General features: G+C 63.5%; 56 protein-coding genes (1 of these 56 running past the window's edge). 23 read left to right on the top strand and 33 right to left on the bottom strand.

All coding sequences use genetic code 11. From position 1 onward, the window contains the following. Window positions 1-18: the 3' portion of a response regulator gene (locus AQUI_RS0114585; protein ID WP_027258164.1), read on the top strand. The gene continues 702 nt to the left of window position 1, outside the view; the window shows 18 of its 720 coding nt (coding positions 703-720); its start codon lies off the left edge, out of view; its stop codon occupies window positions 16-18. Window positions 19-590: 572 nt separating this feature from the next. Here AQUI_RS0114585 and AQUI_RS0114580 read toward each other — a convergent pair. The 5 genes from AQUI_RS0114580 to AQUI_RS0114560 form a co-directional block, all read right to left on the bottom strand. Then, entirely contained in the window at window positions 591-1,802 is a 1,212-nt protein-coding gene (locus AQUI_RS0114580) for a DUF1501 domain-containing protein (RefSeq protein WP_027258163.1), read from the bottom strand. Window positions 1,803-1,817: 15 nt separating this feature from the next. Further along, entirely contained in the window at window positions 1,818-3,203 is a 1,386-nt protein-coding gene (locus AQUI_RS0114575) for a DUF1800 domain-containing protein (RefSeq protein WP_027258162.1), read from the bottom strand. Between the two features lie 268 nt (window positions 3,204-3,471). Continuing rightward, a complete protein-coding gene (gene aspS / locus AQUI_RS0114570) occupies window positions 3,472-5,250 on the bottom strand; it encodes an aspartate--tRNA ligase (RefSeq protein WP_027258161.1) in 1,779 nt (592 codons plus the stop codon). 370 nt (window positions 5,251-5,620) lie between these two features. Beyond that, on the bottom strand, window positions 5,621-6,274 hold the full coding sequence (locus AQUI_RS0114565; RefSeq protein WP_027260017.1) for an aminotransferase class IV family protein: 654 nt from the start codon (window positions 6,272-6,274) through the stop codon (window positions 5,621-5,623). After that, entirely contained in the window at window positions 6,217-7,449 is a 1,233-nt protein-coding gene (locus AQUI_RS0114560) for an aminodeoxychorismate synthase component I (protein ID WP_027258160.1), read from the bottom strand. Before AQUI_RS0114560 ends, AQUI_RS0114565 begins: the two co-directional genes overlap by 58 nt. Before the next feature lie 199 nt (window positions 7,450-7,648). Here AQUI_RS0114560 and carB point away from each other — a divergent pair, with 199 nt between their 5' ends. Both carB and AQUI_RS0114550 read left to right on the top strand, forming a co-directional pair. Next, window positions 7,649-10,996 (top strand): carbamoyl-phosphate synthase large subunit, encoded by a 3,348-nt coding sequence (gene carB / locus AQUI_RS0114555; RefSeq protein ID WP_027258159.1) that lies wholly within the window; start codon window positions 7,649-7,651, stop codon window positions 10,994-10,996. Between the two features lie 183 nt (window positions 10,997-11,179). Then, the gene (locus tag AQUI_RS0114550; RefSeq protein WP_027258158.1) at window positions 11,180-11,755 is read left to right on the top strand and encodes a cytochrome P460 family protein; all 576 of its coding nucleotides are present in this window, start codon (window positions 11,180-11,182) and stop codon (window positions 11,753-11,755) included. Window positions 11,756-11,862: 107 nt separating this feature from the next. Here the strand turns inward: AQUI_RS0114550 and AQUI_RS0114545 are convergent, their stop codons facing one another. The 3 genes from AQUI_RS0114545 to AQUI_RS0114535 form a co-directional block, all read right to left on the bottom strand. Next, entirely contained in the window at window positions 11,863-12,573 is a 711-nt protein-coding gene (locus tag AQUI_RS0114545; protein WP_027258157.1) for a trypsin-like serine peptidase, read from the bottom strand. Window positions 12,574-13,211: 638 nt separating this feature from the next. Then, a complete protein-coding gene (arsH, locus tag AQUI_RS0114540) occupies window positions 13,212-13,940 on the bottom strand; it encodes an arsenical resistance protein ArsH (protein ID WP_027258156.1) in 729 nt (242 codons plus the stop codon). Then, the gene (locus AQUI_RS0114535) at window positions 13,933-14,397 is read right to left on the bottom strand and encodes a hypothetical protein (RefSeq protein ID WP_027258155.1); all 465 of its coding nucleotides are present in this window, start codon (window positions 14,395-14,397) and stop codon (window positions 13,933-13,935) included. Before AQUI_RS0114535 ends, arsH begins: the two co-directional genes overlap by 8 nt. Before the next feature lie 371 nt (window positions 14,398-14,768). Here AQUI_RS0114535 and AQUI_RS0114530 point away from each other — a divergent pair, with 371 nt between their 5' ends. Both AQUI_RS0114530 and AQUI_RS0114525 read left to right on the top strand, forming a co-directional pair. Then, window positions 14,769-15,371, top strand: a complete 603-nt coding sequence (locus AQUI_RS0114530; protein ID WP_027258154.1) for a thymidine kinase — start codon at window positions 14,769-14,771, stop codon at window positions 15,369-15,371. A gap of 66 nt (window positions 15,372-15,437) precedes the next feature. Beyond that, window positions 15,438-15,683: a LapA family protein gene (locus AQUI_RS0114525; RefSeq protein ID WP_035920011.1), complete on the top strand. Its 246-nt coding sequence runs from the start codon at window positions 15,438-15,440 to the stop codon at window positions 15,681-15,683. A gap of 27 nt (window positions 15,684-15,710) precedes the next feature. Here AQUI_RS0114525 and AQUI_RS0114520 read toward each other — a convergent pair whose 3' ends face one another. The 4 genes from AQUI_RS0114520 to AQUI_RS0114505 are packed head-to-tail and all read right to left on the bottom strand — an operon-like array spanning window position 15,711 to window position 18,352. After that, the gene (locus AQUI_RS0114520; protein WP_027258152.1) at window positions 15,711-16,664 is read right to left on the bottom strand and encodes a 2-hydroxyacid dehydrogenase; all 954 of its coding nucleotides are present in this window, start codon (window positions 16,662-16,664) and stop codon (window positions 15,711-15,713) included. Window position 16,665: 1 nt separating this feature from the next. Beyond that, the gene (locus tag AQUI_RS0114515; protein ID WP_027258151.1) at window positions 16,666-17,004 is read right to left on the bottom strand and encodes a tRNA-binding protein; all 339 of its coding nucleotides are present in this window, start codon (window positions 17,002-17,004) and stop codon (window positions 16,666-16,668) included. Beyond that, window positions 16,997-17,812: a pyrroline-5-carboxylate reductase gene (proC, locus tag AQUI_RS0114510; RefSeq protein WP_027258150.1), complete on the bottom strand. Its 816-nt coding sequence runs from the start codon at window positions 17,810-17,812 to the stop codon at window positions 16,997-16,999. Before proC ends, AQUI_RS0114515 begins: the two co-directional genes overlap by 8 nt. Window positions 17,813-17,851: 39 nt before the next feature. Further along, the gene (locus AQUI_RS0114505; protein ID WP_027258149.1) at window positions 17,852-18,352 is read right to left on the bottom strand and encodes a type III secretion system chaperone family protein; all 501 of its coding nucleotides are present in this window, start codon (window positions 18,350-18,352) and stop codon (window positions 17,852-17,854) included. Window positions 18,353-18,795: 443 nt separating this feature from the next. Between AQUI_RS0114505 and AQUI_RS31250 the strand changes: the two genes are divergently transcribed. Next, complete coding sequence (locus AQUI_RS31250) at window positions 18,796-18,951, top strand: hypothetical protein (RefSeq protein ID WP_169730796.1); 156 nt, start codon at window positions 18,796-18,798, stop codon at window positions 18,949-18,951. Window positions 18,952-19,061: 110 nt separating this feature from the next. Here AQUI_RS31250 and AQUI_RS0114495 read toward each other — a convergent pair whose 3' ends face one another. Beyond that, entirely contained in the window at window positions 19,062-19,613 is a 552-nt protein-coding gene (locus AQUI_RS0114495) for a 2OG-Fe(II) oxygenase (RefSeq protein ID WP_027258148.1), read from the bottom strand. Between the two features lie 202 nt (window positions 19,614-19,815). Next, complete coding sequence (locus AQUI_RS0114490; RefSeq protein WP_019296037.1) at window positions 19,816-20,061, bottom strand: accessory factor UbiK family protein; 246 nt, start codon at window positions 20,059-20,061, stop codon at window positions 19,816-19,818. 97 nt (window positions 20,062-20,158) lie between these two features. On the opposite strand from AQUI_RS0114490, the gene lgt reads away from it, so the two are divergent. From lgt to AQUI_RS0114465, 5 genes are all read left to right on the top strand, one after another. Beyond that, a complete protein-coding gene (lgt, locus tag AQUI_RS0114485) occupies window positions 20,159-21,058 on the top strand; it encodes a prolipoprotein diacylglyceryl transferase (RefSeq protein ID WP_027258147.1) in 900 nt (299 codons plus the stop codon). Then, window positions 21,055-22,122 carry a class I SAM-dependent methyltransferase gene (locus tag AQUI_RS0114480; protein ID WP_027258146.1) on the top strand — a complete coding sequence of 356 codons (1,068 nt, stop codon included), beginning with the start codon at window positions 21,055-21,057 and terminating at the stop codon, window positions 22,120-22,122. Before lgt ends, AQUI_RS0114480 begins: the two co-directional genes overlap by 4 nt. After that, on the top strand, window positions 22,119-22,874 hold the full coding sequence (gene pgeF / locus AQUI_RS0114475; protein ID WP_027258145.1) for a peptidoglycan editing factor PgeF: 756 nt from the start codon (window positions 22,119-22,121) through the stop codon (window positions 22,872-22,874). The genes AQUI_RS0114480 and pgeF overlap by 4 nt, the downstream gene beginning before the upstream one ends. A gap of 287 nt (window positions 22,875-23,161) precedes the next feature. Beyond that, entirely contained in the window at window positions 23,162-23,296 is a 135-nt protein-coding gene (locus tag AQUI_RS32255; RefSeq protein WP_281172006.1) for a hypothetical protein, read from the top strand. A 328-nt stretch (window positions 23,297-23,624) separates the two neighbouring features. Continuing rightward, window positions 23,625-24,404, top strand: a complete 780-nt coding sequence (locus AQUI_RS0114465; protein WP_027258144.1) for a Hint domain-containing protein — start codon at window positions 23,625-23,627, stop codon at window positions 24,402-24,404. Between the two features lie 89 nt (window positions 24,405-24,493). Here AQUI_RS0114465 and AQUI_RS0114460 read toward each other — a convergent pair whose 3' ends face one another. After that, a complete protein-coding gene (locus tag AQUI_RS0114460) occupies window positions 24,494-24,994 on the bottom strand; it encodes an Lrp/AsnC family transcriptional regulator (protein WP_027258143.1) in 501 nt (166 codons plus the stop codon). Between the two features lie 240 nt (window positions 24,995-25,234). Between AQUI_RS0114460 and trxB the strand changes: the two genes are divergently transcribed. From trxB to AQUI_RS0114435, 5 genes are all read left to right on the top strand, one after another. Beyond that, complete coding sequence (trxB, locus tag AQUI_RS0114455; RefSeq protein ID WP_027258142.1) at window positions 25,235-26,176, top strand: thioredoxin-disulfide reductase; 942 nt, start codon at window positions 25,235-25,237, stop codon at window positions 26,174-26,176. A gap of 5 nt (window positions 26,177-26,181) precedes the next feature. Next, entirely contained in the window at window positions 26,182-26,520 is a 339-nt protein-coding gene (locus tag AQUI_RS0114450) for a hypothetical protein (protein WP_027258141.1), read from the top strand. A gap of 329 nt (window positions 26,521-26,849) precedes the next feature. Continuing rightward, on the top strand, window positions 26,850-27,908 hold the full coding sequence (locus AQUI_RS0114445) for a Hint domain-containing protein (protein ID WP_169730795.1): 1,059 nt from the start codon (window positions 26,850-26,852) through the stop codon (window positions 27,906-27,908). Window positions 27,909-27,982: 74 nt separating this feature from the next. After that, on the top strand, window positions 27,983-29,662 hold the full coding sequence (locus AQUI_RS0114440) for an adenylate/guanylate cyclase domain-containing protein (RefSeq protein ID WP_027258139.1): 1,680 nt from the start codon (window positions 27,983-27,985) through the stop codon (window positions 29,660-29,662). Between the two features lie 221 nt (window positions 29,663-29,883). After that, window positions 29,884-31,959: a bifunctional sulfate adenylyltransferase/adenylylsulfate kinase gene (locus AQUI_RS0114435; RefSeq protein WP_027258138.1), complete on the top strand. Its 2,076-nt coding sequence runs from the start codon at window positions 29,884-29,886 to the stop codon at window positions 31,957-31,959. Window positions 31,960-32,097: 138 nt separating this feature from the next. Here the strand turns inward: AQUI_RS0114435 and AQUI_RS28075 are convergent, their stop codons facing one another. The 5 genes from AQUI_RS28075 to AQUI_RS0114410 all read right to left on the bottom strand — a co-directional run bounded on the left by AQUI_RS28075 (window position 32,098) and on the right by AQUI_RS0114410 (window position 36,300). After that, on the bottom strand, window positions 32,098-33,327 hold the full coding sequence (locus AQUI_RS28075; protein ID WP_035920007.1) for a class I SAM-dependent methyltransferase: 1,230 nt from the start codon (window positions 33,325-33,327) through the stop codon (window positions 32,098-32,100). 190 nt (window positions 33,328-33,517) lie between these two features. Beyond that, complete coding sequence (locus tag AQUI_RS0114425; RefSeq protein WP_027258137.1) at window positions 33,518-34,402, bottom strand: PhzF family phenazine biosynthesis protein; 885 nt, start codon at window positions 34,400-34,402, stop codon at window positions 33,518-33,520. After that, a complete protein-coding gene (locus tag AQUI_RS0114420) occupies window positions 34,402-35,544 on the bottom strand; it encodes a hypothetical protein (protein WP_027258136.1) in 1,143 nt (380 codons plus the stop codon). Before AQUI_RS0114420 ends, AQUI_RS0114425 begins: the two co-directional genes overlap by 1 nt. A gap of 112 nt (window positions 35,545-35,656) precedes the next feature. Beyond that, a complete protein-coding gene (locus AQUI_RS0114415; protein WP_027258135.1) occupies window positions 35,657-35,881 on the bottom strand; it encodes a DUF1150 family protein in 225 nt (74 codons plus the stop codon). A gap of 5 nt (window positions 35,882-35,886) precedes the next feature. Continuing rightward, complete coding sequence (locus tag AQUI_RS0114410; protein WP_027258134.1) at window positions 35,887-36,300, bottom strand: Hsp20 family protein; 414 nt, start codon at window positions 36,298-36,300, stop codon at window positions 35,887-35,889. Window positions 36,301-36,481: 181 nt separating this feature from the next. Between AQUI_RS0114410 and AQUI_RS0114405 the strand changes: the two genes are divergently transcribed. Continuing rightward, complete coding sequence (locus AQUI_RS0114405) at window positions 36,482-36,706, top strand: YdcH family protein (RefSeq protein WP_027258133.1); 225 nt, start codon at window positions 36,482-36,484, stop codon at window positions 36,704-36,706. A 189-nt stretch (window positions 36,707-36,895) separates the two neighbouring features. Here AQUI_RS0114405 and AQUI_RS0114400 read toward each other — a convergent pair whose 3' ends face one another. Next, complete coding sequence (locus AQUI_RS0114400) at window positions 36,896-38,935, bottom strand: NADH:flavin oxidoreductase (RefSeq protein WP_084294410.1); 2,040 nt, start codon at window positions 38,933-38,935, stop codon at window positions 36,896-36,898. A gap of 231 nt (window positions 38,936-39,166) precedes the next feature. Between AQUI_RS0114400 and AQUI_RS0114390 the strand changes: the two genes are divergently transcribed. Then, the gene (locus AQUI_RS0114390) at window positions 39,167-40,456 is read left to right on the top strand and encodes a uracil-xanthine permease family protein (RefSeq protein ID WP_245596925.1); all 1,290 of its coding nucleotides are present in this window, start codon (window positions 39,167-39,169) and stop codon (window positions 40,454-40,456) included. 56 nt (window positions 40,457-40,512) lie between these two features. Here the strand turns inward: AQUI_RS0114390 and AQUI_RS30070 are convergent, their stop codons facing one another. Beyond that, entirely contained in the window at window positions 40,513-40,758 is a 246-nt protein-coding gene (locus AQUI_RS30070) for a DUF1272 domain-containing protein (RefSeq protein WP_156916833.1), read from the bottom strand. Window positions 40,759-41,022: 264 nt separating this feature from the next. On the opposite strand from AQUI_RS30070, the gene purE reads away from it, so the two are divergent. Further along, the gene (gene purE / locus AQUI_RS0114380; RefSeq protein WP_027258128.1) at window positions 41,023-41,511 is read left to right on the top strand and encodes a 5-(carboxyamino)imidazole ribonucleotide mutase; all 489 of its coding nucleotides are present in this window, start codon (window positions 41,023-41,025) and stop codon (window positions 41,509-41,511) included. Beyond that, window positions 41,504-42,592 carry a 5-(carboxyamino)imidazole ribonucleotide synthase gene (locus tag AQUI_RS0114375; protein WP_027258127.1) on the top strand — a complete coding sequence of 363 codons (1,089 nt, stop codon included), beginning with the start codon at window positions 41,504-41,506 and terminating at the stop codon, window positions 42,590-42,592. The genes purE and AQUI_RS0114375 overlap by 8 nt, the downstream gene beginning before the upstream one ends. An 80-nt stretch (window positions 42,593-42,672) precedes the next feature. Here AQUI_RS0114375 and AQUI_RS28070 read toward each other — a convergent pair whose 3' ends face one another. The 11 genes from AQUI_RS28070 to AQUI_RS0114325 form a co-directional block, all read right to left on the bottom strand. Continuing rightward, a complete protein-coding gene (locus tag AQUI_RS28070; protein WP_342665595.1) occupies window positions 42,673-43,035 on the bottom strand; it encodes an RNA ligase family protein in 363 nt (120 codons plus the stop codon). Between the two features lie 50 nt (window positions 43,036-43,085). Next, window positions 43,086-43,226: a hypothetical protein gene (locus tag AQUI_RS32360; RefSeq protein ID WP_342665594.1), complete on the bottom strand. Its 141-nt coding sequence runs from the start codon at window positions 43,224-43,226 to the stop codon at window positions 43,086-43,088. 214 nt (window positions 43,227-43,440) lie between these two features. Further along, window positions 43,441-44,589, bottom strand: a complete 1,149-nt coding sequence (locus tag AQUI_RS0114365; protein ID WP_027258126.1) for an alpha-D-ribose 1-methylphosphonate 5-triphosphate diphosphatase — start codon at window positions 44,587-44,589, stop codon at window positions 43,441-43,443. Then, window positions 44,586-45,350 (bottom strand): lipase family protein, encoded by a 765-nt coding sequence (locus AQUI_RS0114360; RefSeq protein WP_027258125.1) that lies wholly within the window; start codon window positions 45,348-45,350, stop codon window positions 44,586-44,588. Before AQUI_RS0114360 ends, AQUI_RS0114365 begins: the two co-directional genes overlap by 4 nt. Window positions 45,351-45,402: 52 nt before the next feature. Further along, a complete protein-coding gene (locus tag AQUI_RS0114355) occupies window positions 45,403-46,287 on the bottom strand; it encodes a DMT family transporter (RefSeq protein ID WP_027258124.1) in 885 nt (294 codons plus the stop codon). Window positions 46,288-46,416: 129 nt separating this feature from the next. Then, window positions 46,417-47,730 carry an alpha/beta hydrolase gene (locus AQUI_RS0114350; protein ID WP_245596924.1) on the bottom strand — a complete coding sequence of 438 codons (1,314 nt, stop codon included), beginning with the start codon at window positions 47,728-47,730 and terminating at the stop codon, window positions 46,417-46,419. 76 nt (window positions 47,731-47,806) lie between these two features. After that, on the bottom strand, window positions 47,807-48,394 hold the full coding sequence (locus AQUI_RS0114345) for a GNAT family N-acetyltransferase (RefSeq protein WP_035919998.1): 588 nt from the start codon (window positions 48,392-48,394) through the stop codon (window positions 47,807-47,809). A 204-nt stretch (window positions 48,395-48,598) separates the two neighbouring features. Then, window positions 48,599-50,251: a chaperonin GroEL gene (gene groL / locus AQUI_RS0114340; protein WP_027258121.1), complete on the bottom strand. Its 1,653-nt coding sequence runs from the start codon at window positions 50,249-50,251 to the stop codon at window positions 48,599-48,601. 63 nt (window positions 50,252-50,314) lie between these two features. Further along, entirely contained in the window at window positions 50,315-50,602 is a 288-nt protein-coding gene (locus AQUI_RS0114335; protein ID WP_027258120.1) for a co-chaperone GroES, read from the bottom strand. A gap of 186 nt (window positions 50,603-50,788) precedes the next feature. After that, entirely contained in the window at window positions 50,789-51,790 is a 1,002-nt protein-coding gene (locus AQUI_RS0114330) for an isopenicillin N synthase family dioxygenase (RefSeq protein WP_027258119.1), read from the bottom strand. Between the two features lie 176 nt (window positions 51,791-51,966). Next, a complete protein-coding gene (locus AQUI_RS0114325; protein WP_027258118.1) occupies window positions 51,967-52,638 on the bottom strand; it encodes a DUF2161 domain-containing phosphodiesterase in 672 nt (223 codons plus the stop codon). Between the two features lie 148 nt (window positions 52,639-52,786). On the opposite strand from AQUI_RS0114325, the gene AQUI_RS0114320 reads away from it, so the two are divergent. The 3 genes from AQUI_RS0114320 to AQUI_RS0114310 all read left to right on the top strand — a co-directional run bounded on the left by AQUI_RS0114320 (window position 52,787) and on the right by AQUI_RS0114310 (window position 55,439). Then, complete coding sequence (locus AQUI_RS0114320) at window positions 52,787-53,770, top strand: TraB/GumN family protein (RefSeq protein WP_027258117.1); 984 nt, start codon at window positions 52,787-52,789, stop codon at window positions 53,768-53,770. Between the two features lie 43 nt (window positions 53,771-53,813). After that, window positions 53,814-54,410: a TraB/GumN family protein gene (locus AQUI_RS0114315; RefSeq protein ID WP_027258116.1), complete on the top strand. Its 597-nt coding sequence runs from the start codon at window positions 53,814-53,816 to the stop codon at window positions 54,408-54,410. A gap of 108 nt (window positions 54,411-54,518) precedes the next feature. Beyond that, window positions 54,519-55,439 (top strand): manganese-dependent inorganic pyrophosphatase, encoded by a 921-nt coding sequence (locus tag AQUI_RS0114310; RefSeq protein WP_027258115.1) that lies wholly within the window; start codon window positions 54,519-54,521, stop codon window positions 55,437-55,439. The last annotated feature ends 225 nt before the right edge of the window (window positions 55,440-55,664 follow it).

The raw sequence follows: 55,664 nt of genomic DNA, 5'->3' as shown, positions 1-55,664 counted from the left end.
CGCCGCGCGGCGATCTGACATGATAGAGGCCTGTCTCATCGCCCTCGCCACCCTCGTCATTGTGCTTTACGGTCAAACCCGTCTGGAGGCCCGCGCCATCCGCCGCAACCGCGGGGGCACTGAAAGCCGAGCATTGATCCTTTCATCACGCAATCAGTAACCCCAGCGCGCGCCGCCATAGCCGCCTGCCGGTTTTGGCCGCATCCGCGGGGACACGATGGCCTGCCACTGGTGTCATGACCGCCTGCACTCCCTCTGCGGAAAGCTGACGGCACTCTGCTTGTCCGGCTGGACCCAGCCGGAGGATGTGTCCCCCCCGGCGGGCAACAACGCTCTGTTTGCAGTTTGGGAAACGCCAGCCTGCTAAGCGTCTGCGAACCAGCCAGGCGGCAATCGGCGTCTTTCTAAGCCGGATCATCGAAGCTTTCCCTATCCGCACATTCTTCGGGCGTTCTCCCGCGCCCGCAGCTCAGCGGCTTGCGCCGCACCGCTTGGCGGCCTTGGGCCCGGCACCGCCTTTCAGGCGGTGCCGGGCCCAACGGCTCAGACCGTTCCCTGAACGGGTTGAGCGGGCGGGAGAACCACGGCTCTTACAATAGCAAACCGGGATCCTCTGCCATCGCCAGCCCCGGAAACACATTTCTTTCCAGATCGCTTTTCCGGGCACCTGCCAATCCATGCAACAGCCAGGCAAGATGCTGGCGCACATCCGCTGTCGGCAATAGATCCCGCCGGTCATAAAGATCAGCCTCCTCCAGCCCCGGCCAGCGCCCCAGCACCCTGCCGCCGCGGATCGCTCCACCTGCGAGCAGCATCGCACCACCGGTGCCATGATCTGTGCCGCCAGTGCCATTCTCGCGCACGGTGCGCCCGAACTCGGTCACAGCCGCCACCGCCGTCTTGCCCCAGATCCCGGTGCCCAGGCCGCTGCGCAGCTTCAGAACAGTCTCCGACAGGCGCCCCAGCGCGGCCTTCAGGCCGCTTGCCTGACGGTAGTGCGTATCCCACCCATTGATCGAAAACGCCGCAATCCTGGTATCGCCGCGCAATTGCTCAGCCGCATAGGCAGCAATCTCGGTATGCGCTCTCCCCTTCGGCGCTGCTTGCATCATGCCGCTGGCGCTGCCGTCCGCCGCGTCTTCGGATCCCAAAGACAGATCCTGCCGGGTCAGTTCCAGCGCCTCGTTCAATGCCGTGTGGAACAGCGGATCCTCTTCCATCAGCAGGCCCGCAAGCCGCTCAGCCTGCGGGCTCATCGCCAGCCCCGCCCCCGGCGCCCATTGCGAGACCGGCGCCGCACCGTCCAGCAACAGCATCCGCTCCTGACCGATGGCAAAGGCAGTGCGCGCCTCCACGCCAGGCATCTGCTGCAGAAAACGGTTCAGCCAGCCGCCTCTTGCACCGCCTAGTGCCGCGGTCCCCGCTTCCAGCAGGTCTTGGCCGTCAAAATGGCTGCGCCGGTCGCGGTAGGGTGTGGACACCGCCTGCACAAACCCCAATTCCCCTGCACGCCACAGCGGCAGCAACGGTGCCAGCGCCGGATGCAGGGCATAGAACCCGTCAAGATCGGCAGCCCCGGCCTGCGGTCCGCCTGAAAGTGTCTGCCGCAGCCCGGCCAATGCGGGATCGCCGTAAGGCTGCACCGCATCCAGCGCATCCATGCCGCCGCGCAGGATGATTACCACTAGCCGGGTGTCCCAGGGGGCGGCGGCAAAGCTGACCGGCGTGACCAGCGGGCTCGCAGCCAGTGAACAGCCCAGCAGGGCAGAGCGGTTCAGCAAGGATCGGCGTGTCAGCCGCATGATGCAAACCTCCTGTTAGCGGCGCTGAAAGGCGGGAGAGGTCAGGATCAGCCCGACCGCCTCTGACTGGGTTTCAGCGGCGCGCGCCGCAAACCGGACCCGTTCATTAGCAAAACGGCCCAGGGCCGCAGTGGCAAAGACACGCGGGTCAGGCAGCGGCTGCGCCAGCCGCCGCGGCGCTGCCATTGCCCAGCGCAGCCGCGCTGCCAGAGCGTGCGGCGTGACCCAGGACATATCCTCTTCCGGCCAGCCATCCGGTCCGCCGGAAAACTCCCAACGCTGCCCCATAGGCGTCAGCGGCGCCAGCAGCAGCCGGTTCAGCTGCCTGGGGCGCAATTCGGAAAACCGCACCTCTGGCACCGCCAGCGCCCGGCAGGCAGAGGCCACATAGCCGAACGGCGGCTTTACGTTGCGCAAATCCGGCTGCCAGGCGGCCGGGTGTTCGAGCAAGGCAGCATAGACCTGCAGCAGATCGCCGCCGCTGTCCTGATAGCGCGCCGCCAGATGCGACACCAACCCCGGCTCCGGCTGATCAGAGGTGAAATGCACTGCAAGCTTCCACGCCAGATGCTGCGCTGTGGCAGGATGGCGCGCCAAATCTCGCAACGCCGCCAGCACCTGGTCCAACTCCGGCTTGCCGCCGCCATAGGTTTGCCCAAGCACGGTTTCCGCCCCTGGCTCAGCCATTCCAGGACGGAACACAAAACCCTTGTCCTGCGAGGCGGTCAGCCCGGTGAACAGCTCGGCCAATTGCCGCACATCCGCCTGTCCATACGGCCCGTCCACACCCAGCGTGTGCAGCTCCAGCACTTCGCGGGCGAGGTTTTCATTCAGCCCGCTCAGCCGCTTGCGCCGCTTCGCCGCCCGGCTCTCCGGCCCGGCCGAGCGGTTCTGATCCAGGTAATGCAGCATCAAGGGGCTGGTGGCTGCGGCGATCAGCATATCCTCGAAACGGCCCGCCACATGCGGCCGGATGACAGTCTCGGCATAGGGCGCGGCCAGAATGCGCAGCGCACCGTTTTTGCCTTGCGCGGTAAAATGGTCCGCCCAGAACAGAACCAACCGTTCACGAAACGCATCGCGGGTATAGACATGCCGCAGCAGCCTTTGACCGTGCCATTTAATACGCGCCGCATTGTGGGCACGACGGTAGGCACTGAAGGCTTTGTCAGCGGCTTCGTATCCTTGCTGGCCCTCCAGCCGCTTCCGCTCCCGCCTCAGCCGCCGGAATTCCTTGGCGCGCGCAAAGGCGTCATCAAAACGGCTGACCGGAAATCTGACGGCCATCTCATCGGCGCCCTGCAGACGGCCAAGAATGACCTCCGCTGATGCCGGAGGCCGCACCAGCGGCGACAGCCCTGCCCCAAAGCGGATCTCCGCCAAATCTCCGTCAAATTGCATCGCCCTGTTCTCCCTGGACGGCCTGGCTTGCCTGCAGAGTAGAGCATCAACGCCCGGGTCCACAGCTGATTTTCAAGTGATACGCAATTCTTCGCGTGTTCCGTCGCTTGCTCCGCAGATTTGCGGCCCACCGTTTCTCTGCAAGGGAAACGGCCAGGAAAACACCTGTTTTCCTGGCCGGAATTTTTGCAAAATTCCGGCCTCGCCTTGCTGCAACTGAAAAGGCCCGGACAATCGCCCGGGCCTTCTTTCAACATAAAAATGCGGTTTACTGGTCCTGGGGGATCACGCGCAGGCCCAGTTCCATCAGCTGATCGCTCATCGGCTCGGATGGGGCTGACATCATCAGGTCCTCGGCGCGCTGGTTCATCGGGAACATGATGACCTCGCGGATGTTGGCCTCATCCGCCAGCAGCATCACCATACGATCGATGCCGGCCGCGCAGCCGCCGTGCGGCGGGGCGCCGTACTGGAAGGCATTGACCATGCCGCCAAAGCGCTTTTCGACCTCTTCCTTGCCATAGCCGGCAATTTCAAATGCCTTGAACATGATTTCCGGCTTGTGGTTCCGGATCGCGCCGGAGACCAGCTCGTAGCCGTTGCAGGCGAGATCGTACTGGTAGCCCTTCACCGACAATGGATCGCTCAGCAGCGCGTCCATGCCACCCTGCGGCATCGAGAACGGGTTGTGCTCGAAATCGATGCGGCCGGTTTCCTCGTCCTTCTCGTAGATCGGGAAATCCACGATCCAGGCAAAGGCAAAGCGGTCCTTGTCGGTGAGGCCCAGCTCTTCGCCGATCACGGTGCGGGCGCGGCCTGCAACGCTTTCAAACGCCTTCGGCTTGCCGCCAAGGAAGAAGGCCGCATCGCCGACACCCAGCCCCAGTTGCTGGCGGATCGCCTCTGTACGCTCGGGGCCGATGTTCTTGGCCAACGGGCCAGCCGCTTCCATGCCCTGGCCCTGGTCGCGCCAGAAGATATACCCCATGCCCGGCAGGCCTTCACCCTGGGCGAATTTATTCATCCGGTCGCAGAACTTGCGGCTGCCGCCCGAAGGCGCGGGAATGGCGCGGATTTCGGTGCCTTCGTTTTCCAGCAGGCTGGCAAAGATGGCAAATCCGGAGCCACGGAAATGCTCGGAGCAATCCTGCATCTTGATCGGGTTGCGCAGGTCCGGCTTGTCGGTGCCGTACCATTTGGCGGCATCCTTGTAGGAGATCTGCGGCCATTCGCTGTCGACCTTGCGGCCCTGTCCGAATTCCTCGAACACGCCCTGCATCACCGGCTGGATGGTGTCGAACACATCCTGCTGGGTGACAAAGGACATTTCCAGGTCGAGCTGGTAGAAATCGGTGGGTGAACGGTCGGCGCGCGGGTCTTCGTCGCGGAAGCAGGGCGCGATCTGGAAATACTTGTCAAAGCCCGAGACCATCATCAGCTGCTTAAACTGCTGCGGCGCCTGCGGCAGCGCATAGAACTTGCCCGGGTGCAACCGCGACGGCACCAGGAAGTCGCGCGCGCCTTCGGGGCTGGACGCGGTGATGATCGGGGTCTGGTATTCGTTGAACCCCTTGTCCCACATGCGCTTACGGATCGACTGGATCATGTTGGAGCGCAGAACCATGTTCTTCTGCATCTTCTCACGGCGCAGGTCCAGATAGCGGTAGCGCAGACGGGTTTCCTCCGGGTATTCCTGCTCGCCGAAAACCATCAGCGGCAGTTCTTCGGATTTGCCCAGCACTTCGATGTCGCGGATGAAGACCTCAATCTCGCCAGTGGGGATCTTGGCGTTCACCAGGCTTTCGTCGCGCGCCTTGACGTTGCCGTCGATGCGGATGCACCACTCGCTGCGGACCTTCTCGATCTCGGCAAAGACCGGGCTGTCCGGGTCGGCCATCACCTGGGTCACGCCGTAGTGGTCGCGCAGGTCGATAAACAGCAACCCGCCGTGGTCGCGCACGCGATGGACCCAGCCCGACAGACGGACGGTGTCACCGACATTTGATTTGTTCAGTTCGGCGCAGGTGTGGCTGCGATAGGCGTGCATGGCGGGACCTTTCGTGTCTCGGGTCGTCTGTCCGGGTGGACCGTCATTCGGGAGGTGCGCCGGGCTGGCGCTTAAAATCGTCCGGGGTGGTACACAAGTTTGCAACGTGGTTGTCAAGCAAACTGGGCAATTTCACCGCCCTGCGGCCGCCATTTCCGCAGGTGGCCCCTGTGCGGAGAGGCTCGCGCCCCTTCCGGGTCCCATCGCTGATGCGACAGGACGGCAAGCGTTGGGCCTGGCGCCCCGCCTGCTGCAGGGCGCGGGCGGTGTCTGCACGCCCCCGCAGCGCGCCAACGGCGCGCTGCGGGGCCCAAGGGCAAGTGCCGTCTGGCGTCAGCCAGGGGGCGTTTGAGCGCGGGAGTGCTGCCTGTCAGACCAGCCGTGCCGGGATCAGCCCGCGCAGGGAATTGCCCATGTGAATGGCTTGCGCGTCTTTCAGATCCCGCAGGCCAAGAACTGCTTCATAGCATTCCCCCCGCTCCAGCAACACCTGCCGCAGGACCCCCGGCAGCAACCCGCAGGACAGCGGCGGCGTGACCATATGCCCGTCCGCGCCGGTCACAAACAGATTGGTAATGGCGCCCTCGCACAGCTCCCCGCGTTCATTCAGAAACAGCAGTTCATCCACACCGCCGGGCAAATTGGCGCGTGCAGTGTCATACACCGCACGGCGGGTGGTCTTGTGCTGCAGCCAGAAATCGCCGACCTCAAGCCTCTTGTCCGCGATCCCCAGCCGCCATTCAGCAGGGCTGCTTCCCAGAGGCGGCGCAGTCAGCCCCAGCTGCCCGGCCGCATCCAACGTGAGGCGGCAACGCAGCGGTATGTTCCCCGCGGCCCCGGCCAGAATGTGCCGCACCTGCTCCGGGTCAAAGGGGATGCCAAACGCCGCAGCGCTGCGCGCCATCCGGGCCAAATGCTGCTCCAAATGCCGGAATCCTTTGCCTGGATGCCAGCCCAGCGTTTCGATCAGGCGGAAAGCGGGATCGTTCTGGATGGCGTCACGCGGGCGAACCGGGCTTTCCATAGCGCTTCCTCATACTCAGATTCCGCGGTGCTGTCCCAGACCACGCCGCCGCCCACGTTGAGCGTCGCACGGCCCTCTTCCAGCATCAGCGTGCGGATCGCGACGTTGAACTCGGACGCGCCATCCGGTGCCGCCCAGCCGACGGTGCCGCAATAGATGTCGCGCGCCCAGGGCTCCAAATCCGCCAGGATCTCCATCGCCCGGATCTTGGGCGCGCCAGTTATGGACCCGCAGGGAAACAGCGCCGCAAAAATCTCGGCCAGCCCGGCATCAGGCCGCAGCTTTGCGCGCACCGTGGAAACCATCTGGTGCACCGTGGCATAGCTTTCCACCGCAAACAGCTCCGGCACATGCACCGATCCGGTCTGTGCCACGCGGGAGATGTCGTTGCGCAGCAAGTCGACGATCATCAGGTTCTCGGCGCGGTTCTTCTCGTCCTGACGCAGGAAGTCGCGCCGCCGCGCGTCCTCAACCGGATCGTCGCTGCGCGGCTGAGTGCCCTTCATCGGGCGGGTCTCGATCACGCCGTCCGCATCGGTGCGGAAAAACAGCTCCGGCGAGCGCGACAAGAGGTCCGGCAGCCCCTCCTGTTCGACCAGCACGCCGTGGCCCACCGTCTGCTTGGCCTGCAGCGCGGCATACAGCTCCTCTGCGGTGCCATAGGCCTGTGCATCAATCGGGAAGGTCAGGTTGGCCTGATAAATGTCGCCTTTGCCGATATTGCGGTTCACCTCCGTGAAGGCTTCGGCGTAGCGCTCAAAAGACCACCGGGGGGCAATACCTTCCAAACCAGCTTCGCCTGGCCGATAGGCCGGGCACCGCCCGTCCGCCACCGTCACGCCGGAGGCGGGCGTCCTGTACGACGGCGGGCGATACTCGCCCCCCCGCGGCCGGGCAATGCCCTTAGTGGCAAACTGTGACGGCTCATCATAAATCCCAAAGCACATCAACGGCAGCCGCCGGTTTCCGGGCAGCCGCTCCGCCAGTTTCGGCTCCAGCGCATATCCCAGCTCATAAGACGCATAACCTGCCAGCCAATGCCCGGCCCCTCGCGCCGCGTCCAGTGCTGCCAGCGCCGCCGGCACGTCTTCCGGCCGGTCCGCGCGGATCATGCGCAGCGGCTGGTCGAAACATGTGCCGGCCCCCTTGGGCCCCTGATCAAAGCGTATCCGCACTGGAATTGACTCCCTGAGGTCTTGGGCCCCACATATAAACGTTCGCTATGCGAACAAAAGGGGTGGATGCGGCATTTCCAATTCCGTTTCCGATCCCCCTTGAACCTTTCGGCGCGGTCCCTATAACGCAGGACAATTTGGGCACTCGCCAGTGCCCCTGATTCAAAGCTGCCCGCGCGTCAACCAAAGGAATATGGCCATGCCCAAAAGAACCGACATCCAGTCGATCATGATCATCGGAGCCGGTCCGATCGTCATCGGGCAGGCCTGCGAGTTTGACTACTCCGGCGCCCAGGCGTGTAAAGCGCTGCGCGAAGAGGGCTACCGGGTGATCCTGGTCAACTCCAACCCCGCTACCATCATGACCGATCCGGGCCTGGCCGATGCCACCTATATCGAGCCGATCACCCCGGAAGTGGTCGCCAAGATCATCGAGAAAGAACGCCCCGACGCGCTGCTGCCGACCATGGGCGGGCAGACCGGCCTCAACACCTCGCTGGCGCTGGAAGAAATGGGCGTGCTGGAGAAATTTGGCGTCGAGATGATCGGCGCCACCCGCGATGCCATTGAAATGGCTGAAGACCGCAAGCTGTTCCGCGAAGCGATGGACCGCCTTGGCATTGAGAACCCGCGCGCCACGATCGTGACTGCGCCCAAGCTGGATGACGGCAAGGCGGACCTGGACGAAGGTATCCGCATCGCGCTGGAAGCGCTGGATGACATCGGCCTGCCCGCAATCATCCGCCCGGCCTTTACCATGGGCGGCACCGGCGGCGGCGTTGCGTACAACCGCGAAGACTACATCCACTTCTGCCGCACCGGCATGGACGCGTCCCCGGTGAACCAGATCCTGGTGGATGAGTCCCTGCTGGGCTGGAAAGAATATGAGATGGAAGTGGTCCGCGACAAGGCGGACAACGCGATCATCGTCTGCTCGATCGAAAACATCGACCCGATGGGTGTGCACACCGGCGATTCGATCACCGTGGCCCCGGCGCTGACGCTGACCGATAAAGAATACCAGATCATGCGCACCCACTCGATCAACGTGCTGCGTGAAATCGGTGTGGAAACCGGCGGTTCCAACGTGCAATGGGCAGTGAACCCCGCCGACGGCCGTATGGTGGTGATCGAGATGAACCCGCGGGTGTCGCGGTCGTCCGCACTGGCGTCCAAGGCGACCGGCTTCCCGATTGCCAAGATCGCGGCCAAGCTGGCCATCGGCTACACGCTGGACGAGCTGGACAACGACATCACCAAGGTGACCCCGGCTTCGTTTGAGCCGAGCATCGACTATGTCGTGACAAAAATCCCGAAATTCGCGTTTGAGAAATTCCCCGGCTCTGAACCATACCTGACCACTGCGATGAAATCGGTGGGCGAAGCTATGGCCATCGGCCGCACCATCCACGAAAGCCTGCAAAAAGCGCTGGCGTCGATGGAATCCGGCCTCACCGGCTTTGACGAGGTGGAGATCCCCGGCGCGCCGGACAAGGCCGCGGTGTTCAAGGCGATCAGCCTGCAGACCCCCGACCGGATGCGCACCATTGCCCAGGCGATGCGCCACGGGCTGACGGATGATGAAATCTTTGGCGTCACCAAATTCGACCCTTGGTTCCTGGCCCGCATCCGCGAAATCGTACAGGCCGAGGATGAAGTCCGCGACGGCGGCCTGCCCACGGATGAGAAAGGCCTGCGCGCGCTCAAGATGCTGGGTTTCACCGATGCCCGCCTGGCCAAGCTGACCGGCCAGACCGAAGCGGAGATCCGCAAGGCCCGCCGTGCGGCTGGCGTCAACGCCGTGTTCAAGCGGATCGACACCTGCGCTGCCGAATTCGAAGCGCAGACGCCCTACATGTACTCGACCTATGAAGCGCCTGCCTTTGGTGACGTCGAATGCGAAGCGCGCCCCTCTGACCGCAAGAAAGTGGTCATCCTCGGCGGCGGCCCGAACCGGATCGGCCAGGGCATCGAGTTTGACTACTGCTGCTGCCACGCCTGCTTTGCGCTGACAGACGCGGGCTATGAAACCATCATGATCAACTGCAACCCGGAAACCGTGTCGACCGACTATGACACCTCGGACCGGCTGTATTTCGAACCGCTGACGTTTGAGCACGTGATGGAGATCCTGCGGGTCGAGCAGGACAACGGCACCCTGCATGGCGTCATCGTGCAGTTCGGCGGCCAGACCCCGCTGAAGCTGGCAAACGCACTGGAGGAAGAAGGCATTCCGATCCTCGGCACCTCCCCCGACGCCATCGACCTGGCCGAAGACCGCGAACGGTTCCAGGCGCTGGTCAACACTCTGGGCCTCAAGCAGCCGAAGAACGGCATCGCCTCCACCGACGCGCAAGCGCTGGAAATCGCCGGTGAAATCGGCTTCCCTCTGGTGATCCGCCCGTCTTATGTGCTTGGTGGCCGGGCGATGGAAATTGTCCGCGACATGGACCAGCTGAAGCGCTACATCGCCGAGGCGGTGGTGGTCTCCGGCGACAGCCCGGTGCTGCTCGACAGCTACCTGTCCGGCGCGGTGGAGCTGGACGTGGACGCGATCTGCGACGGCAAGGATGTGCATGTGGCAGGCATCATGCAGCACATCGAAGAGGCCGGCGTGCATTCGGGCGACAGTGCCTGCAGCTTGCCGCCCTACTCGCTCGAAAAACCGGTGATCGAACAGATCAAGGAACAGACTTTCGCATTGGCTAAAGCGCTGAATGTGGTCGGCTTGATGAACATCCAGTTCGCGATCAAACCCAATGATGCCGGCGAAGAGGAAATCTTCCTGATCGAGGTGAACCCGCGCGCCTCGCGCACCGTGCCCTTTGTGGCCAAGGCAACCGACAGCGCCATTGCCTCGATCTCGGCCCGTGTGATGGCCGGGGAGCCGCTGTCGAACTTCCCGCAGCGCGCGCCGTACCAGCCGGACGCAGGCTATGATGTGAACACGCCGATGGCGGACCCGATGACCCTGGCCGACCCGGACATGCCTTGGTTCTCGGTCAAGGAAGCGGTGCTGCCCTTTGCCCGTTTCCCCGGCGTTGATACTATCCTTGGCCCGGAAATGCGCTCCACCGGCGAAGTCATGGGCTGGGACCGCTCCTTTGCCCGCGCCTTCCTCAAAGCGCAGATGGGAGCCGGCATGGTGCTGCCGTCGCAGGGCCGCGCCTTTATCTCGATCAAGGATGCCGACAAGGGCCGCCTGATGCTGGAAGCGGCGCAGATCCTGGTGGAGCAAGGCTTTACCCTGGTCGCCACCCGCGGCACCCAGACCTGGCTGGAGGCCCAGGGCGTGGCCTGCGCGCTGGTGAACAAAGTCTATGAGGGTCGTCCACACGTGGTCGACATGCTGAAGGACGGCGACGTTCAACTGCTGATGAACACCACCGAAGGCGCGCAAGCTGTTGAAGACAGCAAAGAAATGCGTTCCGTCGCGCTCTATGACAAAATCCCCTATTTCACCACCGCGGCAGGCGCCAACGCCGCCGCACGGGCGATCAAAGCCCAGGCTGAAGGGGATGTTGAGGTGAAATCGCTGCAAGGCTAAGCGCCCTGTCCTGAGGCGCTTCAACCCTATGTTTTCAAAAGCCCCGGCAACGCCCCGGGGCTTTTTCTTTGCGCACTGTGCTTTCACACAGCCGTGTAGAGTTGTGACCCGGCAATTCCCGGAAATATGCGACCGTGAACACCTCAACACGACCCGCTGCTATTCAATTCAGGGAGAAAGGCCATGAATGTACCAACGAAGATTGCCGCAGGAATTCTGGCCCTCGCACCCGTGGGCGCCCTTGCACAGGAGTGCCTTGTAGACGGCGACCCTTCCGAACTTGAAGCAGAGGCCGTTTCCAGTATTTATGAATGCATCGAGGCCAAAATGGCCGAAGGATATGCCGGGAACGGCGATCCGGTCGGCGCTGAATTCCGCTCGTGGCACGTGACATCAACCCGCCCGGCCCTTGCCGGCCCGCATGGCGAGCGTTTCCTGCAGACCTTTGCAAACGGCATCGCCGCTGAACAGTATCTGAAGTTTGCAGATGACGGCTTTACCATGCCGGCAGGGTCGGTTCTGGCCAAGGAAAGCTTCAAAGTCAAGAAAGGCAACGCCGTTCCCGGCCCGTTGTTCATCATGACAAAACTGGCCGTCGGCGGGGCGCCCGAGGCCGGCGACTGGCTCTATGCAGCGCTTCTGCCCAATGGCAAGGAAATGAAGATCAAGCAAAGCTTCTGCGCAGGCTGCCACATGAATTGGGAAGATCAGGACAGCCTGGCCTACCCGCTGGAAGACGTCCGCCTCAGCAGTCAGTAGCCGCAGGACGGCATGCCGGAAACGGAGACAGCCCCGGACACCAGGCGGGGCTGTTTCTGCTGTGCCGCTTCCACTTGGGGGGAAACAGTGTTTCGCTGCGGCTGCGCTCAACCGGCCTGCCGCATCAGCGATTGCAGCGCGCGGCCCAGCGGAGCGGCCAGCGACACGCCCTTGCCGCCCATCCGCGCCTTGGAAGAAATCACCGAGACCAGCCGCGGCGCCCGGCCCGGGCGCATTTGCAGCACTGGCGAACCGGAAGCCCCGAGATCAACCCGGCAGGTGGTGATCAAAGAGGTCTGCCGCGCCACCAGCACCTGGCAGGCGGTCTGCAGCCTGGGTGATCTTTCATGGCGGCGGGAATAGGACATCACATCCACCCGCTCCCCCCGCACCGGGGCTGCAGCCAAGACCAGAGGCCGGATCACATCCGGGCTGATCGGGCGCTCAAGACGCAGCACGGCAATGTCGGTGCCGGTTTGGAACTGGCTGGTCCGGCCGTGGCGGTATCCCGGGTGGATCACCGCCTTGACCACCTTTCGCGACGCTTTGGAACGGCGGCCGTTGAGGCCCGCTTCGAATTTGATGCTCCGCGGATTGACCGCCCGGCCATTGCGGATGTCATACATGCAATGGGCCGCCGTCAGCACCATGTCAGGCGCAATCAGGCTGGCTGTGCACATGGCTCTGCCACCAATGTTCAGGCGCCCCACAGCTTCCCATCCCGGCACGGACGGCACAGGCGCAGGCTGCCCGGCCGCGGCGGCTCCGGCGCTGAAACCGATGAATACGGAAGCTGCAATTGCCAGTAATCGTCTCATGACCCACTCCATGTTCCCACGCTGCTATGGTCGGTGAGTCCTGAGGCTGGAATGCGGCTTGCTGCGGTGCCGCGCTGGCAGAAACATGGGCAGAATGAGACAAGATTAACAAAACCTTAACGCCGGGCGGTTCTGCCGGGGACGGAACTCTCAAACCCCTTATTTACTTAACAGGCCGCCGCGATTTTCGAAAAAACCTCTTAAAAACAAGGGAAAATCCGCCGGGTTTCGTTAGGAAGGAAATTCAGGAATCCCCCTGTTTCCATGCAAATTCCAACGCAGGCAGTAACTTCACGGCTCAATTGCGGCGAAAATGAGCCTTAACAAACGCCTAAACGCCGGGCTGTACGCTGCCCAATTTCTTAACTGCGCGACACACCCCTTGCGGGAAAAGAAATTCCGGGCCACCCCAATACCTGTACCGCCCGGGCCTTGCGGCAGCGGCATTGCCGCTGCAAGCTGGCCAGACCCGATTGCTGACACCGGAGCCCTTGAATGCGCCTGACACTGTTTCTGACCGCCCTCCTGGCCCTGGCTGCCTGCGACGTGCCGGTGATACCGCTGATCTGAATCAAAAAGCCCCGGCAGCGGCGCCGGGGCTTGGGTCTGTCTGCGCCAGGGGCACCGCCCCAAGGCTGTTATTTCTGCGATACCCGCTGATGCACCTCTTGGGCGCTCTCCAGCCGCTCCGAATAGCGGTCTGTCAGATAGTCCTTGCGGCCGCGCACCAGCCAGGTGAATTTCACCAGCTCTTCCATCACATCCACCAGACGGCGGTAGAACGGACCCTCGGGCAGGCGCTCGCCCTCCCCGAATTCCAGCCAAGCCTTGGGGATCGAGCTTTGGTTCGGAATGGTCAGCATCCGCATCCAGCGGCCCAGAATGCGCATCTGGTTGACCGCATTGAAGCTTTGCGAGCCGCCCGAGACCTGCATCACCGCCAGCGTCTTGCCCTGGGTGGTGCGGATACCGCCCTGCAAGGACAAGGGCAACCAGTCGATCTGCAGCTTCATGATGCCGGTCATTGCACCATGGCGCTCCGGGCTGGACCAGACCATGCCTTCGGACCAGACTGCCAGATCGCGCAGCTCTGCCACTTTGGGATGTTCCGCCGCGCCCGCATCATCCGGCAGCGGCAGGCCTGAAGGGTCGAAAATCCGCGTCTCGCAACCCAAGGCGCGCAGCACCCGTGCCGCTTCCTCTGCCGCCTTGCGGGAATAGCTCACCGCGCGCAGGGAGCCGTACAGCAGCAGAATGCGCGGCGCATGGCGCGGATCACCCGGCGCCGCCAGCGCGTCCACGTCAATCGGGTGCAGCTCACTTTCCGCGATGGCAGGCAGGCTGACCCCGTCACCGGCCTCAGGCACTGTCTTCCTCCAGATGCAGCTTCATATCCAGCAGAACCTGCTGCAACAGCACCGTTTCCCGCAACAGCCGCTTGGCCTCGTTCACGGTGATGATGCCGTCCTCCATCGCTTCCTGGTATTCGCTCATCAGCTGGGCGAACCGCTGGCTTAGCGCAATCACATCCGCATTCACGCCGCCGCTGCGTCCGGTCTCCGAGGCCGAGCCGTTACCGTTATAAGACAGGGTGATGTTCTTCAGCTCGGCCAGCGCCGAGGTCACATGCGGATAGGACGCAGCGCTTTCCAGCTTGGCCACCGCATCCACCGGCATGAACCGGTCCGTATGCTCGGCATTGTCTGAGTAATAGCGCCCCAGCGTCGCCTTAGATTTCCCCGTGATCTGGCAGGCGGCTTCGATGCCCACATCCTTCACCAGCGCCTCGGTGTGTTTTTTCAGATACGTCCCGATTTCAGCCATATACTTCCTACCTGGCTTGACCGCCGCCCCCATGGGGGAACGAACCGGTTAATTTCCCATTTCTGACTTGTAGAGGAATTGCGATACCTTATCCATCCCTCAGGTTTTCAGGGATTTAGCGAGTGGGATGATGCAATTGGCATCTGTTGTCCAGTGCAAAGCAGAACGGGTGAGTGACGTTCTGCGGTTTGGGTAATTGGTCTGCCCGGTACTTGGGCTCTCCGGGGCATTCAGCGTGGTTTTTATCGGGGTTTGTTCCCCCCGGCAATGCCCGCCCCGGTGAGCCTTCCCGCCACGCCCTTGCTGCTGCACGGCATAACCCGCACGAATCCGGTTTTCCCTGCACGCCGGGACAGGTAAACCCCGGCCCCATGGCCAAGCTCTATTTCAACTACTCCACCATGAACGCGGGCAAATCGACCGTGCTTTTGCAGGCGTCGCACAACTACCGCGAAAACCATATGGACACATATCTGCTGACCGCCCGGCTGGATGACCGCGCAGGCGCCGGCAGAATTGCCTCGCGGATCGGCATCAGCGAAGCGGCAGACATGTTCGCCGCCGGTGACGATCTCTATGCCCGCATCACACAGCGCCTGGCCCGCGGCCCGGTGGCTGCAATCTTTGTGGACGAGGCCCAGTTTCTGGAACCCGGTCAAGTGTGGCAGCTGGCCCGCGTGGTCGATGACCTGCGGGTGCCGGTGCTGGCCTACGGCCTGCGGGTGGATTTTCAGGGCAACCTGTTTCCCGGCTCTGCCACCCTGCTGGCGCTGGCAGACGAGATGCGCGAAGTGCGCACCATCTGCCATTGCGGCAAGAAGGCCACAATGGTGGTGCGCCAGGACGGCCAGGGCCAGGTGCTGACCGAGGGCGACCAAGTGCAGATCGGCGGCAATGAGACCTATGTCTCGCTCTGCCGCCGCCACTGGCGCGAAGCGGCAGGCGATCTGCGCAGCACCAAAGCGGCGGAATAAGCCGCCCGGGAAGATCCGGCGCAATCTGTGCTATACTCCTTCGGACCACTTCCAAAGGAAGCTGTCATGACGTTGCGCGACCCGCTGGCCGGCAAGCTGCGCTTTCACCTGTCCATCATGATTGGCGCCTGCATTGCCGGTGCAGCCGTCATCACCGCATTTGTAATGGGGTTCTATTCCGTTAGGGCCATTCTGGTCTGCGCCGCCATCGGTGCAATTCTGGCCTGGCCTGCGGGCACCTGGGCCACCCGCAAGATCAAGCGCGAAGATCCCGCCTGGGACCACCGCCATGACAAGCCCAAAGACGCCTGAGCCGGGGCGGCTCAGGCTGGGATCGTTTTATACCCGGTTGGGCAGCGCTGCGCCGGCCAGGAAGGCCGCGGCATTGTCCAGCGCCATATGGCCCATATCACTGCGCACTTCCTCGGTGGCGGTGCCCAGATGCGGCAGCAGGGTGGCGTTATCCAGATCGATCAGCGTCTGCGGGACCTTGGGCTCGAACTCATAGACATCCAGACCCGCACCGCCGATGCGGCGGTTCTGCAGTGCGTCGATCAGCGCCGCCTCCTCCACCACTTCGCCGCGGGCGATGTTGATCAGATGCGCGTGGCTTTGCATTGCATTCAGCACCTCAGCATTGATCAGATGCGTGGTCTCAGCCCCGCCCGGCACTGCCACCACCAGGAAATCCACCTGCCCGGCCAGATCAATCAGTCTCTCGGCGCGGTCGGCAGGGAAGTCGAGATCCTTTGGCGAGCGCGCCACATAAGACACATCCATGCCAAAGCCGTAATGGCAGCGCCGCGCAATCGCCTGGCCGATGCGGCCCATGCCGGCGATGCCGACGCGTTTGCCGGTGGCGTGCAGCCCCAGCATCTGGGTCGGGTGCCAGCCCTGCCAATCGCCCTTGCGCAGCATCCGCTCACCTTCGGAGGCGCGGCGCGCCGACATTAGGATCAGCGTCATCGCGATATCCGCGGTGGCATCGGTCACGGCACCCGGCGTGTTGGTCACCTCGACACCCGCGGCACGCGCGGCCTCGACATCAATGTGGTTGTAGCCAACGCCGAAGTTGGCCAAGAGTTTGCAGCGCGGTGTGCCCGCCTTGGCAAAGATCTCCGCCGAGAACCTGTCGCCCAGCGTTGGCACGACAATGTCGAACTCGGACAATGCGCGCAGCATCTCCGCCTCATTCATCACCGCGTTGGTCTCGCGGATTTCCAGATCAGCAAACGCCTCCCGCGCCCGTGCTGTGACCGCTGCCGTCATCGGCCGCGCAATCCAGATTTTCATTTCAGTGCATCCTCCCGCCCAGCGGGACCTTTCCATCAGGTCCGGCCAGAAATATCTCTCCGTTTTCATCCGGCAGGCCCAGAACCAGGATCTCTGACATGAACGTGCCGATCTGCCGCGGCGGGAAGTTTACGACGGCCAGAACCTGCTTGCCCACCAGCGTATCCGGCATGTAATGCGCCGTAATCTGCGCTGAGCTCTTTTTTACGCCGATTTCAGCCCCGAAATCGACCCAGAGCTTGATTGCAGGCTTGCGCGCCTCGGGATAGGGCTCCGCACGGACGATTTCACCAACGCGGATGTCGACCTTCATGAAGTCATCGAATTTGATCTCAGCCACGCGACAGCTCCTTTGAACGTTCCGTGGCAGCAGCCACTGCGCGGTTCAGCAGCGCAGGGAAACCATCGTCATCATCCATCAGCACTTCCAAAGCTGCCTGAGTGGTGCCGTTCGGGCTGGTCACATTGATGCGCAGTTGGCTGGCGCTTTCCTCCGCCGCCTCCGCCAGCGCGCCGGCGCCCGCAACGGTCGCCTTGGCCAGCTGCATCGCCAGCTCCGCCGGGAGGCCCTGCGCCTCGCCCGCCGTGGCCAAGGTCTCGATCAGGTGGAACACATAGGCAGGGCCGGAACCGCTGACCCCGGTGACGGCATCCATCTGACCCTCATTGTCCAGCCGCACCGTCTGGCCGACGGCCTGCAACAGCCCCTCGGCGCGCTCGATATCCGCATCACTGGTATGGGTGTTGCCGATCAGCGCGGTAATTCCGCGCCCGACGGCAGCGGGGGTGTTCGGCATCGCCCGCACAATCCGCGACTGCGCGCCCAGAACGCCCTCAAAGGTCGCGATCGAGGTGCCCGCCGCAACCGAAATGAATAGGGTGGAACCGTTGCCGTAGCTCTGCAGTGTGGGCAGCGCCGCGCCCATCATCTGCGGCTTCACGGCAATCAGCACGATGCCAGGCGCCGCTGGCAGTTCTGCGTTGATGTGAACACCAGTGCCCTGCAGCCAGTCCGATGGGTGCGGGTCAATCACCCAGACTGAGGAGGCAGGCAATCCTCCCTCCAGCCATCCGGCCAGCATCGCCGATCCCATCTTGCCGCAGCCCAGCAGCACCAGCCCGCGCGCGGAAATCTCTTGCATATCCATCTTAAGCCCCTCCCCTAAATCTCAGGTTCAGGGCAAGGTTTACGCCCGCCCGTAGGCCTCTGCAATGGCGACCTGCATTGCGTCTTTTGTGCTGCGCTGACCCCAGACCGCCAGCTGGATCGCCGGGTAATAGCGTTCCGCATTGGCGACGGCTGCGTTGATCATCGCATCAATCTGCTGCGGGCTGGCCATCTGACCGCCGGACAGCATCAGCCCATAGCGGAACAGCATCAGCTTGTGGTCCGCCCAATAGGTAAATGAGCCTTCCCAGCACTGGTCGTTCATGCTGTTGATCAGCTCATAAAGCCGCGGCAGCTCAGCCTCAGGCGGCTCCATCTCAAAGCTGCACACCAGCCGCAGGCATTCCTCGTAGCCCGACCAGGCCAGCGTCAGCGAATAGGTGCGCCACTGCCCTTCGACCGACATGGCAATCTGGTCATCGCCAACCCGGTCAAAGTCCCAATCATGGTGCGACGCCAAATGCTCGACGATGTCGATGGGGTGGATGTCTTCTTCCAAGTGAAGCTCGGATAGTGCCATTTTGCCACCTCTCTCTTTGCCTAGCTTACCGGGCACAGAGAATCCCTATAGCTAGTTTATTTTGCTACGGGCCGGGGACGCATCCCCGCTCCCATACAAGATATGGTGGGGCTGAATTGATGATCTGGCAACCATTATTTTGGGGATATCTGCAATAACTTGTGGATGAACTATCCACACCCCCCTAGATGCCGGCCCAGTCGTAGCATTTGTAACTCAGCATTGAAACCGCTTCTTGCACAGTCTCCGGCTGGATCAGTCACCAGCCGGAACCACCCCGCAGATCCCTAAAACCGCAAGGCCCGGGCCGGTTGTCATCCTGACCCAAATACATGGGTCATACCGGTGTTTCCGGCCCGCGGCATTATATTAGGTATTTACAATACGCATTTTACCCCTTACTGATTTCCATGCATCGCGCTTACCCATCAAGGAGCCGCCCCATGACACTGTCAGAAGCTTTTCTATGGCCTGGGACCAAAGTCTGTGAACGCCTGGGCGTCGACCCAGAGGGCGAAGCCGGCCTGATACGCTGGATGGTCAATACGCTTGTTTACCTGACCGTCAGCCTGATTGCCGTCTGGATCATTGCAGTCTGATCGCGCCGCGCGCGGTCAATCGTCAACACGCTCCCGAATTCCTGTATCCAAAATGACCGGGCCGCGGGTGAAGCATCAAAGACAGCTTCACCTGCGGCCCGGCCGGCTGCCTATCGGAACGCAGGCCCATGCGCCCAGACGGTCAGCGACTGGCGCTCGCCGCGGGTGACCGGAGTCACCTGATGCAACAGAAAGCTGGGGAACACTGCCACGCTGCCCTGCGCCCGGCTGGCAGCCACCATATGGGCGCCCGGCATGATCTCCAGGTCACCGCCATCATAGGCGCCCGGCTTGCTCAGCTGCACCACCAGGGTCAGTTTGCGCTTGCCAGCCACCGGACCGTCGCCGATGTCTGAATGCCAGGCGAAATGACCGCCGTCGTGCGCCTTGTAACTGGCAGTCTGCGGGCTTTCGGCAAATTCACGGATATCAAACCCGAACCTGTCCCGGTTGGACCGGCGAACCAGCGAAATCAGCCGGTCCATCACCCAGCCAGTGCCCGGCACGTCATCCAGCCACACCACGCTGGCCCGGCGCAGATTGTGATCGCGGGCCTGCCCCACCAGCCGCGCCTCGCTTTCCGGCTCTTCTGCGGCCTTCCGCATAATTTCCGCGCATTCCTGCGCATTGAACGCCCCCGGTACTGAATAGACAGATACCATGCCACCATCCTTTTTGTTGCAGCAGAGGAAGCATGAACAGAACGGCGGGATCCGCGCTGCGCGGTTTTCGACCACGCGCGCGGAAAGCGACGCAATTCTGCCCGTTGCACTGCAGGGCAGCCATGCACCTGCACCATAGCACAAAAAAGCCCGCCGCAGCGCAACGCTGCAGCAGGCTCATCCGGCAGGCAGGTCTGCCCGCTTACTTCTGCGCTGCCTCCAGCGCATCCAGACGGGCCTTCAGCGCCTCGTTCTCCTCGCGCGCCTTCTGTGCCATCGCGCGCACCGCGTCGAATTCCTCGCGGGTGACAAAATCGCGGTCCGCCAGCCAGCGGTCGATCATGCTTTTCAACGCGGTGTCCGCCTCGTCCTTGGCGCCCTGGGCCACGCCCATCGCATTGGTCATCAGCTGGGAAATATCGTCCAGGATCTTGTTGCGGGTCTGCATGCTCTTCTCCGTCTCGGGGCTGGCTCCTATATGGGGAAGCAGGCGCGCGGCTGCAAGCCGTTGACTTCCCCCAAAGACCAGAGGCATTCAGACGCACATGCACGCCATGATCCAATTCCCCGACCTTTCGCCCGAGATTTTCTCGATCTCCCTCGGTTCGTTCGAGTTCGCGCTGCGCTGGTATGCGCTCGCCTATATCACAGGGATCGTCATTGCCTGGCGGCTGGCCGTCGCGGCCCTGCGCCGCCCCGCACTCTGGCCCGCGCACCAGCCGCCGATGAAACCTGAACAGGTCGAGGATCTGCTGACCTGGATCATCCTCGGCGTGATCCTGGGCGGGCGCTTGGGCTTTGTACTGTTCTACCAGCCCGCCTATTATCTGGCGCACCCGGTTGAGATCCTGAAGATCTGGCAGGGCGGCATGGCCTTTCACGGCGGATTGATCGGGGTTGTTCTGGCCACGCTGATCTATGCCGCGCGCCACAACATCCCCAAACTGCAGATCGCCGACCTGGTCGCCCACACCGTGGCGCCGGGCCTGCTGCTGGGGCGGCTGGCGAATTTCATCAATGCCGAGCTTTGGGGCCGCCCGACCGATCGGCCCTGGGGCGTCGCCTTCCCCGGCCAGGCGGCGCAGGACTGCGGCCAGGCCCTGGGAGCACTCTGCGCCCGCCACCCCTCGCAGCTGTACGAGGCACTGATGGAAGGTCTGATCCTTGGCGCTCTGCTTCTGTACCTCGCCTGGTGCCGCAATGCCTTCCACACCCCGGGCCGCCTTCTGGGTGTGTTCCTCGCGGGCTATGGCCTTGCCCGCTTCATTGTTGAATTCTTCCGGCAGCCGGATGCGCAGTTTGTCTCTCCCGGCAATCCGCTGGGGCTGGCCTGGCACATGGACGGCTTCGGCCTCACCCAGGGCCAGGCGCTGTCGCTGCCGATGATCGCCATCGGCCTCTATTTCCTGCTGCGCGCCCGCCATACCACCCGGAGCGCGGCATGAGCCTGGCAGATCACCTCGCTGCCCGCATCCAGGCGGATGGCCCGATGTCTGTTGCCGCCTACATGGGGGAGTGCCTGCTGCACCCGCAGTATGGCTATTACACCACCCGCGATCCGCTTGGTGCGCAGGGCGATTTCACCACCGCGCCGGAAATCAGCCAGATGTACGGCGAGCTGATCGGCCTCGCCCTGGCCCAATGCTGGCTGGACCAAGGCGCCCCGGCCCCTTTCACGCTTGCCGAACTGGGACCGGGCCGCGGCACTCTGATGGCTGACCTCTTGCGCGCCACCCGCGGCGTGCCGGGGTTCCACACGGCGATGCAGATCAAACTGGTCGAGGCCTCACCGAAACTGCGCAGCACCCAAGCCAGGACGCTGGACGCATATGCCCCCGAATGGCTGGACCATGCGGACGCCCTGCCGGGCCAGCCGCTGTTCCTGGTGGCAAATGAGTTTTTCGACGCCCTGCCCATCCGCCAATTCATCCGCAGCGGCGATCTCTGGAGCGAAAAGCGCATCGGTCTGCAAGACGGCGCGCTCGCCTTCGGCCTCAGCCCCGCCGCGCCGCAGCCAGCCCTGGATCACCGGCTGCAGGACACGCAGGAGGGCGATCTGGTCGAACTCTGCGACGCCGCGGCCCCGGTATCCCAGGCCATCGCAGCCCGAATCGCCATCCATGGCGGCGCGGCTCTGATCGCGGACTACGGTGACTGGCGCGCCCTAGGCGATACCCTGCAAGCCTTGCGCGCGCATGAACCCGCCGATCCGCTGCAGGCCCCCGGCGAGGCCGACCTGACCGCCCATGTGGATTTCGAGGCGCTGGCAATGGCCGCAAAATCCACAGGTTGCGCCTTTACCCGCCTCACCCCGCAGGGGGTGTTTCTGGAGCGTCTTGGCATAACCGGCCGCGCCCGCGCCCTGGCCGGCCCTTTGGAAAACGAAAGGCTGAAAAACCTGATCGCCGCACATCGGCGGTTGACGCACCCCGATGAAATGGGAAACCTGTTCAAAGTGCTCGGCCTCTATCCTTCGCAGGCCGCCCCTCCGCCAGGATTGAACCCATGACGCTTGAAATTCTCACGTCCGATCTGCTTGGCCCGGTGCGGCACGGCTTCTTCACCCGCAGGGGCGGTGCTTCGTCGGGCATCTACCACGGGCTGAACTGCGGTCTGGGCTCCACCGATCAGCGCGAAGCGGTGCAGATCAACCGCGCCCGCGTGGCCGCCGCAATGGATGTCCCCGCCGGGAACCTGAGCGCGGTGCATCAGGTCCACAGCGCCGATGTGCAGGTGGTAACTGAACCCTCGCAGGAGCGCCCCCGCGCCGATGCGATGGTCACCAATGTGCCCGGGCTGGCGCTGTCCATCCTGACCGCCGACTGTCAGCCGGTGCTGTTTTGCGACCCTGAGGCCGGTGTCATCGGCGCCGCCCACGCGGGCTGGCGTGGCACCCTGGACGGGGTGCTGGAGGCAACGCTGGAAGCAATGGAACGCCTTGGCGCCCGCCGCGAGGACACGGCGGCGGTGATCGGCCCGACGATCTCGCAGCGCGCCTATGAGGTTGGCCCTGAGTTTTTTGAAGACTTCGTGATGCAGGACGACGGCTATGCCCGGTTCTTTGCCAATGGCGAAGGCGGCCGCTACCTGTTCGACCTGCCGGGCCTGGGCCTGCACAAGCTGCGCCAGGCCGGTGCAGGCGTGGCGGAATGGACCCGCCACTGCACCTACTCCGAGCCTGAGAAATTCTTCTCCTACCGCCGTGCGACCCACGCGAAAGAGGCCGACTACGGCCGCCTGATCTCCTGCATCCGGCTTTAACCGCCCGTTAACCCGGGGAATTGTGGCGAATTTTATTAAATTACGCCGCATTCCCTACTTTCCGCCGCGTCAAGCTCATCCTCTTTTCATAAACTCTTCTATAACACCAATAACTTAACAGGATATCTTCCGGGCGCCTCCATGCCGTTCACCGCGGCGGCGCCAGAGTGAAATTGCCCTCAACCCGTCATAATCACGGCGCAAATGTTACCCATAAACAGGTCAGAACAACACAAACAGCAGCGGCCCCGCATCAAGGCCGTCTGCCGGGCAAAGGACAGACCACAATGAAGATGAACAAGCGTTTCATTGCCTCCATCATCCGCTCCGCCAAGAGCGAGACCGTGACCCTGCCTTGGGCAGCCGCGCGCCGCCGCACCGGACAGGCACGCAGCCAGACCGCGAAGCAGAAACTGGGTTAACGCCGGGGACGGGTGTCCTGCCGGCAGCGTCCCTTGGCGCACGCGCGCCAGCCCGGCCAGCCGCCGTCAGGGCACCCAACCGGTCTAAGCAAACTCCAGCGGCCGCTTGACACTTCCTTAGCCGAATCGTCTTACGCCCGTCCCGGCCTGCCGCCGGGATCCGTCCGCAGCGGAATGAGGGCCGGCCGGATGTTAACCAGTTTGCTCCAGATTTTTTGACAATTCGAATTAAATCCCGCCATTTAGAGCGCATACATAACGTTCAAGCACGTCTGTGTTGCCGGTGGGGGCCGATGCAACGGGCAGTTTGAAAGGAAAGGTGGCTGTTATGACCATCGCCCACTCGCTGCAGAAGGCTGCAGCCAACGCCATTGAAGCCAATGCGTTCCTGCAGGATCCGGCGGCGCTGCGCAGTGCAACAAAGCCGCAATTGCGGCGCTATGAGGTCAGCAGCCTCTTGCCCAGCGGTGCGATTGCCGAAACCCGCCACATTGCGCCTGCCCTGCCGCTGTTCGAAGATGCATTTTGCGCATTTTCCCGCGGCTCATTGGTGGAAACCGCCAACGGCCCGGTTGCCGTCGAAGACCTGTTGCCCGGCGATGACATCCAGACCAGCGGCGGCGGCAGCCAGCCGCTGGTCTGGATCGGCCACACCAGCATTCTGCCCGCACGCCCCGGCAGCCGCGGCCGCAGCCACCGCCTCACCAGTTTCATGGCCGACAGTCTGGGTCTGCAAAAACCGGCCTCCAGCCTTGTTGCCGGGCCCGCAGCACGGCTGCTGCGCACCCCGCCGCATCTGCAGAGCGCGGACAGCGGACAGTTGCTGACCCCGGTTGCAGAATTTCAGGATGGTATGAGCATCTTTGAAACCGCCCCGCCGACGCCGGTGGACATGTACCACCTCTGCCTGCCGCGTCACGCAGCAATCACCGTTGGCGGGCTGGATTTTGAAACCTACCATCCGGGTCCCGACGCGCTGAAACTGGCCAGCTATGCGATCAAGACATTGTTCTTGAACATGTTTGCCCATGCCAACAGCATTCAGGACTTTGGCCCGTTGGCTTACTCCAGGGCCGGCAGCAGCAGGTCCAGCCAGGCCATTCTGTAAGCTGAAGGGGCACCCAGCCCCGCACATGCAACAAAGCCGGGCACGCCTTTGCCCGGCCTTTACGTGTCAGGCTGTTGCGTGTTTGCGCCCTATGCCTCGCGCGCGAGCCGCTCTTCCAGCACCTCAAACGGCACGCCCGGTTCATCCTTGGCGCCGCGGATCACCAGCGAGGTCTTGACGCTGGCCACATTCGGCGTTGTCAGCAGATCGCCGGTCAGGAAGCTTTGAAAAGTACTCAGATCGGGGGAGACGCATTTCAGGATGAAATCCACCTCGCCGTTCAGCATGTGGCACTCGCGCACCAAAGGCCAGCTGCGGCATTTCTCCTCAAAGGCGCTTAGCTCCACCTCGGCCTGGCTTTCCAGCCCCACCATGGCAAAGACCTGCACCTCAAACCCCAGCTCGCGGGAGTTCACATCCGCATGATAGCCATGGATCAGCCCGGCCTCCTCCAATGCGCGCACCCGACGCAGACAGGGCGGCGCCGAAATGCCGACCCGCTTGGCCAGCTCCACATTGGTCATCCGCCCATCGGCCTGAAGCTCCGACAAAATCTTGCGATCAATCGGATCAAGGCGGGTTGTGACCATGTTCAAAGCTCCTGTGGAATTTGCGTTTCTTATAGCACCGCCGCCGGGCCGCGCAATAATGTTTCATCGTCGCGCAATATTCTTTGCGCTCCAAAGGCGCAAGCCGCAATGCGCGCCTCCCTGGCGGATTTGTATCCTGCCGCATGCAAAGCCTTGGGGGTTTAAGCCCGCGACCCCCGCCGCTATATGCATGTTCTGACGGCGGCACGCCCGCCATGCTGCTTTATGTAAGGGACGAACATGAGCGAGACGCGCCACACCAAGGTTCTGATCATCGGCTCCGGGCCTGCGGGCTACACCGCGGGGGTCTATGCGGCCCGCGCCATGCTGGAACCGATCCTGGTCCAGGGGATTGAGCCCGGCGGCCAGCTGACCACCACCACTGAGGTCGAAAACTACCCTGGCTTCACCGAGGTGCAGGGCCCCGATCTGATGATCAAGATGCAGGAGCACGCCCAGGCGATGGGCTGCGAGGTCATCGGCGACTATATCACCTCGCTCGACACGTCCAAGCGCCCGTTTGTGGCCAAGGCCGACAGCGGCACCACCTTCACCGCCGATGCGGTGATCCTCGCGACCGGCGCCCGCGCCAAGTGGCTGGGCCTGGAGTCGGAAGAGAAGTTCAAGGGCTTCGGCGTCTCCGCCTGCGCCACCTGCGATGGCTTCTTCTACCGCGGCCAGGAGATTGTGGTGATCGGCGGCGGCAATACGGCCGTAGAAGAGGCGCTGTTCCTCACCAACTTCGCTTCCAAAGTGACCCTGATCCACCGCCGCGACGAGCTGCGCGCCGAGAAGATCCTGATCGACCGCCTGATGAAGAACGACAAGATCGAACCCCTGTGGTTCCACACCCTGGAAGAGGTCGTCGGCACCGAAAACCCGCCGGGGGTCGAAGGCGTCGTGGTCAAGAACGTGCAAACCGGCGAGTTGAAGGAAATTCCCTGCAAGGGCGTCTTTGTCGCCATCGGTCACGCCCCCGCTAATGAACTGGTCAAGGACGTGCTGGAGCTGCACAACGGCGGCTACGTCCAGGTCAAACCCGGCTCGACCGAAACCTCGATCCCCGGCATCTATGCGGCCGGCGACCTGACCGACCACAAGTACCGCCAAGCGGTCACTTCGGCCGGCATGGGCTGCATGGCAGCACTCGACGCCGAACGTTTCCTGGCCGAGCAGGACTGATCCGGATGCCGCATGATTTCGAAACCCAGCGGGCCGGAACCGTTGCGGCATTCAACGACCTGCAGGCCGAACACGGCCTGCCCGAGGCGGCGGACGTTGATTACTTCTTCGTCCCCGCCCGCGACGGCGCGGACTGGCAGCCCTTGGCCAAAGAACTGAGCCGCGAGGGCTACAGCTGCAGCTGGGTCAGCGCGGCAGACAGTGAAGACGGCGCCCCCTATCTGATCGCCACCCTGCCGGAGCAGATCATTTCCGCCACCGGTATCTGGATCGGCGAAGAAGTGGCCACCCGCGCCGCCCTCTCCCACGGGTTCGCACCGGGCGGCTGGGGGCTGGAGGGCTGAGCCCGCCCGCACGACGCCTCTCCTTTGCCGGACCCGTCTGGCGGATCCTGTTTCAGACCCGGGCAGATCAGCCCCTGGCCCCGACCCACGCGCCCGAGGGGCACGCCTGCCTAAGCCCCTGCGCTGGTTCGCCGCAAGCCCCGAAAACCCAGGCAAGATGCTGAAATATTTCACTTAACCGACCTTTCACACTTACCGGAATGCACCCAAACGGGTGTACAAAAAATTCATCCGCCTTTCTGCGGCGCCTTAACCCGGTATTAGAAAAAAGCACCGCAAAACCTTCGCGTAAGCGACTGCATATCAGATCGTTCTGCCGGGGGGCCGAAATGGCGATACGAACTTTAAGCGCGTTCAATGCGGACGCTTTTACCGTCGATGACAGCTCACCCCATATGACTGCGGGCAGTTCGATCATCAACAATTCGGACACCCCGGTCGGCACGGTCTTCACCTATGATTCCAGCTACGCCATCGAGCGGATCACCCTGGACGACACCGCAGGCGGTGCTGACACGATGGAAGATGACCAGTCAGGCGGCCATACCATCGTCGATGGCGGTTCCATGGTGGCCGGCGGCACCCCGGTCGAGGCCGAATCGCACCACTACTTGCAAGAGCTTGATGCCGGTGGCAATCCCTTCGGCCCGGTCATCACCATCACCGTGTTTTCCCGGAACGGCGTCACGCAGGATGTCTGGGGCTTTTCCACCGATACCCCGCTGAAGGATGGCGCACCGTACCAGAAAACCTCCGGCAGCAATACCGGCACCTCCCAATATGACAGCTTTGTGCCCTGTTTCGTGACCGGCACCGCTATCTGCACCGACCAGGGCCTGCGCCCGGTGGAACGGTTGCGCCCCGGCGACCGGGTGCTAACCCGCGACAACGGCTTTCAGCCGGTTCTTTGGGTTGGTATCCGCCAGATCGGCGCGGACTGGATGCAGGCCTGCCCGCATCTGCAGCCGGTGCAGGTTGCCGCCGATGCCTTTGCCCCCGGCCAGCCGGCCCAGGACCTTTGGATCTCGCCGCAGCACCGGCTGCTGCTGAAAGGCGCCGCCTGCCAGATGCTGTTCGAAGAGCCGGAGGTGCTTGCCGCCGCCGCGCACCTGCAGGCGCATCCGGGCGTTGCCAGGCAGCCGGTTGCCCGGACCACTTATGTGCACCTTCTGTTCGAGCGCCATCAGGCGGTGTTCTCAAACGGTCTTTGGACTGAAAGCTTCCAGCCCGGCAGCCAGCTTCTGGACGGCGGCGGCGCCGCTGCGAGGCAGGAGATCCTGGAGCTGTTCCCCGATCTCGCGCTGGCCGGCGGCAGCGGCTACCCCGCCGCCCGCAGGGTTTTGAAACAAAAGGAAAGCCGCCTGCTGGCAGACCGGCCCCTGGTGTAAACGCCGTGCTGCCTTGACCGGCGCGCCTGCCCGCCGCAGTCTGCCCCCGGAAACCGCGAAACAGGAGGACCGGGGTGGCAAGCGCACTCTGGCAAGGCAATTGGATCAGCCGCACCCGGATCATCACCGGGCTGGTGCTGTTCACCTATGCCTTCTTCCATTTCATAAACATCGGCCTTGGGCTTTTGTCGCCCGAATGGATGGATGACTTCCAGGACGCCCGCCAGGTGATCACCCGCAGCCTAGCTGGCAGCCTGGTCCTTTATGCCTCTCTGATCCTGCACGCGGGCCTTGCCCTGTGGAACCTGGCCCGCCGCCGCAGCCTCAGGATGCACTTTGGCGAGGGGCTGCAAACCCTGCTTGGCCTGCTGATCCCGCTGCAGCTGCTCAGCCATCTGGTGTTCACCCGCTATTCGCACGAAATCTACGGCGTCAACGATGAATTCCCCTATCAAATCGTGCTGATGTGGGCCTCGCCCGAGGTCTGGCAGCAAAGCGCACTGCTGCTGGCGGTGTGGATCCACGGCTGCATGGGTTTGCACTACTGGCTGCGCCTGACCCGCTGGTGGCGGCCTCTGATCCCCTGGATGGCCGGGCTGGCAGTCTTTGTCCCCGGCTTTGCCCTGGCCGGCCTCCTGACCGAAGGCCGCCGCATCTATGATCTGTTTGTCGAAGGCAGCCGGCGTGCCGGATTGATGGCCGATTTCAACTGGCCCAGCCGCGAGGATTTTGCCGCGCTGCTGGAAACAGACAGCCGCTGGTTCACCGGTTTCCTCATCCTATTGGGACTGACAGCGGCGGCCCATCTGCTGGCCCGGCTGCTGCGCCGCCGCCGGGCGGTGCAGATCCGTTATGCCTTTGGTCCCGAAATCCGCGCCGAGCGCGGCATGACCCTGCTGCAGATGTCCCAGGCCAACGGGGTCCAGCACACGTCGCTCTGCGGAGGCAAGGGGCGCTGCACCACCTGCCGGGTGGTGGTGGACAAAGGCGGCGATCACCTGCCGCCGCCCACACCGCCTGAGGCCCGCAGCCTGGAACGGGTCAAGGCCCCCGCCAACATGCGGCTGGCCTGCCAGATCCGGCCAGAGGCGCCGCTGACCGTTACCCGCATGTTCCGCCCCGACGGGCAAAAGGGCCGCGCCCATGCCAGCCAGGGCAGCGAACAGCAGCTCGCCATCCTGTTTCTCGACATGCGCGGCTTTACCGCCCGCACCGCCGGCCAGCTGCCCTATGACGTGGTGTTCCTTCTGAACCGCTTCTTTGACGCCATCGTGCCCGCTGTCACCGGCGCGGGCGGCACCGTGGACAAATACCTTGGCGACGGCCTGCTCGCCTTGTTCGAGGCTCGTTCTCCCGCCCGCTCAGCCCAGGCGGCTCTGGACGCAGCAACCGCCATCGGCAGCGCACTGCAGGACTTCAACGCCCGGCTTGCCGCCGACGGCGAACCGGAAATCCGCATCGGTATCGGCATCCACTTGGGCGAACTGGTTCTGGGCGAAATCGGCAGCGCCGGCCATGCTCCGCGCACCATCATCGGCGGCAGCGTCAATACTGCCAGCCGGCTGGAGGCCAAGACCAAGGATCTGGGCGTCGAGCTGCTGATTTCGGCCCGCCTGCTGGACGCTGCCGGATACGATTCCAGCCATCTGGCGCTGGAAACTTTCCATCTGCGCGGCGTTGCAGAACCCATCAAGGCGCTGCCCGTTGCCTTTGCTGCCGCCCTGCCGCGGACCCTTGCCGCAGAACAGCGTTAAGCCGGCCCGCTGCTGCGCAGAACGCTTGTTTCCCACCCTCTGCCCAGCCGGTGCCAGCCACCCGGTTCAGCCCGCCAAAGGCGGATAACCTACCGCCTCGCCTGCCCCGTTGCAGCAAAACAACGTGGCAGAAAATCGCAAATCCTCCCTGATTTGCACTTTGCTTTACAGTCAAATCATGCAATGCGTTCACGCGTGAACACACTTTGAGCTGTTGGGCCGTGACCGAAACCCTGACCACATCCACCCCGGACGAGGAAGATCTGCTCTTCCGGCTCCTGCGCCAGCTAGATGCGGCGCCGGATGCATCGCAGCGGGCAACGGCTGCGGCGCTGGGGATTTCGCTGGGGCGGCTGAACACACAGCTGCGCCTGGCTGCGGAGACCGGCCTGATCACCATCAGCAACCGGCCCGGCCCCGACAAGCGGCAGCGGTTTACCTATTCGTTGACCACCCGGGGCGCCGTGGAAAAAATGCGGCTCACCGATCAATTCCTCGCCCGCAAGCTCGCAGAATACAACGCGCTGCACGCGGAACTCACAGGCGCGGCAAGCGGCCTGCCCCCTCTTAAACACAGGACTCATCCTATGCAAAGCAACCTGGCTCCCATTCCAGAGCTCTATGTTTCCTACGAAAGCGCACAGAAACTGAAGGTCGAAGCTGCCGGCCTCACCAGCTGGGACCTGTCCCCGCGCCAGATCTGCGACCTGGAACTGCTGATGAACGGCGGCTTCAACCCGCTCAAAGGGTTCCTGTCGGAAGACGACTATAACGGTGTTGTCGAAAACATGCGCCTGGCCGACGGCTCCCTGTGGCCGATGCCGGTCACTCTGGATGTGTCCGAAGATTTTGCCGGCAGCATCGAAATCGGCCAGGACATCGCCCTGCGCGACCAGGAAGGCGTGATCCTGGGCACCATGACCGTCACTGACCGCTGGGAGCCGAACAAATCGCGCGAAGCGGAGAAGGTATTCGGCGCCGATGACGACGCGCACCCGGCGGTGAACTACCTGCACAACCAGGCCGGCAAGATCTACCTCGGCGGTCCGGTCACCGGCATTCAGCAGCCCGTCCACTATGACTTCCGCGGCCGCCGCGACACCCCGAACGAGTTGCGCGCCTATTTCCGCAAAGTCGGCTGGCGCAAAGTGGTTGCGTTCCAGACCCGCAATCCGCTGCACCGCGCCCACCAGGAACTGACCTTCCGCGCCGCCAAGGAGGCCCAGGCCAACCTGCTGATCCATCCGGTGGTCGGCATGACCAAACCGGGCGACGTCGACCACTTCACCCGCGTGCGCTGCTACGAGGCGGTGCTGGACAAATACCCGGCCGCCACCACCTCGATGTCGCTGTTGAACCTGGCGATGCGCATGGCCGGCCCGCGCGAAGCTGTCTGGCACGGCCTGATCCGCGCCAACCACGGCTGCACCCATTTCATCGTTGGCCGCGACCACGCGGGCCCCGGCAAAAACTCGGCTGGCGAAGACTTCTACGGCCCCTACGATGCCCAGGAGCTTTACCGCGCCAACCAGTCCGAAATCGGCTGCGAAATGGTTGATTTCAAGCACATGGTCTATGTGCAGGAACGCGCCCAGTACGAGCCGAACGACGAAATCGCCGACCGCGACAACGTCACCATCCTCAACATCTCCGGCACCGAACTGCGCCGCCGCCTGGCCGAAGGCCTGGAAATCCCCGAGTGGTTCTCCTTCCCCGAGGTGGTCAAGGAACTGCGCCGCACCAAGCCGCCGCGCTCCAAGCAGGGCTTCACCGTGTTCTTCACCGGCTTCTCCGGCTCCGGCAAATCCACCATCGCCAACGCGCTGATGGTTAAGCTGATGGAAATGGGCGGCCGTCCCGTAACCCTGTTGGATGGCGACATCGTGCGGAAAAACCTCAGCTCTGAGCTGGGCTTCTCGAAAGAGCACCGCGACCTCAACATCCGCCGCATCGGCTATGTGGCGTCTGAGATCACCAAGAACGGCGGCATCGCCATCTGTGCCCCGATCGCGCCTTATGCCACGACCCGCCGTGCCGTGCGCGAAGACGTCGAAGCCTTCGGCGCTTTTGTCGAAGTGCACGTTGCCACCACGATCGAGGAATGCGAACGCCGCGACCGCAAGGGCCTCTACAAGCTGGCCCGCGAAGGCAAGATCAAGGAGTTCACCGGCATCTCTGACCCCTACGACGTGCCCGCAAACCCGGAACTGTCGGTCGAGACTGAAAATGTCGACGTCGACAACTGCGCCCACCAGGTGCTGCTCAAGCTGGAAAGCATGGGTCTGATCTCCGGCTGATCCCGACGGCAATGTGAAACAAGAAAGCGGCCCGCCAATTGGCGGGCCGCTTCCGTTTCCCGGCGCGGGAAACGTCACGGAAAACACCTGTTTTCCGGGCCGGAATTATCGCATAATTCCGGCACCCGCTTTCCGGCGCTAGTGGAAGGACTGCCCCAGAGGCACGGCCTTGGCATCGGACGGAGCCCACACCACTGGCGCCGGAACATCTGCACCGCTGCCGGCCCGCAGAGTGTACCCGCCTTTCCAAGCCCCGGTCATCCAAAGGGTAGCAGGCTCCGCAACTTCAGGACGGTGTGCCAATTCATGCACCGAAAGGCTCAGCTGCGACGCATCATGCTGCGCGGTCACACGCAATTGCGCGCCGGCCTCCGCAAACACCGGCTGATCCAGCAGAAACGCCGTCCGCCCCCAATGGCCGCCGGACCGCAGATCATTTGCCACCAGAATGCCGGGGGCCAGTTCCATCTCAAAACTGACAAAGACCGCATGAATGGTGCCGGCGCCGGTACAGACAAGATCCTTGGTTGCACGCGCCGGGTTTATGTTTGGCCGGGTGAAATCAAATTGAAACAGGTCGGTCACCGTCCCCAAAGGCTGCAGCGCACAGGTTTCCAGATCATTCGGCGTCAGCTGGGCCAAGCGTGCAAAGGGGTGAAAGGCGCTCAGGTCGAACCCTTCCGCCTCCTGCGGCCGCCAAAGGTCCAGCAGATCACCGCTTTCCACCGGTTGCGCCTTCAGCGTTCCCCGTTCAGGCACCGCCCGCGCCTCCGGCTTGGCCAGCGCGCCCATCGCATGGGTCAGTGTCGCCAGCGCCCCCTCGCCGAGCAAGACAGTATCGACGATCTCTGAAATCACCACATCCGCCCGCTCCGGAATGTCCTCGCCAACAACAATATCGTGGGACCATTTCGGTATGACCGTAATACGGTCGGTCAGACCGTTCTGGGCGATGACGCGGGTTGCGGCCTGGGCAATCAGCGGCTGCTGCTCGCAAGTGTAGACATGTTTGGCGCCGGCCCGCGCTGCCAGCATCGCCGTCAAACCCGCACCGCAGCCAATATCCAGCACCACGTCGCCCGGCCGCACCTTGGCCGCGATGGCCTTGGCGTAGGCGCGGTTGCGGGCCTTGTCGGCGAGCATCGGGAAATGCCAGCGGGGCACAAACGCCTGATGCAGCCGCTCCTGCAGAACCTGCGCTTCATGGTGGCATGGGTCTGCCGCCAGCGCGTCCGAAAGGATCTGCGAGGTCCGGATGCCGCCATCGCCCAGCGATTCGGATTTTGCCAGCTGGACCAGTCTTTCTGCGTCTTGCGTGTCTGAATGCCGACGCAATTGAGGTGGTTGAGGCGTTTGATTTTGAAGCAATTCTTACTTTCCCTATTTTGAGGCAAATGCGGACTTTTGAGACTATCCGCCATGCCTCTCTAAAATTCGGTAAAGGAAAAGCGCGTCCCGCCGCCCCCTTGGACAGAAGCAGCCCCGCGTCCTCGGCGTTCAAAATACCTCAAGGCGCGCAACAGGATCTGCCAGGACGCTACAGCAGATCCCCTGAATGTTATGCGCTGTCCGGCAGGTCCACCGTGCCGCGCATCAGCACAAAGCCTTCGCCTGCCACCTGCACGCCCTCAATCGCATCTGCCGGGCCAACCCGCGCCACCCGTGCCTGGCCGGGACGGCCAAGGCCATGGCCCTGCTCAGCCGCAAACTCTGCCTTCTCCATCAGCCCGTGACGCCACAGATAAGACGCCATGGCGCCGGTCGCGGACCCGGTGAACGGGTCCTCCGGCGGGCTGGGCGGCGCCATCAGCAAGCGCGAAAACGTATCGCCCGCCTCGGTTGCGCCCTCCAGCGTAACCAGAAACGGCTCCATCATGTCGATGCCGTCCGCGCCCAGCGACTGGCCCAGCGCCGCCAGCGCCTCCAGGTTCAGCTCTGCCGCCTCCAGCGCCGCGCGGTCGCGCAGCACCGTCACGCAGAACGGCAACCCGGTCGAAACCTTCTGCGGGTGGCCCACGATCGCCTCCACCGGCAGCGACACGGCCGCCGCCACCAGTGCGGGATCGGCAAAGGGACCAAATTCCGGCGCCACCTGGGTCATCGAAATCAGATCGCCCTCCAGCGTCACCGGCACGATCCCCGCCCCGGTTTCCAGCGTGATGCTGTCCCCGGCGATCAGCCCCCGGTCCCGCATTGCCGCCACCGTGGCAATGGTCGGATGGCCGGCAAAGGGGATCTCGCGGCTGGCCAGGAAATAGCGCACCTTCACATCCGCCACGTCAGACGGGCCGGTAAAGGTGCATTCCACCAGCGATGTCTCCCGCACATAAGCGGAGCAAACCGCCTCCGGCAGATGCGCGCCGCCATGCACCACCGCACAGCCATTGCCGCCAAAAGCGCGGCCCGAGAATGCGTCCACCCAGTCAAAGTTGAAGTCTGTCATCACGCGTTCCTCCGCCGCATTTGTGCAATATAGGCCCTTGCGGCCCCGGGTGTCTTGCGCAACTCCATAACCTGCGCTTCGAATGCGTCCAAGCCGGTACCGAATGCCTCCTGAAACGCGTGATCCCAGCTCTTGCCGGTGCTGAGCAGCCGCCAGAACCCGAACAGGGCATCCTCGCCATGTATACGGGTCAGAATATGCACTGCAAAATGCGAATAGTCATAATCACCTTCGGTGCGGACCGTCCTGGGCGCGCGCATCGCCCTCAGGCTTTGCTTCGATTGCAGGGACGCATCCCGCAGCTCGGACAGGCCCGGCGCACGCAGACGCAAGGCCTTCTTTCCAAACCGCGCCGCAACCAGTTCGGCGCCGCCCTCCACCATCCAGGACGGCCCCATCCGGCGCCGCACAGCCGCCCCGTTGAACCCTTCTGAGCGGGCACCGCCCAGTTCCGCCTGAACCAGATGCATATATTCATGCGCCATCATTGCCCCCAGCCATTTGCGCGAGCGCTTAAGCCAGGCTTTGTCCGCCTGATGCGGATTGTCCCAGCAGATATACATGAACTTCAGATAGGCAGCCCCCGCGACGCCAAAGGGTTTGTTGCAATGGCTGGCAATGGCGGCGTCCGGGTTGAACCGGGCCTTGGACATCCGGCTGAGCAGGCGGCGCACATAGGTTTGAACCGTCTTGGTGTTGCCCGCAGCCGCGATGCCGATATTGCCGGCCAGAACGATCCCGTATTCCTTTTCCATGAACCGCAGGGTTCGCGCATACGCCTGCCGGACGCCTTTTTCCGCGTTGGGCGTATCCGCCAGAATCTGGGCCGGGGCTGCCGACGGCAAGTGTTTTTCCAGACCGGATTTCAACGCCGGCAGCTCCCGGCACCAATGGATCGCGGTTTTCTGCGTCAGCGCAGGCAGGTTCGCAAGGTGTCCGGCCTTTGCCGCCGCCTGACTCTGCCGCATCGACGTCCAGGCGTGCAGTGTTGCCTGCGACAGCGCGCCGTTTGCAGGACCGGGGTCAAATCCCAGCCCCGCCAGCTGCCCCTGCACGCATTTGACAAACGGATCGGCAGCAGCCGGAGCAGCCAGCAGGGCAAGCCCCAAAGCCGCGGCGACCGAGCGGATTGTACGGAACATCAAATGCGCCTTCCTTGAACCTGGTTCTCTAAACAATTCAGGCCCCCAAATGGGAGCCTGCTGTTGGGAAAATCAAGCGCTTTCCAGCGGATACGTCCCGGTTACCCGGGGGTCAATGCACCGAAACCGGTGTCATGTCGTTCTGGCGTGCCAGCACATAGGCCAGACGCCGGTCGGCCACCAGCGCCAGCTGGCTGCCCTCGGCGTCATGCACCGCATAAAGCTGCGCGTGGCCGCCGGCGCTTTCCTGCACGTCCTTGGGAAGATCTGCCACCGCAACCGCCTTTACATAGACGGTCCGGTCGGCGCCCTGGCTGAAATCAAACGGTGTATGCATTGCTCTTACCCCTTTTTGATACTGATTGTCTGAACCACGGTTTCGGGCCGGGCACGGGTCAGATCCACATGCAACAGCCCGTTTTCCATCACTGCCTCGCCCACTTCAACGCCATCGGCCAGCACAAACATGCGCTGGAACTGGCGCGCCGCGATGCCGCGGTGCAGGAACACCCGCCCCTCGCTATCGTCGCGCTGGCGGCCGCGGATCACCAGCTGGCGGTCCTCGACGGTGATCGCCAGGTCCTCTTCGGCAAAGCCGGCCACGGCCAGGGTGATGCGGTAGGAATGATCGGAAGTCTGTTCGATATTATAGGGAGGATAGCCTTCGTTGCCCGATTTGGCCGAGCGTTCCAGCAGGCGTTCCAGCTGCTCAAACCCCAGCATATGCGGGTAAGAGCCCAAAGTTAGTTTCGACACGGTGTTCGTCCTTTATGCCAAAGCGACGGATGCGCGCGGCCCCGTATCCGGCGGCCGCTTCCAGAAGAATATGGGAAGTTCCTGCTGGTTTCACAAGTGCATGTGCCCATAGGTCTAGCGGAAAAGCGGTTAAGGAAGTATCTTCAGCCTCACTTCATTCATAAGCTTTACTGAGTCGCCAATGAACGCACCCACAGATGTGTCGATGAAGACCGATGAGGTCCTTAAGGTTGAGCTGGAGGTTTTCCGCAGGCAGCACCGTGATCTGGACGAAGCAATCGGCGCGCTGGAAGAGCGCCCGACCAGCGACCAGCTGACAATCCGCCGCCTGAAGAAACAAAAGCTCGTCCTCAAGGACAAGATCGCCTTGATCGAAGACCGGCTGACCCCGGATATTATCGCCTGACAATTGCCACCGGACACGGCGCTGGCCTGCCCGGCGCTGTCCGCCCCCTGCCAAAGCTGCCGGGGCTCAGCCGCAGAACGCGGCGTTTCATCACCGCCCTGGTTCTCCCGCCCCCTTGCCTGCGCAGCAAGGCGTTGGGCCCGGCATCGCGCCTGGCGGCGCGCTGAGCGGCGGCGTTTGCGCCACCGTCTAGAGGTCTTTGCAGAGTCTCAGCGCATCATAGATGGCGGCATGCATATTGCGCCCGGAAACCGCATCACCGGCCCGCGCCAGCCAGAAGCTGCCCTGCGGATTGATGGCGGCAAAAGGACTGTCTCCGGCAATCATCGCCTGGTGGTCCAGCTGACCCAAATTGCGCGATTGCGGCTTCAGCGCATGGTAAAGATCGTCCGCAGGGGTGATCCCATGCTCACTGACCACATGATCCGCAACCCGCTCCGTCACTTCGCCGGTCAGGACATGGCGCAGGGTGATACGTTTGCGGCGCCCGTCCGAAACCACGGAAACCGGTTCCAGAAGGCACTCAAACGTGACGCCCTGCCGCACCAGATCGCGCAGCACCACTGCAGAATTGGTCGGCCCCAGATCATGCGCTGCCGTTCGGTCAGGCGTCGCCAGCGTTACTTTGCAACCGGCCTGCGCCATCGCATCCGCGCAGACCAGGGCCGCGTGATCGCCGCATTCATCCAGCAGCAACACCTCGCCTGCGGCCCGCGCCTCGCCGCTCAGCACCTCCCAGCCGGAGGTGATCAGATGCCCGCCGGGGATCTCCAACCCTTCCGGCCAGCCGCCCGTGGCCACAATCACTGCGTCCGGGTCCTCGGCCAGCACGTCGTCTGCCTCGGCGTAGGTATTCAGCCGCACCTCAACACCCAGCCGCTCCGCTTCCGAGATCAGCCAGTCCGCCACGCCCCAAATCTGGCGCCGGGTCATGCCCTTGGCCGCCAAGGCAATTTGCCCGCCGAGCCGCCCGCCCGCCTCAAACAGCACCACCTGATGGCCGCGTTCCGCCGCCACCCGCGCCGCCTCCAGCCCGGCCGGACCGCCGCCGGCCACCACCACCTTGCGCCGCTCCGGCGCTGGCGCGATCACATGCGGCATCACCGCCTCGCGCCCTGTGGCTGCATTGTGGCCGCAGACCGCGGGCTTGCCCTGATTGACCCGGTCGACGCAATAGCCCAGCGCCACGCAGGGGCGGATGCGCTCTTCTTCGCCGCGCCGCAGTTTGGCTACCAGATAGGGATCGGCCATATGCGCCCGTGTCATGCCGATCATGTCGGCCTGGCCTTCGCGGAGGGCATGGCGGGCGGTGGCGATGTCGGCCACGCCGCCGGCATGAAACACCGGCAGATCCACTGCCTGGCGGATGCGGCCCGCAACGTTCAAATCCGGCGCGGCGGGCAAGCCCATCGGTGCCACCCAACCCGCAAGACCCAGATCATCATACGGCGCGCCCGCCAGCACATTCAGGAAATCCACTGCACCGGTAGCGGCAATCTTCCGCGCAACCTCAATGCACTCCGCGGCACTCAACCCGCCTTCCATCAGCTCATCGCCGGTGACCCGCATCCCCAGGATCAGATCCGGCCCCACCGCCTCGCGTGCCGCCTCCAGCACCTGCAGCGTCAGCCGCAACCGGTTGTCCAGCGAGCCACCGTAATCGTCTTCACGGTCATTGACCAAGGGCGACAGGAACTGCCCCAAAAGATGTGAATGCGACAGCAGCTCAATTCCATCAAACCCGCCCGCCCGACAGCGCTCAGCTGCGGCAGCGAAGTCTTTGATGACGCGGGAGATATCCTCCATCTCCATCACCTTGGGAAAGGCCCTATGCGCCCGCTCCCGCCTCCCCGACGGCCCCAGCACCGGCAGCCAGTTCCCATCATCCCAGGCCGTCCGCCGCCCCATATGGGTGATCTGGCACATCACCGCCGCGCCATGCTTGCGCACCCCGTCTGTGAGGCGCTGGAACCACGGGATGATACTGTCATCACCTGCATAGAGCTGCCCGAAGACCGAAGGGCTGTCCAGCGCGATATTGGTCGAGCCACCAATCATCGTCAGCGCAATACCGCCGCGTGCCTTCTCCTCGTGGTACAGCCGGTAACGGTCCCGCGGATGCCCGCCCTCCTGGAACGAGGGCGCATGGGCTGTGCTCATGATCCGGTTTCGCAAGCTCAGATGCCGGATCTGCAGGGGTTGGAGGAGAGGGTCATTGTCCAAGGTCATGGTTCGCGGTCCGTTAGATGCTGCCACCTGCAGCAGGCCCGGTCCGACCACCATCCGGCTTGCAGAAAACCGGCAATTTCCCGGCCCTGTTGCGACACCTTGCCTGCGGCTGGCGGAATCTCCTTCTGACCGGATGGTCAAAGCCGGATTTTCCGTTTACCAGCAGCCGGATTTTGTGCCCGGCCTCCATTCAGGAGCCTCCCGCACAAGCGGCTGAACCAAAGAACGAGCATGACAATGACCGCCACCAGCGACCGCACTCCTGTGCCTGAAGCCCAGGACGCCGACTATAAATTCTCCCCGAAACAGGCGCTGATCGGCGCCCAGATGCTGTTCGTCGCCTTCGGCGCGCTGGTGCTGGTGCCGCTACTGACCGGGCTGGACCCCAGTGTCGCCCTGTTCACCGCAGGGCTTGGAACTTTGATCTTCCAGATCGTGACCCGCGGCCAGGTGCCCGTGTTCCTGGCGTCCTCTTTCGCCTTCATCGCACCGATCATCTACGGCGTGCAGACATGGGGCATGGCCGCCACCACCGGCGGGCTCGCCGCGGCGGGCCTTCTCTATGTCGCCCTCAGCTTTGCCATCCGCGCCTTTGGCGCGGGCTTCATGCACCGGCTGCTGCCGCCCGTGGTGGTCGGCCCGGTGATTATGGTGATCGGTCTGTCGCTTGCCCCCGTCGCCGTCAACATGGCAACCGGCCTGGCCGGCGACACTCAGGTGATGCCGAAAGACACCGCCCTGCTGCTGGCTGCCGCAGCCCTTGGCGCCACCATGCTCACAGCCATTCTCGGCCGCGGCATCATGCGCGTGGTGCCGATTCTGGCCGGCGTCGCCGCAGGCTATGCCGCCGCGCTGATCCTCGGCGCAGTCACCGGGCAAAACCTGGTGGATACCGCTCCGCTGGCCAGCGCCCCCTGGTTCGCGGTCCCGGAGTTCGTCACGCCTGAGTTCAACCTGGCCGCAATCCTGTTCATCCTGCCGGTCGCCATTGCGCCTGCGATCGAACACTTCGGCGACATCATGGCGATCTCTAGCGTGACCAAGCGTGACTACATGGACAAGCCCGGCATCCAGAACACCATGCTGGGCGACGGCCTGGCCACCGCCGCCGCGGGCATCTTAGGCGGCCCGCCCAACACCACCTATTCCGAGGTCACCGGCGCCGTAACGCTCACCCGCGCCTTCAACCCGGCGATCATGACCTGGGCGGCGCTCTTCGCCATCGCGCTATCCTTCGCGGGCAAGCTGTCGGGTGCGCTTGCCACCATCCCGATGCCGGTGATGGGCGGCATCATGATCCTGCTCTTCGGCATGGTCACCGTGGTCGGTCTGTCGGTTCTGGCAAAACTGGGCGAGGCGCTGTCCGAGGCGCGTAACATGGTGATCATCTCCACCGTACTGATCATCGGCCTGGGCGGGCTGACGCTTCAATTCGGCGAAGGCTTCACCCTCGCGGGCATTGGCCTCTCCGGCGTTGCGGGCTTGGTGCTGAACCTGATTCTGCCGAAACAGCGGGACTGATCCCGGAAACAACCGGAGCCGCCTGCCGGGCGGTTCCGATCACCGCTCTTCCGGCTTCAGATGCCGGATCCGCACCACATGCGCTTCGATATCCGCGCGGGTGAACGTCGAATGCACCCGTTCCGTCGAGGCCGGATGGGCCGCGGCGCAAAGGCGCCACCGCAGGTGGGGCAGACATCATGCAACACCTGCTCCACGCACTCCGCGCAATAGGTGCACTCATAGCTGCAGATCCGCGCATCCGCTGCATCCGGCGGCAGATCTTTATCGCACAGCTCGCAATTGGGGCGCAGTTCCAGCATCGCTGTCTCCCTGCTCCAGCAGCCACCCTGCCCGCGGATCAGGATCGGCGCAAGCCTCCCGCGCCGCCGCGCGGCGCCAAGCCCAACCGCAAGGCGGTGCAGCTTGCCTGCATCCCGCGCGGGCGGGAGCCACCCCCTGTGGCAAAGCGCCAAAGCCCGTAAAACAGGGCCAATCCGCCAGTTTTCCGCCCCAAGCCGCATTGCGCCAAGTCCCAGTTTCCCTATAGTGCGCGCTCCACAAGCCGCGACAGGAGCCAACAAGCCATGGCCGACATCAAAGTAGGCATTATCATGGGCAGCCAATCCGACTGGCCCACCATGAAAGAAGCCGCCAATATCCTGGATGATCTGGGCATCGAGTACGAGGCCAAGATCGTCTCGGCCCACCGCACCCCGGACCGGCTGTGGAGCTACGGCAAATCCGCCGCGGACCGCGGCTTGCAAGTGATCATCGCAGGTGCGGGCGGTGCTGCCCACCTGCCCGGCATGGTCGCCTCCAAAACCCGGGTGCCCGTTGTCGGCGTGCCGGTCCAGACCCGGGCGCTGTCCGGCGTCGACTCGCTTTATTCCATCGTGCAGATGCCCAAGGGCTTCCCGGTCGCGACCATGGCGATCGGTTCCGCAGGGGCCGCCAACGCAGGCCTGATGGCCGCGGGCATCTTGGCCCTGCAGGACGCGGACCTCGCCCAGCGCCTGGATGACTGGCGCGAGACGCTCTCCGCCTCGATCCCGGAGGAGCCCTCCGATGACTGACGTGCCCGCACAGGTATTACAGCCCGGTTCCACCATCGGCATCCTCGGCGGCGGCCAGCTCGGCCGGATGCTCTCGGTTGCGGCCTCCCGCCTCGGCTTCAAGACTCATATCTTTGAACCCGGTGCCAACCCGCCCGCAGGCCATGTGGCCAACCGCGTGACCACCGCAGGCTACGAGGACGCCGAAGCGCTCGCCGCCTTTGCGGCTGCCGTCGATGTGATCACCTATGAGTTCGAAAACATCCCGACCTCGGCCCTCGACCTGCTGGAAGCGCAAAAACCGATCCGCCCGGGCCGTGAAGCCTTGCGGATCAGCCAGGACCGTCTGACGGAAAAGACGTTCCTGCAGGACCTTGGCCTCAAGACCGCGCCGTTTGCCGACATCACCGATCAGGCCAGCCTCGACGCCGCCCTGTCCGCAATCGGCGCGCCATCGATCCTGAAAACCCGCCGCTTCGGTTATGACGGCAAGGGCCAGGCCCGCATCAAGGCGGCTGAGGACGCGGGCGATGCGCTCGCCGCCATGGCAGGCGCGCCCTCGATCGTCGAAGGTTTTGTGAATTTCAGCCATGAGGTCTCGGTCATTGCCGCACGCGGCGTGACCGGCGAGATCGCCTGTTTCGACCCCGGCGAAAACGTCCACCGCGACGGCATCCTGCACACCACCACCGTGCCCGCGCGGCTCAGCACCAGCCAGTGCATGGACGCGGTGCTGATGGCGGGCAAGATCCTGAATGCGCTGGAATACGTTGGTGTCCTTGGCGTCGAGCTGTTTGTCACCCCCGAAGACCTGATCGTCAACGAGATCGCCCCGCGCGTGCACAACTCCGGCCACTGGACCCAGAACGGCTGCACGGTGGATCAGTTCGAACAGCACATCCGCGCGGTTGCGGGCTGGCCGCTTGGCGATGGCCAGCGCCATTCCGATGTGGTGATGGAGAACCTGATCGGCGCCGACGTGGACCGCATGCCCGACCTGGCGAAAGAAGCGGATTGCGCCATCCATCTCTATGGCAAGGCCGACGCCAAGCCGGGCCGCAAGATGGGCCATGTGAACCGGGTGGTGAAACCGCAGAGCTAAAAACGGGGGCGCTGCCCCCGCCGCGGCGCTGCCACGGCTCCCCCGAGGTATTTAAGATCAGAAAGAAGCAGCAAGCGGCCTTAGGCGAGGGCGTTTTTGATGATCTGTGCGTTCATCCAGTGCACATCCGTCTGCACGTGGCCGGCACGGACGTATTTCGCCAGCAGGCGGCTCATGTCCGCTTCGGCAAAGCCGCAGGCTGCGCGGATCACAAGCCCCTCCTGAGTTTCAAGGTCCAGCCTGGCAATGGTCTGATCAATCAGCTGAGGCGAAACCTTGCCGCGGTACAGCACCGGCACGCTGGAAATGCCAAGCTCCGCAAACCTTTCAAGGGTTTGGTCCCAGGACTGGACCATCCCGTCCAGGATCCACGCAAACCCCAGGAAATACGAGGGCAACGCCGCATAGGCGATGGCATGGCGGGCATAGAGATATTCGCCCACAATCCGCTATCCCTCCGCCAGCGCCGGGGAAATCCCCGCGGCAAACGCCTTCATCCAGTCCCGCGACCGGTGATAGCGCGCATCCGGGCTGCGCGGATGGCAGCCGCCTGCATGAATGGTGGTGTTTTCCCATCCATCTTTTCGGTGATCACCACCTCAGGCTCAGCCATCAAGGCCGAAATATCCTGCATGATCTTATCGTCGCTGGTGGCCCCGGGCGATCACTGCAAGTGAAACGTGCGGCCGTATTTCCGAAGCATATCTTCCGCTTTGCAAACATCTGAAATCAATTGCCCGCCAGTCTAACCAGCCCTGCCCCAAGCAGCAAGGCGCCAGGTGAAACCGGCGCCGCCGGTTTCACGCGCCGCAAAGAGGGCCTTCCGGCCTGATGCGCGGCGCTCCCCTTCAAGCCAGGAAGCGGGCCGCGACATCCCCTGACAAATAGCTGACACACCCGCCCGACAGGGTTGCCGCCACCCGCTGCGTTTGCTTCTCCAGCACCACAATGTCAGCCCTCTTGCCCGCCTCCAGCTGCCCGCGGTCCTGGAGCCCCAGCACCTGCGCAGGCCCCTCAGAGACTAGCCGCCAGGCGCCCGCCAGATCCAGCAGGCCGGAGCGTTCCAGCATCAGCGCCGCCCGGCGCGGGCTGGGGTAATGGTAATCCGAGGCCAGCGCATCGCAGAGCCCCATGGCAATCAGCTCCACCGCCGAGGCATTGCCCTTGTGCGAGCCGCCGCGCACCACATTGGGCGAGCCGAGGATCACCGGATCCCCTGCGCCCCGCGCAGCCTCGGCTGCCTCCAGCGTTTCCGGAAACTCGGAAATCCGCGCGCCGCGGCCGCGCCAGACGGCGCGGTCTTCTGCGGTTTGGTCGTCATGGCTGCCCAGTTGCACATTCTGCGCCGCTAATTCCGCACACAGCGCGTCCAGCCTGCCCGGCACCTCATCCCGGCGCGCATGCATGTCCTTCAGCATCTGCCAGTGGACCTCGGGGTTACGCCCCGCCTTCAGCGCCTGGCCGGTGAGACGCGGCGGTTTTTTGCCCTGCGCCAGCCGCTCATGCGGCAGGTGATCGTTGAGCACCACATACGGCACCTGCCACTCTGCTACTTTGGCGGCGAGCCCGGTGTAATCCTCCAGCATGTGGATCTCGAACCGCAGCTGCGGCAGCAAATCGGTCACCACAGAACTGCGCACCGCTTTGATGCCCTCGAACACCTGCGCCGCAAACTCCGGCCCGCGCAAACCGCCCTCCCAGGAGTAGAACTGCGCCAGCACCGCAGTTGTGATCCCGTTCGCAGCCAGTTCGGCCTCGGCGGCCACCACCCCTTCGGCCATCTGCTTCATCGCGCCCCGGCGCGGCGCCAAATGGCGCTCAAACCCGTCGCCGTGCAGATCCACGATCCCCGGCAGCACCAGATAGCCTGTCAGGTCCACGGCGCGCCCCGCCGCTGTCTCCGATACCAGGCCGCCTGCGATGGCAATTTCGCCGCCGCGCTCCAACCCGCCGGGGCGCAGCACATCGCCGCCTTGCAGCGTCAGTTCCAATGTCATTTCTCTGCCTCTGCGCAACCGCCATTCAGCTGGCAAGCCTCCGCGATGATCTCTTCCACTGCCGCCAGCCAGGTCAGCGACGGCTCAAACCGCCCCTCCTCGAGGAAGTGCAGCGTCTGCGCCATCACCTGCGGATTGTTCATCATATAGGTATGGGTGACCGGCAGTGTCAGATGCGCCGCCATGCCGTCCGCCTTGGTGCTGGCGACCGAGACCTTACCGTCATCCGCCCCCGGTATAAGGGCGGAGAACAGCGGGTTCAGCGTCTCGCTGCCCGCGATCACCCCCAGCTGAAAATCAACCGGCGGCAGTTGTTTCGACAGGCTCTCCGCCCCGGTGCCGAGCTGCTGGCCCGCAGGGCCGTTCAGCAGGCCGAAAACCTCCCAATCGCCTAGCTCATCCACCAGTTCGCTGCCCTGGTTCGGCGGGCCCATCATCACCACCCGGCCCAGGTTTTGCGGATGGTTGCCCTGCAGCCAATGGCGCAACAGGATGCCGCCCATCGAGTGGGTCACCACATGGGTTGTCTCTTCACCGCAGGCAGCAAAGGCCTCCGGCAGGGTCTCCTCTGCCAGTACCTGGATGGTGTCCTCGGTGGAGGCATAGCCTGGCCGTACAACGCTGTAGCCGCGCGATTGCAAGACCTCCCCGAGCACCACAAAAGACGCCTCGCTGCGGGCCAAACCGTGCAGCAGGATCACACAATCTGCTGCAGCGGGCAGCGGCAGCAGCACCGCCGCAGCGGCCATCAGGGATTTCATCGCAATACGCATGGGCACCAGATAAGCGCAAACGGCGGGCGGTGAAAGCCCCTCAGCCGACCTTGCCCGGCTCCTGCCGTGCTGCCCGCCCCGGCCCGCCCAGCACCACCAGCGCAATGCCGCCCAGCACCGCAACCGACCCGAACACCAGCCGCAGCCCTACGCTCTCGCCCAACAGCACAGCCCCCGCAAGGATTGCAATCACCGGCACGCTCAGCTGCACAGTTGCTGCCACCGCGGGCAGCAGTTGCGGCAGCACCCGGTACCACAGCGCATACCCAAGCCCCGAGGTCACCGCGCCGGACAAAACTGCCAGCAACACGCCGTACGGGCTCACCACCGTGCCGCCGCCCGCCAGCAGCAGCACCGGCAGCATCATCACGCTGGACCAGGCAAAATTCACCGCCGTGGACACCAGCGACTGCCGCGCTCCGCGCCCCAGCAGGCTGTAGATGCCCCAGCCTAGCCCGCTCGCCGCCATCAGCAATGACGCGGTCAACGGCACCCCGGCGCCCTCTGCAGGCCAGACCACATAGGCCAGCCCCAGAAAGGCCGCCACAGCCCCGGCGGCCTGGGCCAAACCCGGCCGGCTGCCGCGCACAGCTCCCCACAGGAACATCGATATCTGCACCACCCCGAACAGAACCAGTGCCCCCAATCCGGCATCAAGATCCTGATACGCCAGGGTAAATCCCGCCATATACAGCGTCAGCGCCGCCCCGCCCCACAGACTGGAAGGAAGCAGGATGCGCTCCCGGCTCCAGGTGTCCAGCCCCCGGATCCGGCACAAAGCCGCCAGGATCAGCGCCCCGGACACCAGCCGCCACAGGCCAAATCCGGTGGCATCCATATAGCCGCCGCCAACCGCGGCCCTGCCCAGGATCGAATTTGCGGCAAAGGCCAGCATGGTGAGAGAGACAAGCAGAAATAATCGCATGCGGTGCCAGCTACAATGGACCCGTCTTCCAGGCCAGTGAATTTTCCGTGTCAGCAGCAGCCCGGCGGCTGGCGCGCTTCTTTCCGGCCGGAAATACTCCCGCCGAAGGCAGGCCCACACCGCGGGCCTTCAGCGGCGGTCCTGCACAAAGTCCAGGTCCAGATCCGGCAACCGTTCCAGCGGGTAGTCCGGGTGCAGGGTCCAGATATTGTCGCGGTCCAGCTCCAGCGGCCGCAGCGTGCCTCCCGGAAAGGCCCGCGTGCGCAGCGCCAGCGCGATATCCGACATCGCGCCAGGATTGTCGCGGAAATAGGAATGGCCCGCGCCCCCTGCCCCCTCAACCCGGATGAAATGCACCAGCCCCACCTTCTTCAGCGTTGCTAGTTCGCCGGGGGCGAAATCCGACGCATCCAGCCGCCCGAACCGCGCCTCTTGGGTCAGGATCGAGGCAATCGCCAGCGCCTGATCATCCGGGTTGATATACACATTGACCTGCTCAAAAGCCGCAAAGACCCGTTCGCTCATCAGCCGCTGCCGCACAATGCCCACATCCAGATCCGGCGCCGCCAGGACCAGCGTGCCGGTCTTCAGTGTAACCTTGGGGCGCTTGCCCCGCCCGCGCTCACGGATCACCAGTTCCCGCAGGGCCGTCGCCGCCACATCGGAGCCCCGGGAATGGGCAACGATGTCAATATCCTCCACCTCCGGGACCGAGGCCAGCAAATCCAGCGTTTCCTTCAGATGAAAAACCGAAAAATCCCCCGCCTCCCGGTCGCGGAAGTATTTGAACAGGCCGGAATTGCCCGCCGGCCAGGAAAACGCCATCGGCACCGAGCGGCGCCCGGAGTAATGCCAGATATTGGCCAGGGTGGTCAGCGCCTCGTCAAAATCATTGTTGAAACCATGCACAAACAAAAGGATACGGCCGGTTCCCGCACGCCGAACCTCTGCCGCCACCGCCTTGCGGAAAGCGGCTGCATGGGCGGCGTAATCTCTTTCAGCCTGCGCCTCGGTCACCACCCGGCCGCCGCGCCGCTCGGCCGCGAGCGGTGTTTTAGAAAACCGAATCCCGTCGCGGAACCCCGCCACCTTCAATCGCGGCAGCCGCCCGCCGCGCCCTGCATGGGTGAGCGCCACCAATTCCGGCCAGTCTGCTACCCTGGTGAATTGCACTTCTGCGGTGCCAAACCCCATCGAATCCGAGCGTTCCGCCAAATAGGTGACCGACCCGTCGCCATTCAGCCGTTGCGAGCGGTTGGTGACATAAAGCAGCCTGGGCGCGACCGTGCGCTGCGCCTCTGGAACCCGCTCCGCCTGGTAATTGCGCCCTGTTGAGTAAAGGTTCGGCGGCTTGGCCAGCCGGTCCACCGGCGACACCCCGCAGCCTGCAATCAGCAGCGCCAGCAACAGCCGGACCAGCATCCGCCCTGCCGGTTTCTGCATCCGCCGGTCCCTCCCTGTTGCGCGCTCCTCAAGAAACTAGCCCGCAAGATCCTGTCCGGCCAATGAAAACTTCGTGTCAGCAACCGCCGTCATGAAACGCCCGCGGGTAGATCAGCTCTGCCTCCGGCACATCCACGCCCCGCCGCAGGATCAGCGTGCAGTCCAGCGGATAGGGGCTGATGAGCTTTTGCGCCCGCTCCAGGCTGAAGCCGTACCGACCGTAAAAGGAGGGCTTGCCAAGAACAACGATGGTTTCCGGCATACGCTCCCGCACGCCGGCTGGAAACACCTCATAGTAACTTTGCAAGTGCTGCAGCATCCGCGAACCGAAACGCCACGGTCCCCGGTACAGTTGATCCTTGGGTCCGCCTGCTTCCATGTTCGGCTTACGCTCCGCCAGCCTGCCGCCCTGCCACTCGGGCAGCACCGCCATCGGCGCCAGGCAAGCCCAGCCCTCCGGCGCCTGCATACGGCTCAGCGCGAAATAGCCGCCGATCCTGCCCTCCCAGGGTTTTCGGGCTTCAAACAGCATATCGCCGTCCGCCCGCAGCTTCTTCACCAGCCGCGCTTCCGCATCAGTAGGAAAAGCCGCCTTCAGCAGTGTATCGACTTCGTCAAAGTGCTCTTCATCGACCCCAGTCATGAAGTCCGGCCCAACAACCATCACGCCCCTCCCGCATTCACCTTTGCACAAATACTCGCGCCGCAGGCAGGCCCGCCAGGCGGGCCTTCTGCCTCTGTCAAAAACGAAAAGGGGCCGCCCGCAGGCAGCCCCAAATCTTGCAATCATCAGTGGCGGGCTTCCGGCAGATTGACCTGAACGGCCAATCGCCTGTCGCCCCATCACAAATCCCAGCGGGATCTGTGATTACATCATGCCGCCCATGCCGCCCATGCCGCCCATGTCGGGCATGCCGCCGCCGGCAGCCGCGCCTTCTTTGGCGGGCTTGTCGGCAACCATGGCTTCGGTGGTGATCAGCAGACCGGCAACCGATGCTGCGTCTTCCAGAGCGGTACGCGCCACTTTGGCCGGATCGATCACACCAAAGGCGAACATGTCGCCGTATTCTTCGGTCTGAGCGTTAAAGCCAAAGTTCTTGTCGGAGCTTTCGCGGACCTTGCCGGCGACAACAGCACCGTCAACACCGGCGTTTTCAGCGATCTGGCGCAGCGGCGCTTCGATGGCCTTGCGCACGATCACGATACCGGCGTTCTGGTCGGCGTTGGCGCCTTCCAGGCCTTCCAGTGCCTTGCCGGCCTGAACCAGAGCAACACCGCCGCCGACGATCACGCCTTCCTGCACAGCTGCGCGGGTTGCGTTCAGCGCATCGTCCACACGGTCCTTGCGCTCTTTCACTTCCACTTCGGTCATGCCGCCGACGCGGATCACGGCAACACCGCCAGCCAGTTTGGCAACGCGTTCCTGCAGCTTCTCACGGTCGTAGTCGGAAGTGGTTTCTTCGATCTGAGCGCGGATCTGGCCAACACGGGCTTCGATCTCGGCTTTCTCGCCTGCACCGTCAACGATGGTGGTTTCGTCTTTGGTGATTTCGATCTTCTTGGCGGTGCCCAGCATGTCCATGGTCACGGACTCAAGCTTCATGCCCAGATCTTCGGAGATCACCTGGCCGCCGGTCAGGATCGCGATGTCCTGCAGCATGGCCTTGCGGCGGTCGCCGAAGCCCGGTGCCTTGACAGCAGCAATTTTCAGGCCGCCGCGCAGCTTGTTGACAACCAGGGTCGCCAGCGCTTCGCCTTCAACGTCTTCCGCGATGATCAGCAGCGGCTTCTGCGACTGGATCACCTGCTCCAGCAGCGGCACCATGGCCTGCAGCGAGGACAGTTTCTTCTCGTGCAGCAGGATCATGCAGTCTTCGAGCTCTGCAATCATCTTGTCGGCGTTGGTCACGAAATAGGGCGACAGGTAGCCGCGGTCGAACTGCATGCCTTCGACAACAGTGGTCTCGGTTTCCAGACCCTTGTTTTCTTCGACGGTGATCACGCCTTCGTTGCCGACTTTCTGCATCGCGTCAGCAATCTGCTGGCCGATTTCAGCTTCGCCGTTGGCAGAGATGGTGCCGACCTGTGCGACTTCAGCGGAGTCTTTGACTTCGCGGGCCATCTCTTTGATGCCTTCAACAACCTTGGAGGTTGCCAGGTCGATGCCGCGCTTCAGGTCCATCGGGTTCAGACCGGCAGCAACCTGCTTCAGGCCTTCTTTGACGATCGCCTGGGCCAGCACGGTCGCGGTGGTGGTGCCGTCGCCGGCTTCGTCGTTGGTGCGGGAAGCAACTTCCTTCACCATCTGGGCGCCCATGTTCTCGAACTTGTCTTCCAGTTCGATCTCTTTGGCAACCGACACACCGTCTTTGGTGATGCGCGGCGCGCCAAAGGATTTGTCCAGCACAACGTTGCGGCCTTTGGGGCCCAGGGTCACTTTCACGGCGTCCGCCAGAATGTTGACGCCTTTCAGCATACGGTTGCGGGCATCGGTGTCGAATTTGACGTCCTTAGCAGCCATTATTCACTCTCCTAGAGAAATTCTTGTGTTTCGCGATGGATGGGACCAGAGCAGCCGGAGGGCTTACTCGATGATGCCCATGATGTCGCTTTCTTTCATCATCAGCAGCTCTTCGCCGTCGACGGTGACCTCGGTGCCGGACCATTTGCCGAACAGGATCTTGTCGCCGGCCGAAACAGCCATTGCGATCAGCTCGCCGCTGTCCTTGCGTGCGCCTTCACCGGTCGAGACCACTTGGCCTTCGCTCGGCTTTTCTTTTGCGCTTTCGGGGATGATCAGACCGCCCGCGGTTTTTTCTTCGCTTTCGGTGCGACGGACCAATACGCGGTCATGAAGCGGTTTCAATGCCATCTTTGCAGCTCCTTAAAGGCTCAAAGGTTGTTATCCTTTGCCCCGCTCCCTGGCAGGACAGTTATCACTCACATCTGCTGAGTGCTAACGAGGGGAAGCTAGGAATGCCCCCCTTCCTTGTCAACACGGAATCAGCAAAAAAAATGAGGGCGCCGGAGCGCCCTCTGTTTGCCACGGGTTTGCCCCTCAGGCAGCCTTGTCTTTCAAGTGCGGGAAACTGTCCTTGAAGCGGCCGAATTTATGGGCGCCGCAGGTGACCGGTTCATACCGCGCCGGGTTCTCTGCACTCACACAGCTGCCCAGCGGCTGGACCACCGCATCCGCGTCCGCATCAATATAGAACGGGATCGAATAGCGCTCTCGTCCCGAGGCATTCACCACCCGGTGCAGGTTGGCCAGATACAGATCATTGGTCAGCCGCTGGATCAGGTCGCCGATGTTGATCACAAACGTCCCCGCAATCGGCGGCCCCTCAATCCAATCCCCGTCGCGGTTCATCACCTGCAAACCGCCCACATCATCCTGCGCCAGGATGGTCAGGCTGCCGTAATCCGTATGGGCGCCGATGCCCATCACGCTTTCATCAATCTGCCCCTCCTGCGGCGGATAGTGCAGCAGCCGCTGGATGGTGATCGGCTCCTGCATCCGCGGCGCAAAGAAGTCTGCCTCCAGATCCAGGCTGACCGCAATTGCCCGCATCAGCCGCTCTGCCAGGCCCTTCATCTCCTGATGATAGCCATAGACCGCGCGCTCGAATTCAGGCCGTGCGGCCGGCCATAGGTTGGGGCCAAAGAACGGCTCTGCCCCGGCGGGCCCCTCCGGCCCGATGTCGAAACATTCCTTCAGGTCCTTGGTTTTCTTCGGGTCGGTGTTTTCACCGAAGATCTCAATATAGCCGCGCAGGGCCAGCCCCGATTTGGAGATATGCAGGTCCGTCTTGTCCTGCAGCGGCAGGTCGAAGAACGCCCGTGTCTGGTCAAAGGCGCCGTTCACCACTGCCTCGGGCACGCCGTGGTTTTTCACATAAAAGAACCCCGCGTTGGTCAGCGCCCAGCGGATTTCCTTGGCGACCTCAAACAAGCTGCCGCCCGTGTTCAGCGCGCTGATGTCGACCACTGGGATCTTGTCAAAGGAAACCCGCTGCGCCCGCAGCCGGTCCTGAAGCCTGTCGATATCCTGATCTGCCATTGCTGTCTCCCCTTGTGCAAAGCTGCGCCCGTCATCGGCGCAGACTGGGTCGTGCTCAACAGGGAAAAAATGCAACTTACATGAGGAGGAGTAAGGCGAAACGTGAACTAAAACCGACAATCAAGAGGGTTTGCGGCAGGTACACATTAGCTCAATAAATTCGACAGGCTGTAAACTCACTCCGTCTCCCAGCTTTCCGCCCAATGCACCAGCCCTTCGCGGCCCGCATCGGTCAGCTGGTAGATGCCGGTCTCCACCCGCTCGAACCAGCCATAGTGATTCTTAGCCATCAGCTGGGTGGCGCGCGTGACTCCAGTCGCCTTGGCGACCTCCGCCCCCTTGCAGGCGCCCGCTTCTGCCAGATGCGACGCACAGGCCAGCGCATCCTGACGATAGGCGGTGACAATGCCATGCCGGGTCGCGCCACCCGCATTGGGATCGCCGCGCAGGGTCTGAAACTCGCGCAGCAACCGCGCCTGCTTCTTCTTCGACTTGCGCGGGGCATAGGGGCCGGGATCGCAATGCACCTCCGCCCGGCCGTCCGCAAGAACCGTGATCAGCCCCAGCCCCAGACGGCGGCACATCGCCAGATTGTCCTTTATCATCCGCCGCGCCTGCCGCCCTGCGGGCCGCGGCACCGCGATATAGACGTGATCAGAGACCGAGAGCCGGGCAATCGCCTGATGAAACAGCGACAGCGAAAACTTCAACTTCAGCTCGACAATCACCGGAGGCTCCGTACCGCGGACACCCACCACATCGGCGGCGCCCACTTCGCCCTTCACTTCATAGCCCTGCCCTTCCAGCAGCGCCTTCACCGGCGGGTACAGCTGATCCTCGCGTTCCATCGCCCATGACTGGCAGGTCGCGCCGCCGATGGCAATCCGCGGCACGGATTTGCGGTGCAGACGCAGGATTTTGCATTGCCGCCCCCCGTGCCCCGCCCTAGGGTCATACATCCAGACCATCGCTCCGGAGCCGGGGAAAGGGCTTATGATGAAACGGATTGCACTTGCACTTGCACTGGCTCTGCAGGCCCCTGCCGCCTTTGCCGCCTGCCGCGGCATCGACTACCGCGACCATCTGCCCGCCGCCACCGAGGCACGGCTGGAGCGCGAAATGGCCGCCACCCCGTATTCGCGCGGCAACCATTGGGTCGCCACCAAGGGGAACCGCACCATTCACGTGATCGGCACCATGCATGGCGGCGATGCCCGCATGGCCAAGGTGATGCGCACTCTGCGCCCGGTGCTGGAGCAGGCAGGCGCCATCTATCTGGAAACCTCCGACTCCGCTCTGGAGCGCCTGGACCGGATGCCTGATGAGCTGGTCCGCAGTTTCCTGCTGCCCAAAGGCCAGGAATTGCGGCACCTGCTGCCCCGCGACGCCTGGGAGCGGTTCCAGCTGACGGCCCAGGTGACCGGCGTCAATCCGGAAACCATGAACCGGATGCAGCCCTGGGCAATTTCGATGTTTGTTGTGCAAAGCGGCTGCCGCCCCTACGGCTTTGGCCTGCGGCGCGGACTGGATGACCGGATTTCCGATTTCGCGCGGCGCAAGCGGATCCCGCTGGGTGCGCTGGAAACCCCGGAACAGGCGCTGGCGGCCATTGCCAGCCTGCCGCTCCGCGATCAGGCCCGGATGCTGGCGCTGGAACTGGAGCTTGTGCAATCCGGCAAACCCGAGGATGCCACCCCGGTTGAGGCCTATTTCGACCAAAGCGTCTGGACCTCCTTTGTCCTCGCCCCCTGGATCAGCGCCCAGTACAGCAGTTTCTCCGGCGCCGAAACCGCGCGGCTGTGGCGGCAGTACAACCGCCGCCTGCTGGATCAGCGCAACCAGCGCTGGATGAAACCGATCCTGGCCGCCCGGCACGACCGGATTGCCGTCGCCGTCGGGGCCGCCCATCTGCCCGGCCAAAACGGCGTGCTGAATCTGCTGCATGCCAAGGGCTTCAGCCTCACTCCGGCGCCGTGGTAAGGCAGCCCTCGCCCGTACTCAGATCTCAGGACCTTCCCCCGTTATGCGGCTCATCCTTTCCCTGTTCTTCCTCTTGCTGCCCGCCTCGCTGTGGGCGGCCTGCACCGGCACCGACCTGCGCACCGCCCTCACCGCACCGGACCGCGCCAGCATCGAGGCCCGCACCGCCGCGGTGCCCTTTGCCGAAGGCAACCACTGGATCGCCCGGCGCGGCGCCCGCACGCTGCATGTGATCGGCACCCTGCACATCAACGATCCGCGGATGGAGGCCATCACCGCCCGGCTCGCTCCGCTGGTGCGCCAGCTGCGCGCCTTTACCGCCATGATGGGCGGTAGCCAGGACAGTTTCATCACCACGGTTGAGGCCTATTTCGACCAGCAAGCGCTAAGCGCGCTTTACCTGAGCGAGCGGGACTTCCTGCAAAGCGGCGCCCTGACCAGAGCGGAGCGCGAAACCCTGTGGGCAGAGGCGATGGACGGGTTGCTTGACCAGCGCAACCGCAACTGGATCCCGGTGATCGAAGCGGCCAAGGGCGACCGCATCGTGGTGGCCGCCGGCGCTTTGCACCTGCCAGGCGAAGCCGGCCTGCTGAACCTGCTGCAGCAAGAGGGTTACAGGCTGGAACGTGCCCCGTTCTAGGCACAACGCCGCATTGCAGCCGCTGCGGGGTGACAAGCCTGCGCGCCAGCCCTATAAGGCGCGCAAATCCCCCCTTTTCTGACCGCATGAGTGAACAGGACAGCCCCAATGACCATCCAAGTTTTCGGCCATAAATCCCCCGACACCGATTCCACCGGCTCCCCGATTATCTGGGCCTGGTACCTGAACGAGGTGAAAGGCACCGCTGCCGAGCCCAAGCTGCTGGGCGAACCGAACACCGAGGCGGCCTTTATGCTGCAGCGCTGGGGTTTTGAGAAACCCGCGATCATCGCCGACGTGGCTGACGATGCTGCCGTGGTGATCGTGGATACCAACAACCCGGCCGAACTGCCCGCCAACATCAACGGCGCCGACGTGCAGGCAATCATCGACCACCACAAGCTGGTCGGCGGTCTGGAAACCAAAGGCCCGATCGACATCACCATCCGTCCGCTGGCCTGCACCGCCACCATCATGCACGACCTGATGGGCGATGACGCCGCCAAGATGCCGGACGCGATCAAGGGCGCAGCGCTGACCTGCATCCTGTCCGACACGCTGGAATTCCGCTCGCCGACCACCACCGCGCATGACAAGGCCGTGGCCGAAAAACTGGCCGCCGATCTGGGCATCAGTATCGCTGGCTACGCCGCCGAAATGTTCGCCGCCAAATCCGACGTCTCTTCCTTCTCGGACGCGGAACTGCTGCGCATGGACTCCAAGGAATACGCGGTCGAGGGCACCAAATTCCGCGTCTCCGTGCTGGAAACCACCGCGCCGGCCGTGGTGCTGGACCGCAAGGCGTCGCTGATGGAGACCATGACCTCCGTCGCGGCCGAAGACGGCGTTGACCAGGTGTTGCTGTTCGTGGTCGACATCCTGAACGAGGAAGCCACCCTCTTGGTGCCGAACGACTTGGTGAAAACCGTCGCCGCCAAAAGCTTTGGCGCCGATGCTGCCGGTGACGCCGTGGTGCTGCCGGGCATCATGTCGCGCAAAAAGCAGATCATTCCAAACCTGAAAGTTTAAGCGCCGCTGCCGGCCCGGACTGCAGAAGGCGCCCCGCGGGGCGCCTTTTTTCTTTGCGGAACGGGTTTATTTCCGAGATTGGCCCGCTGTTGCCCTGCCGGCATCACAGCCCCGGGCGTTGCTGATCTTGCGGAACAAGCGCGCCCAGCTGTTTCCCCCTGATCTGTTTCTCCGCGTTGCGGCGGGCGGGCGGGCGCCACCCTCCGTTACCCAACATTCGCGGAA

Source organism: Leisingera aquimarina DSM 24565 (assembly GCF_000473165.1).
Taxonomy (GTDB): domain Bacteria; phylum Pseudomonadota; class Alphaproteobacteria; order Rhodobacterales; family Rhodobacteraceae; genus Leisingera; species Leisingera aquimarina.
Note: the sequence above shows the minus strand (reverse complement) of the source record. Positions and strands in the feature narration are given on the sequence as shown.

Bases quoted from the DNA above. Each gene is read 5' to 3' on its own strand.
- AQUI_RS0114580 (WP_027258163.1), bottom strand. From the start codon at position 1,802: ATGCGGCTGACACGCCGATCCTTGCTGAACCGCTCTGCCCTGCTGGGC.
- AQUI_RS0114575 (WP_027258162.1), bottom strand. From the start codon at position 3,203: ATGCAATTTGACGGAGATTTGGCGGAGATCCGCTTTGGGGCAGGGCTG.
- aspS (WP_027258161.1), bottom strand. From the start codon at position 5,250: ATGCACGCCTATCGCAGCCACACCTGCGCCGAACTGAACAAATCAAAT.
- AQUI_RS0114565 (WP_027260017.1), bottom strand. From the start codon at position 6,274: ATGGAAAGCCCGGTTCGCCCGCGTGACGCCATCCAGAACGATCCCGCT.
- carB (WP_027258159.1), top strand. From the start codon at position 7,649: ATGCCCAAAAGAACCGACATCCAGTCGATCATGATCATCGGAGCCGGT.
- AQUI_RS0114550 (WP_027258158.1), top strand. From the start codon at position 11,180: ATGAATGTACCAACGAAGATTGCCGCAGGAATTCTGGCCCTCGCACCC.
- AQUI_RS0114545 (WP_027258157.1), bottom strand. From the start codon at position 12,573: ATGAGACGATTACTGGCAATTGCAGCTTCCGTATTCATCGGTTTCAGC.
- AQUI_RS0114535 (WP_027258155.1), bottom strand. From the start codon at position 14,397: ATGGCTGAAATCGGGACGTATCTGAAAAAACACACCGAGGCGCTGGTG.
- AQUI_RS0114530 (WP_027258154.1), top strand. From the start codon at position 14,769: ATGGCCAAGCTCTATTTCAACTACTCCACCATGAACGCGGGCAAATCG.
- AQUI_RS0114525 (WP_035920011.1), top strand. From the start codon at position 15,438: ATGACGTTGCGCGACCCGCTGGCCGGCAAGCTGCGCTTTCACCTGTCC.
- AQUI_RS0114520 (WP_027258152.1), bottom strand. From the start codon at position 16,664: ATGAAAATCTGGATTGCGCGGCCGATGACGGCAGCGGTCACAGCACGG.
- proC (WP_027258150.1), bottom strand. From the start codon at position 17,812: ATGGATATGCAAGAGATTTCCGCGCGCGGGCTGGTGCTGCTGGGCTGC.
- AQUI_RS0114505 (WP_027258149.1), bottom strand. From the start codon at position 18,352: ATGGCACTATCCGAGCTTCACTTGGAAGAAGACATCCACCCCATCGAC.
- AQUI_RS31250 (WP_169730796.1), top strand. From the start codon at position 18,796: ATGACACTGTCAGAAGCTTTTCTATGGCCTGGGACCAAAGTCTGTGAA.
- AQUI_RS0114495 (WP_027258148.1), bottom strand. From the start codon at position 19,613: ATGGTATCTGTCTATTCAGTACCGGGGGCGTTCAATGCGCAGGAATGC.
- AQUI_RS0114490 (WP_019296037.1), bottom strand. From the start codon at position 20,061: ATGCAGACCCGCAACAAGATCCTGGACGATATTTCCCAGCTGATGACC.
- lgt (WP_027258147.1), top strand. From the start codon at position 20,159: ATGCACGCCATGATCCAATTCCCCGACCTTTCGCCCGAGATTTTCTCG.
- AQUI_RS0114480 (WP_027258146.1), top strand. From the start codon at position 21,055: ATGAGCCTGGCAGATCACCTCGCTGCCCGCATCCAGGCGGATGGCCCG.
- pgeF (WP_027258145.1), top strand. From the start codon at position 22,119: ATGACGCTTGAAATTCTCACGTCCGATCTGCTTGGCCCGGTGCGGCAC.
- AQUI_RS32255 (WP_281172006.1), top strand. From the start codon at position 23,162: ATGAAGATGAACAAGCGTTTCATTGCCTCCATCATCCGCTCCGCCAAG.
- AQUI_RS0114465 (WP_027258144.1), top strand. From the start codon at position 23,625: ATGACCATCGCCCACTCGCTGCAGAAGGCTGCAGCCAACGCCATTGAA.
- AQUI_RS0114460 (WP_027258143.1), bottom strand. From the start codon at position 24,994: ATGGTCACAACCCGCCTTGATCCGATTGATCGCAAGATTTTGTCGGAG.
- trxB (WP_027258142.1), top strand. From the start codon at position 25,235: ATGAGCGAGACGCGCCACACCAAGGTTCTGATCATCGGCTCCGGGCCT.
- AQUI_RS0114450 (WP_027258141.1), top strand. From the start codon at position 26,182: ATGCCGCATGATTTCGAAACCCAGCGGGCCGGAACCGTTGCGGCATTC.
- AQUI_RS0114445 (WP_169730795.1), top strand. From the start codon at position 26,850: ATGGCGATACGAACTTTAAGCGCGTTCAATGCGGACGCTTTTACCGTC.
- AQUI_RS0114425 (WP_027258137.1), bottom strand. From the start codon at position 34,402: ATGACAGACTTCAACTTTGACTGGGTGGACGCATTCTCGGGCCGCGCT.
- AQUI_RS0114420 (WP_027258136.1), bottom strand. From the start codon at position 35,544: ATGTTCCGTACAATCCGCTCGGTCGCCGCGGCTTTGGGGCTTGCCCTG.
- AQUI_RS0114415 (WP_027258135.1), bottom strand. From the start codon at position 35,881: ATGCATACACCGTTTGATTTCAGCCAGGGCGCCGACCGGACCGTCTAT.
- AQUI_RS0114405 (WP_027258133.1), top strand. From the start codon at position 36,482: ATGAACGCACCCACAGATGTGTCGATGAAGACCGATGAGGTCCTTAAG.
- AQUI_RS0114400 (WP_084294410.1), bottom strand. From the start codon at position 38,935: ATGACCTTGGACAATGACCCTCTCCTCCAACCCCTGCAGATCCGGCAT.
- AQUI_RS0114390 (WP_245596925.1), top strand. From the start codon at position 39,167: ATGACAATGACCGCCACCAGCGACCGCACTCCTGTGCCTGAAGCCCAG.
- AQUI_RS30070 (WP_156916833.1), bottom strand. From the start codon at position 40,758: ATGCTGGAACTGCGCCCCAATTGCGAGCTGTGCGATAAAGATCTGCCG.
- purE (WP_027258128.1), top strand. From the start codon at position 41,023: ATGGCCGACATCAAAGTAGGCATTATCATGGGCAGCCAATCCGACTGG.
- AQUI_RS0114375 (WP_027258127.1), top strand. From the start codon at position 41,504: ATGACTGACGTGCCCGCACAGGTATTACAGCCCGGTTCCACCATCGGC.
- AQUI_RS32360 (WP_342665594.1), bottom strand. From the start codon at position 43,226: ATGCAGGATATTTCGGCCTTGATGGCTGAGCCTGAGGTGGTGATCACC.
- AQUI_RS0114365 (WP_027258126.1), bottom strand. From the start codon at position 44,589: ATGACATTGGAACTGACGCTGCAAGGCGGCGATGTGCTGCGCCCCGGC.
- AQUI_RS0114360 (WP_027258125.1), bottom strand. From the start codon at position 45,350: ATGAAATCCCTGATGGCCGCTGCGGCGGTGCTGCTGCCGCTGCCCGCT.
- AQUI_RS0114355 (WP_027258124.1), bottom strand. From the start codon at position 46,287: ATGCGATTATTTCTGCTTGTCTCTCTCACCATGCTGGCCTTTGCCGCA.
- AQUI_RS0114350 (WP_245596924.1), bottom strand. From the start codon at position 47,730: ATGCAGAAACCGGCAGGGCGGATGCTGGTCCGGCTGTTGCTGGCGCTG.
- AQUI_RS0114345 (WP_035919998.1), bottom strand. From the start codon at position 48,394: ATGGTTGTTGGGCCGGACTTCATGACTGGGGTCGATGAAGAGCACTTT.
- groL (WP_027258121.1), bottom strand. From the start codon at position 50,251: ATGGCTGCTAAGGACGTCAAATTCGACACCGATGCCCGCAACCGTATG.
- AQUI_RS0114335 (WP_027258120.1), bottom strand. From the start codon at position 50,602: ATGGCATTGAAACCGCTTCATGACCGCGTATTGGTCCGTCGCACCGAA.
- AQUI_RS0114330 (WP_027258119.1), bottom strand. From the start codon at position 51,790: ATGGCAGATCAGGATATCGACAGGCTTCAGGACCGGCTGCGGGCGCAG.
- AQUI_RS0114325 (WP_027258118.1), bottom strand. From the start codon at position 52,638: ATGGAACGCGAGGATCAGCTGTACCCGCCGGTGAAGGCGCTGCTGGAA.
- AQUI_RS0114320 (WP_027258117.1), top strand. From the start codon at position 52,787: ATGAAACGGATTGCACTTGCACTTGCACTGGCTCTGCAGGCCCCTGCC.
- AQUI_RS0114315 (WP_027258116.1), top strand. From the start codon at position 53,814: ATGCGGCTCATCCTTTCCCTGTTCTTCCTCTTGCTGCCCGCCTCGCTG.
- AQUI_RS0114310 (WP_027258115.1), top strand. From the start codon at position 54,519: ATGACCATCCAAGTTTTCGGCCATAAATCCCCCGACACCGATTCCACC.